General features: G+C 50.3%; 51 protein-coding genes, 3 tRNA genes and 1 other annotated feature (1 of these 55 running past the window's edge). Of the genes, 49 read left to right on the plus strand and 5 right to left on the minus strand.

What is annotated here, in order from left to right; translation table 11 throughout:
- Positions 1–250: 250 nt before the first annotated feature.
- Entirely contained in the window at positions 251–490 is a 240-nt protein-coding gene (locus IEX98_RS27860) for a hypothetical protein (protein ID WP_188892965.1), read from the minus strand.
- A 164-nt stretch (positions 491–654) separates the two neighbouring features.
- Here IEX98_RS27860 and IEX98_RS27865 point away from each other — a divergent pair, with 164 nt between their 5' ends.
- From IEX98_RS27865 to IEX98_RS27980, 24 genes are all read left to right on the plus strand, one after another.
- Positions 655–2,598: a stage V sporulation protein D gene (locus tag IEX98_RS27865; RefSeq protein ID WP_188892966.1), complete on the plus strand. Its 1,944-nt coding sequence runs from the start codon at positions 655–657 to the stop codon at positions 2,596–2,598.
- 42 nt (positions 2,599–2,640) lie between these two features.
- Entirely contained in the window at positions 2,641–4,128 is a 1,488-nt protein-coding gene (locus IEX98_RS27870; protein ID WP_188892967.1) for a UDP-N-acetylmuramoyl-L-alanyl-D-glutamate--2,6-diaminopimelate ligase, read from the plus strand.
- Positions 4,125–5,525, plus strand: coding sequence for a UDP-N-acetylmuramoyl-tripeptide--D-alanyl-D-alanine ligase (locus IEX98_RS27875; RefSeq protein ID WP_188892968.1), 1,401 nt, complete (start codon positions 4,125–4,127; stop codon positions 5,523–5,525). The genes IEX98_RS27870 and IEX98_RS27875 overlap by 4 nt, the downstream gene beginning before the upstream one ends.
- A gap of 4 nt (positions 5,526–5,529) precedes the next feature.
- The gene (gene mraY, locus IEX98_RS27880; RefSeq protein WP_188892969.1) at positions 5,530–6,492 is read left to right on the plus strand and encodes a phospho-N-acetylmuramoyl-pentapeptide-transferase; all 963 of its coding nucleotides are present in this window, start codon (positions 5,530–5,532) and stop codon (positions 6,490–6,492) included.
- Positions 6,493–6,644: 152 nt separating this feature from the next.
- A complete protein-coding gene (gene murD, locus IEX98_RS27885; protein WP_188892970.1) occupies positions 6,645–8,072 on the plus strand; it encodes a UDP-N-acetylmuramoyl-L-alanine--D-glutamate ligase in 1,428 nt (475 codons plus the stop codon).
- A gap of 46 nt (positions 8,073–8,118) precedes the next feature.
- Positions 8,119–9,216: a stage V sporulation protein E gene (gene spoVE, locus IEX98_RS27890; protein ID WP_188892971.1), complete on the plus strand. Its 1,098-nt coding sequence runs from the start codon at positions 8,119–8,121 to the stop codon at positions 9,214–9,216.
- Between the two features lie 457 nt (positions 9,217–9,673).
- On the plus strand, positions 9,674–10,579 hold the full coding sequence (gene murB, locus IEX98_RS27895; RefSeq protein ID WP_188892972.1) for a UDP-N-acetylmuramate dehydrogenase: 906 nt from the start codon (positions 9,674–9,676) through the stop codon (positions 10,577–10,579).
- A 15-nt stretch (positions 10,580–10,594) separates the two neighbouring features.
- Positions 10,595–11,872 (plus strand): UDP-N-acetylglucosamine 1-carboxyvinyltransferase, encoded by a 1,278-nt coding sequence (gene murA, locus IEX98_RS27900; RefSeq protein ID WP_188892973.1) that lies wholly within the window; start codon positions 10,595–10,597, stop codon positions 11,870–11,872.
- A 74-nt stretch (positions 11,873–11,946) separates the two neighbouring features.
- Complete coding sequence (locus IEX98_RS27905; RefSeq protein WP_188892974.1) at positions 11,947–12,702, plus strand: cell division protein FtsQ/DivIB; 756 nt, start codon at positions 11,947–11,949, stop codon at positions 12,700–12,702.
- Between the two features lie 241 nt (positions 12,703–12,943).
- Positions 12,944–14,185: a cell division protein FtsA gene (gene ftsA / locus IEX98_RS27910; protein ID WP_188892975.1), complete on the plus strand. Its 1,242-nt coding sequence runs from the start codon at positions 12,944–12,946 to the stop codon at positions 14,183–14,185.
- A gap of 15 nt (positions 14,186–14,200) precedes the next feature.
- Positions 14,201–15,328, plus strand: a complete 1,128-nt coding sequence (ftsZ, locus tag IEX98_RS27915; protein WP_188893020.1) for a cell division protein FtsZ — start codon at positions 14,201–14,203, stop codon at positions 15,326–15,328.
- Positions 15,329–16,206: 878 nt separating this feature from the next.
- On the plus strand, positions 16,207–17,130 hold the full coding sequence (gene spoIIGA, locus IEX98_RS27920; RefSeq protein ID WP_188892976.1) for a sigma-E processing peptidase SpoIIGA: 924 nt from the start codon (positions 16,207–16,209) through the stop codon (positions 17,128–17,130).
- Between the two features lie 49 nt (positions 17,131–17,179).
- Positions 17,180–17,902, plus strand: coding sequence for an RNA polymerase sporulation sigma factor SigE (sigE, locus tag IEX98_RS27925; protein WP_042159826.1), 723 nt, complete (start codon positions 17,180–17,182; stop codon positions 17,900–17,902).
- Between the two features lie 104 nt (positions 17,903–18,006).
- Positions 18,007–18,789 carry an RNA polymerase sporulation sigma factor SigG gene (gene sigG, locus IEX98_RS27930; RefSeq protein ID WP_042159827.1) on the plus strand — a complete coding sequence of 261 codons (783 nt, stop codon included), beginning with the start codon at positions 18,007–18,009 and terminating at the stop codon, positions 18,787–18,789.
- Between the two features lie 132 nt (positions 18,790–18,921).
- Positions 18,922–19,947: a copper amine oxidase N-terminal domain-containing protein gene (locus IEX98_RS27935; RefSeq protein WP_229692433.1), complete on the plus strand. Its 1,026-nt coding sequence runs from the start codon at positions 18,922–18,924 to the stop codon at positions 19,945–19,947.
- A gap of 145 nt (positions 19,948–20,092) precedes the next feature.
- Entirely contained in the window at positions 20,093–20,371 is a 279-nt protein-coding gene (locus IEX98_RS27940; RefSeq protein ID WP_188892978.1) for a PRC-barrel domain-containing protein, read from the plus strand.
- A gap of 32 nt (positions 20,372–20,403) precedes the next feature.
- Positions 20,404–21,264, plus strand: coding sequence for a peptidoglycan editing factor PgeF (gene pgeF / locus IEX98_RS27945; RefSeq protein WP_188892979.1), 861 nt, complete (start codon positions 20,404–20,406; stop codon positions 21,262–21,264).
- 8 nt (positions 21,265–21,272) lie between these two features.
- Positions 21,273–21,986: a YggS family pyridoxal phosphate-dependent enzyme gene (locus tag IEX98_RS27950; protein WP_188892980.1), complete on the plus strand. Its 714-nt coding sequence runs from the start codon at positions 21,273–21,275 to the stop codon at positions 21,984–21,986.
- Between the two features lie 4 nt (positions 21,987–21,990).
- Entirely contained in the window at positions 21,991–22,443 is a 453-nt protein-coding gene (locus IEX98_RS27955) for a cell division protein SepF (protein ID WP_188892981.1), read from the plus strand.
- 28 nt (positions 22,444–22,471) lie between these two features.
- On the plus strand, positions 22,472–22,723 hold the full coding sequence (locus IEX98_RS27960; RefSeq protein ID WP_188893021.1) for a YggT family protein: 252 nt from the start codon (positions 22,472–22,474) through the stop codon (positions 22,721–22,723).
- Positions 22,724–22,741: 18 nt separating this feature from the next.
- Positions 22,742–23,524, plus strand: a complete 783-nt coding sequence (locus IEX98_RS27965; RefSeq protein ID WP_188892982.1) for a YlmH family RNA-binding protein — start codon at positions 22,742–22,744, stop codon at positions 23,522–23,524.
- Between the two features lie 100 nt (positions 23,525–23,624).
- Positions 23,625–24,134, plus strand: a complete 510-nt coding sequence (locus tag IEX98_RS27970; RefSeq protein WP_042159841.1) for a DivIVA domain-containing protein — start codon at positions 23,625–23,627, stop codon at positions 24,132–24,134.
- Between the two features lie 87 nt (positions 24,135–24,221).
- Positions 24,222–24,538 (plus strand) — a binding site (T-box leader).
- 41 nt (positions 24,539–24,579) lie between these two features.
- Positions 24,580–27,672, plus strand: a complete 3,093-nt coding sequence (ileS, locus tag IEX98_RS27975; protein ID WP_188893022.1) for an isoleucine--tRNA ligase — start codon at positions 24,580–24,582, stop codon at positions 27,670–27,672.
- A gap of 105 nt (positions 27,673–27,777) precedes the next feature.
- Positions 27,778–28,143, plus strand: a complete 366-nt coding sequence (locus IEX98_RS27980) for a DUF5665 domain-containing protein (RefSeq protein ID WP_188892983.1) — start codon at positions 27,778–27,780, stop codon at positions 28,141–28,143.
- Positions 28,144–28,206: 63 nt separating this feature from the next.
- Here IEX98_RS27980 and IEX98_RS27985 read toward each other — a convergent pair whose 3' ends face one another.
- Positions 28,207–28,929, minus strand: a complete 723-nt coding sequence (locus IEX98_RS27985) for a TraR/DksA C4-type zinc finger protein (RefSeq protein WP_188892984.1) — start codon at positions 28,927–28,929, stop codon at positions 28,207–28,209.
- Between the two features lie 151 nt (positions 28,930–29,080).
- Between IEX98_RS27985 and lspA the strand changes: the two genes are divergently transcribed.
- The 16 genes from lspA (at position 29,081) to IEX98_RS28065 (ending at position 50,854) form a co-directional block, all read left to right on the plus strand.
- A complete protein-coding gene (gene lspA / locus IEX98_RS27990) occupies positions 29,081–29,605 on the plus strand; it encodes a signal peptidase II (protein ID WP_188892985.1) in 525 nt (174 codons plus the stop codon).
- Positions 29,586–30,575 carry an RluA family pseudouridine synthase gene (locus tag IEX98_RS27995; protein WP_188892986.1) on the plus strand — a complete coding sequence of 330 codons (990 nt, stop codon included), beginning with the start codon at positions 29,586–29,588 and terminating at the stop codon, positions 30,573–30,575. The genes lspA and IEX98_RS27995 overlap by 20 nt, the downstream gene beginning before the upstream one ends.
- Before the next feature lie 147 nt (positions 30,576–30,722).
- A complete protein-coding gene (locus tag IEX98_RS28000) occupies positions 30,723–31,958 on the plus strand; it encodes an LL-diaminopimelate aminotransferase (RefSeq protein WP_188892987.1) in 1,236 nt (411 codons plus the stop codon).
- 945 nt (positions 31,959–32,903) lie between these two features.
- Positions 32,904–33,476 carry a bifunctional pyr operon transcriptional regulator/uracil phosphoribosyltransferase PyrR gene (gene pyrR, locus IEX98_RS28005; RefSeq protein WP_188893023.1) on the plus strand — a complete coding sequence of 191 codons (573 nt, stop codon included), beginning with the start codon at positions 32,904–32,906 and terminating at the stop codon, positions 33,474–33,476.
- Complete coding sequence (locus IEX98_RS28010; RefSeq protein WP_188892988.1) at positions 33,473–34,372, plus strand: aspartate carbamoyltransferase catalytic subunit; 900 nt, start codon at positions 33,473–33,475, stop codon at positions 34,370–34,372. The genes pyrR and IEX98_RS28010 overlap by 4 nt, the downstream gene beginning before the upstream one ends.
- A gap of 67 nt (positions 34,373–34,439) precedes the next feature.
- Positions 34,440–35,732, plus strand: coding sequence for a dihydroorotase (locus IEX98_RS28015; protein WP_188892989.1), 1,293 nt, complete (start codon positions 34,440–34,442; stop codon positions 35,730–35,732).
- A gap of 40 nt (positions 35,733–35,772) precedes the next feature.
- The gene (locus tag IEX98_RS28020) at positions 35,773–36,918 is read left to right on the plus strand and encodes a carbamoyl phosphate synthase small subunit (protein WP_188892990.1); all 1,146 of its coding nucleotides are present in this window, start codon (positions 35,773–35,775) and stop codon (positions 36,916–36,918) included.
- Positions 36,905–40,126 carry a carbamoyl-phosphate synthase large subunit gene (carB, locus tag IEX98_RS28025; RefSeq protein WP_188892991.1) on the plus strand — a complete coding sequence of 1,074 codons (3,222 nt, stop codon included), beginning with the start codon at positions 36,905–36,907 and terminating at the stop codon, positions 40,124–40,126. Before IEX98_RS28020 ends, carB begins: the two co-directional genes overlap by 14 nt.
- 121 nt (positions 40,127–40,247) lie before the next feature.
- Entirely contained in the window at positions 40,248–40,973 is a 726-nt protein-coding gene (gene pyrF / locus IEX98_RS28030) for an orotidine-5'-phosphate decarboxylase (protein WP_188892992.1), read from the plus strand.
- Position 40,974: 1 nt separating this feature from the next.
- The gene (pyrE, locus tag IEX98_RS28035) at positions 40,975–41,622 is read left to right on the plus strand and encodes an orotate phosphoribosyltransferase (protein ID WP_229692432.1); all 648 of its coding nucleotides are present in this window, start codon (positions 40,975–40,977) and stop codon (positions 41,620–41,622) included.
- A gap of 182 nt (positions 41,623–41,804) precedes the next feature.
- Positions 41,805–43,532 (plus strand): methyl-accepting chemotaxis protein, encoded by a 1,728-nt coding sequence (locus IEX98_RS28040; RefSeq protein WP_188892993.1) that lies wholly within the window; start codon positions 41,805–41,807, stop codon positions 43,530–43,532.
- Between the two features lie 175 nt (positions 43,533–43,707).
- A complete protein-coding gene (locus IEX98_RS28045) occupies positions 43,708–44,475 on the plus strand; it encodes an ABC transporter ATP-binding protein (RefSeq protein WP_188892994.1) in 768 nt (255 codons plus the stop codon).
- A complete protein-coding gene (locus tag IEX98_RS28050) occupies positions 44,441–45,517 on the plus strand; it encodes an efflux RND transporter periplasmic adaptor subunit (protein ID WP_188892995.1) in 1,077 nt (358 codons plus the stop codon). The genes IEX98_RS28045 and IEX98_RS28050 overlap by 35 nt, the downstream gene beginning before the upstream one ends.
- A 3-nt stretch (positions 45,518–45,520) precedes the next feature.
- The gene (locus tag IEX98_RS28055; protein ID WP_188892996.1) at positions 45,521–48,409 is read left to right on the plus strand and encodes an FtsX-like permease family protein; all 2,889 of its coding nucleotides are present in this window, start codon (positions 45,521–45,523) and stop codon (positions 48,407–48,409) included.
- A gap of 6 nt (positions 48,410–48,415) precedes the next feature.
- A complete protein-coding gene (locus IEX98_RS28060) occupies positions 48,416–49,300 on the plus strand; it encodes an ABC transporter ATP-binding protein (RefSeq protein ID WP_188892997.1) in 885 nt (294 codons plus the stop codon).
- Between the two features lie 6 nt (positions 49,301–49,306).
- Positions 49,307–50,854 (plus strand): ABC transporter substrate-binding protein, encoded by a 1,548-nt coding sequence (locus IEX98_RS28065; protein WP_188892998.1) that lies wholly within the window; start codon positions 49,307–49,309, stop codon positions 50,852–50,854.
- Positions 50,855–50,951: 97 nt separating this feature from the next.
- Here IEX98_RS28065 and IEX98_RS28070 read toward each other — a convergent pair whose 3' ends face one another.
- Positions 50,952–51,464 carry a 2'-5' RNA ligase family protein gene (locus IEX98_RS28070; RefSeq protein ID WP_188892999.1) on the minus strand — a complete coding sequence of 171 codons (513 nt, stop codon included), beginning with the start codon at positions 51,462–51,464 and terminating at the stop codon, positions 50,952–50,954.
- An 85-nt stretch (positions 51,465–51,549) separates the two neighbouring features.
- Here IEX98_RS28070 and IEX98_RS28075 point away from each other — a divergent pair, with 85 nt between their 5' ends.
- The 6 genes from IEX98_RS28075 (at position 51,550) to IEX98_RS28100 (ending at position 53,052) form a co-directional block, all read left to right on the plus strand.
- Positions 51,550–51,714: a hypothetical protein gene (locus tag IEX98_RS28075; RefSeq protein ID WP_188893000.1), complete on the plus strand. Its 165-nt coding sequence runs from the start codon at positions 51,550–51,552 to the stop codon at positions 51,712–51,714.
- 123 nt (positions 51,715–51,837) lie between these two features.
- Positions 51,838–51,914: transfer RNA gene (locus tag IEX98_RS28080), tRNA-Met, on the plus strand.
- Positions 51,915–51,949: 35 nt separating this feature from the next.
- A tRNA-Ile gene (locus IEX98_RS28085) sits at positions 51,950–52,026 on the plus strand.
- Between the two features lie 17 nt (positions 52,027–52,043).
- Positions 52,044–52,129, plus strand: a tRNA-Leu gene (locus tag IEX98_RS28090).
- A gap of 414 nt (positions 52,130–52,543) precedes the next feature.
- Positions 52,544–52,747: a helix-turn-helix transcriptional regulator gene (locus IEX98_RS28095; protein ID WP_188893001.1), complete on the plus strand. Its 204-nt coding sequence runs from the start codon at positions 52,544–52,546 to the stop codon at positions 52,745–52,747.
- A gap of 2 nt (positions 52,748–52,749) precedes the next feature.
- Positions 52,750–53,052 carry a hypothetical protein gene (locus tag IEX98_RS28100; RefSeq protein ID WP_188893002.1) on the plus strand — a complete coding sequence of 101 codons (303 nt, stop codon included), beginning with the start codon at positions 52,750–52,752 and terminating at the stop codon, positions 53,050–53,052.
- A gap of 98 nt (positions 53,053–53,150) precedes the next feature.
- On the opposite strand, the gene IEX98_RS28105 is transcribed toward IEX98_RS28100, so the two are convergent.
- Complete coding sequence (locus IEX98_RS28105; protein WP_188893003.1) at positions 53,151–54,467, minus strand: GHKL domain-containing protein; 1,317 nt, start codon at positions 54,465–54,467, stop codon at positions 53,151–53,153.
- A 371-nt stretch (positions 54,468–54,838) separates the two neighbouring features.
- Between IEX98_RS28105 and IEX98_RS28110 the strand changes: the two genes are divergently transcribed.
- From IEX98_RS28110 to IEX98_RS28120, 3 genes are all read left to right on the plus strand, one after another.
- Positions 54,839–55,450 carry a histidine phosphatase family protein gene (locus IEX98_RS28110; protein WP_188893004.1) on the plus strand — a complete coding sequence of 204 codons (612 nt, stop codon included), beginning with the start codon at positions 54,839–54,841 and terminating at the stop codon, positions 55,448–55,450.
- Between the two features lie 143 nt (positions 55,451–55,593).
- On the plus strand, positions 55,594–56,286 hold the full coding sequence (rnhA, locus tag IEX98_RS28115; RefSeq protein ID WP_188893005.1) for a ribonuclease H: 693 nt from the start codon (positions 55,594–55,596) through the stop codon (positions 56,284–56,286).
- Positions 56,287–56,298: 12 nt separating this feature from the next.
- Positions 56,299–56,964, plus strand: coding sequence for a uracil-DNA glycosylase (locus tag IEX98_RS28120; RefSeq protein ID WP_188893006.1), 666 nt, complete (start codon positions 56,299–56,301; stop codon positions 56,962–56,964).
- 64 nt (positions 56,965–57,028) lie between these two features.
- Here IEX98_RS28120 and IEX98_RS28125 read toward each other — a convergent pair whose 3' ends face one another.
- Positions 57,029–57,671 carry the 3' portion of an S-layer homology domain-containing protein gene (locus IEX98_RS28125; protein ID WP_188893007.1) on the minus strand. 338 nt of this gene lie beyond the right edge of the window, so only the last 643 of its 981 coding nucleotides appear in the window; the start codon falls outside the window, past its right edge; it ends in the stop codon at positions 57,029–57,031.

Genomic DNA, 57,671 nt, shown 5'->3' on the forward strand with positions numbered 1-57,671 from the left:
AATCAATTTGAGTTGAAGTTTTACAAAAAAGTAAGTTGATACACTTAAGAATTGTCTACTTTCTTGACAGAGGTCCAAAGTACATGTTGATCGACCGAATTTGCTCAAAATCGGCTAATATGGCCGATTCGACATGCAGATTTGCATTTTGATCGACTTTTCAGCTGAAAAAGGAAGCTTCAAAATGTACTTTTACATTTGGTTTGCTGCGGTTACATAAGCAGAGACAGTATTTGCAGTTGGTTTCGCCCTAAGGTTTGTCATGCAGCATCAGCGGAGCGAATGCCGAGCCCGTTCTGACTTTTCGCAGGTTCGCTCCATCATCGCAGCAGCGATTGTATGGAATCAAGAACGGCAGAGTGGGCCGGCATTGCGCAGCGCCGTGCCGCGACGACTGTCCTTTGTTCTCGATCTCGCCCTTAACGCCCTTTAGCTTGTAGAGCATCAGCGGAGCGAATGCCGAGCCCGTTCTGACTTTTCGCAGGTTCACTCCATCAATCGCAGCAGCGATTGCATGGAACCAAGAACGGCAGAACGGGCCGGTATTTGCGCAGCGCAGATAAAGCTTGTTCTATTGCACCCTTGTCCCGAATAGTTTGGGAATGAGCGCCAGTGCGCGCTCTGCGACAATAAGTCCGAGGGGTGGATTGAGCGATGAAAGTTTCGAATGTCACATTGCGACGTCGTCTTTTTACAGTGATGATCGTTGGGATTATTGCTTTCGCGGCGCTTGTGCTGCGGTTGGCATATGTACAGCTATGGGAAGGGGAGCAGCTTGCTTCCAAAGCGGAAAATTCGTGGCGGCGGGACATTCCTTACATGGCCAAGCGTGGCGAGATTTGGGACCGCAACGGCACCAAGCTGGCGTACAACGTCAGTTCGCCTACCGTATGGGCGATTCCCGTGCAGGTGAAAGACAAGCCAGCGGCAGCAAAAACGCTTGCTCCATTGCTCGATATGACGGAGGACGATCTCTCCAAGCTGCTGAACAAGAAAAAAACGATGCTCGTCCAACTGAAGCCTGGCGGCCGGAAAATGACGCTGGAAAAAGCTCAGCAAGTACGCGAACTGGCCATACCAGGCATCGTCGTGGCAGAGGATAACAAACGCTTTTATCCGTTTGGCGACTTGGCTGCGCACGTTCTTGGCTTTACCGGTATTGACAATCAAGGGCTTACGGGCGTAGAACTGAAATATAACGATATGCTGACAGGCATTAAAGGGAATGTTTCCTTCTTGTCCGATGCGAAGGGCCGTCAAATGCCGAACTCTTCGGATACTTACGTAGAGCCCAAAGAAGGGCTGACGATGCAGCTAACGATAGATAAGCAAATTCAGTCGGTCATGGAGCGCGAGCTGGATCAAGCGATGGCGCAGCTGCAAGCCGACAATATCATTGCCATTGCAATGGACCCGAACAACGGCGAGGTACTCGGCATGGCGAGCCGGCCGACCTTCGAGCCGGATAAATACAATGAGGTGCCGGCGGAAGTGTACAACCGGAATTTGCCGATTTGGATGACCTACGAGCCCGGTTCGACTTTCAAAATTATTACATTGGCCGCAGCTATTGAAGAGAAAAAAGTCGATTTGAAAAACGAGCGATTTTTCGATCCAGGCGCGATTGAGGTGGGCGGCGCGAGATTGCGCTGCTGGAAAAAAGGCGGCCACGGCAGCCAGACTTTCCTTGAGGTTGTGGAAAATTCTTGCAATCCGGGCTTCGTAACGCTGGGGCAAAGACTTGGCAAAGACAAGCTTTTCAATTATATTAAAAACTTCGGATTCGGTACAAAAACCGGCATCGATATTAATGGTGAAGAGAACGGCATTATGTTTAAAATGAATCAAGTAGGTCCGGTGGAGCTCGCAACAACGGCTTTCGGGCAAGGCGTATCGGTTACGCCGATTCAGCAGATTACAGCGGTGTCAGCCGCAGTCAATGGCGGTACGCTCTATAAGCCGCATGTAACGAAGGGCTGGATCAACCCCGAAACGGGGGAGGTCGTCCAGCGAACCGAACCCGAGGCGGTGCGGACGGTCATCTCCGAAGAGACATCCAAGCTTGTTCGGGAGGCGCTGGAGAGCGTTGTAGCCAAAGGAACGGGGCGCAATGCGTTTATCGACGGCTACCGCGTCGGTGGTAAAACCGGCACGGCGCAAAAGGTCGTCAACGGCCGTTATTCTCCGAACGAGCACATCGTTTCGTTCATCGGCTTCGCGCCTGCGGATGATCCGCAAATCGTCGTCTATGTCGCTGTCGACAATCCGCAGGGCATTCAATTCGGCGGTGTCGTAGCTGCGCCGATCGTTCGCAACATTATGGAGGATGCACTCACGATTCTTCAAGTGCCGGCAAGGGATAAGCAAATCTCCCGCAACTATAAGCCGGGGGAGACGCCGATTGTAACCGTACCGAATCTGGTCGGCAAGACTGTGTCAGATATCTATGAAGATATGAATATGAACTTTAACCTGACGTCCGCTGGGTCCGGCAATACCGTCATCCGGCAGGCTCCTGCAGCTGGAGCGCGTGTAGATCGGGGATCGACGATACGGATTTATTTGGGCGATGAGGATGATATATCACATTCCCATTGACTATAATGGTAGTTGAAGCAATATGACTAGGAGGCATGCAGCATGATATTGAGTGAATTGGCTGAACTTCTCATAACGTCCCGGCTTATTGGCGCCGGAGATACCGAAATATCGGGATTGGAGACGAATTCCCGCAGCGTTCAGAAAGGCGACTTGTTTATTTGCCTGCCCGGCCATACGGTCGACGGGCATGACTATGCGCCGCAAGCTTTCGAAAGCGGAGCTGCTGCTTTCGTTGTCGAGCGTAAGCTTGACATCAATGCGCCCCAGTTGATCGTGAAGGACAGCCGGGTTGCGATGGCCGTCTTGGCCGATCATTACTACGGACATCCAAGCCGTTCCCTTAGTTTAATTGGTGTTACAGGTACGAATGGCAAAACGACGACAACCTATTTGATCGAACAAATATTGAATGACAATGGTAAAAGCGCGGGTGTTATCGGTACGGTGGAAATGCGTTATGACGGCAAGTCGATCCCGATGTCGGGCACGACGCCGGAAGCGCTGCAGCTGCAAGGCTATTTAGCGGATATGCGCGACGCGGGCACAACCCACTGTGCGATTGAGGTATCCTCTCACGCGCTGGATCAAGGCCGGGTAAAGGGCTGCCGTTTCCGTACGGCCGTCTTTACGAACCTGACACAGGACCATCTTGATTATCATGGAACGATGGAAAAGTATGCTGCGGCCAAAGGGCTATTCTTCTCGCGGCTGGGCAATGAATTTCCTGCACGGGAGCAGGATCGTTCCTTCGCGGTGCTCAACGTTGACGATGAGGCATCTGCTGAGTTTATAAGGCTGACAGCGGCTGAGGTCATCACCTATGGCATCGACAATGATGCGGATGTACGCGCCTCCGGCATTTCCATTACGGCGCAGGGCACCTCATTCCATGTGAACACCTTCCGCGGCGAAGCGGATATTACGCTGCAGATGGTTGGCAAGTTCAATGTCTACAATGCGCTGGCTGCCATTTCAGCCGCTTTAATAGAAGGCGTTCCGCTCGAACAGGTGAAGTCCAGTCTGGAAGCTGTCCCTGGTGTACCGGGGCGGGTGGAATCGGTGCAGGCAGGTCAAAGCTTCGCCGTTATCGTCGATTATGCGCATACGCCTGACGGCTTGGAAAACGTGCTGCGGGCGGTGAAGGAGCTTGCTCCGCCACGCATCATCTGCGTGTTCGGCTGTGGCGGAGACCGCGACAAGACAAAACGTCCGCTAATGGGCTCGATTGCAGCAAAGTATGCCGATTATGTCTTCGTTACTTCTGATAATCCGCGAACCGAGGATCCTGCACTTATACTTAAGGATATTGAAGCGGCCCTCATTGCCGACAAAGTGGCTCCTGCTCGCTATGAGCTGCAGGTCGATCGCCGTGCAGCAATTGAAAAAGCGGTTGAAATGGCAAGCCCCGGCGATGTAGTATTGATTGCGGGGAAAGGTCATGAAACGTATCAAATCATCGGAAGCGTTACACATGCTTTCGACGATCGTTTGGTGGCGAAAGAAGCGATAAGGGGATTATTACATTGATTAATCGAAATTTGGAGCAAATAGCCGGTATGTGCGGTGCCAAATGGAATAAGAAGGATGCCGACGTCCGTATTGCTGGCGTTGGGACCGACTCGCGGCGTGTTCAAGCTGGACAGCTGTTTATACCGCTCGTCGGCGATAACTTTGACGGCCATCAATTTGTAGAGCAGGCGTTGAAAGACGGCGCTGCAGCTGCAATGTGGCAATCGGGACGCGAGGTGCCGGAGGCTTTGGCCGACGCCCCGCTGCTTAAGGTGCGGGATACGCTCAAGGCGCTGCAGCAGCTTGCTTCCTCTTACCGGGAAGAGCTGTACGTCCGGGTAATCGGCATTACCGGCAGCAATGGCAAAACGACGACGAAAGATATGGTAGCTGCCGCACTTGGCACAGCGTATCGCGTTCATAAGACAGAGGGCAATCTGAACAATCATATCGGCTTGCCGCTGACTGTTCTTCAATTGGATGAAGAGACGGATTGCGCCGTTCTGGAGATGGGGATGAGCGGATTTGGCGAAATCGAGCTGCTGACGAACATTGCCCGTCCGGATATCGCGATCATTACGAATATTGGCGATGCCCATTTGCTTCAGCTCGGCTCCCGTGAAGGAATCGCGAAAGCGAAGCTGGAAATTGTGCAGGGGCTGCAATCGCGCGGGCTGCTGCTTTATAACGGCGACGAGCCGCTCCTTAAAGCAGAACTGGCAACGATGGAGCTTCCTGAAGGTCTCGAGCTGCAAACTTTCGGGCTGGAGGACACAAATGACTGGTCGGCTGCGAATATTGATATAGGTGCCGTATCGTCCTCCTTTACGGTCATTCGTCAAGGTGAGGCTTCTGATGCGCCATATGCAATACCCGTGCCAGGCCAGCATAATGTGAGCAATGCGCTTGCCGCGATTGCAATTGGGCGGCGTCTAGGCATTTCGAGCGAACAGCTTCGTACCGGCTTGGCCGGGCTAGAGCTGACTGGAATGCGCATTCAGCCGGTTCGCGCGTATAATGGGGCGATGATTCTCAATGACGCCTACAATGCGAATCCGACGGCCGTGCGGGCTGCCATCGATCTGGTAGAAAAGCTGGAAGGCTTCCGGAAGAAATGGATCGTGCTCGGTGATATGCTGGAGCTTGGCCCGGAAGAGGAGTCGCTTCATTACGAGGCCGGTGCTTATGTTACACCGGATAAGGCGGATGCTGTACTAACGCTCGGCAAGCTGTCGGAGCGGACGGCTGAGGGAGCCAAAGCAAATCTTGCAGCCGACGACGTTACTCATTTTGAGAATAAAGAGGAGCTTGCACAGTGGCTGAAGGCTCGGCTGGAGCCGGGCGATCTGGTGCTGGTTAAAGGCTCCAGAGGCATGAGAATGGAACAAATCGTTCAAACTTTGGAAGCGAGGTGAGGAAATGGATATGATGGTCATTTTATTTTCATTAGGCGCATCATTTCTGCTAGCGGTACTGCTCGGACCATTATTCATTCCTCTGCTCAGACGGATGAAGTTCGGACAGCAAATCAGAACAGATGGCCCGCAAAGCCATTTGAAAAAAAGCGGAACGCCTACGATGGGCGGCATTATTATTATGCTGGCGCTGCTCATTTCTTTTCTGAAATTTGCGGATAAGACACCTGCATTCTGGGTGCTTCTTACCGCCTCAATCGGTTTTGGACTTGTTGGTTTTCTAGACGATTATATTAAAATCGTATTTAAACGGTCGCTCGGTCTGACTGCGCGGCAAAAGCTGTTTGGCCAGCTTCTGTTCTCCATCATCGTATGCGCGCAATTGTACAATATGAATCACAGCACAGTCGTATCTGTTCCGTTAACAGGCTGGGGCTTTGATATGGGCTGGTTCTATTATCCTTTTGTTGTCATTATCATGTTCGCTGCCAGCAACGCGGTCAATTTTACCGACGGACTGGACGGCTTGCTGTCGGGGACGAGCGCTATCGCCTTTGGCGCTTTTACGCTCGTTGCGCTTCAGGCTTCGGCGCATGAATCGGCCATTTTCTCCGCTGCGATGATCGGTGCGGTACTCGGTTTTCTCATCTTTAACGCCCACCCCGCGAAGGTGTTCATGGGGGATGCGGGCTCGCTCGGTATCGGCGGGGGCATTGCGGCGGTTGCGATTCTTGCAAAAGCCGAACTGCTGCTTATCGTAATCGGCGGGGTGTTCGTATTGGAGATGCTGTCCGTCATCTTGCAAGTGGGTTCATTCAAGCTTCGCGGCAAGCGGATTTTCAAGATGAGTCCGATTCACCATCATTTCGAGCTGTCCGGCTGGTCCGAATGGCGGGTCGTATCCGTCTTTTGGTTCGTAGGACTTTTGTTCGCACTTGTGGGACTGGCGCTCGCACGCGTATTCTAGTTGCAGCATCGTAAATTATGCAGGACAACAAAATGCGAACATACATTTTGTTGTCCTTAATGCTTTTTATTAGGTATCATCTATATGTAAATAGGAAGAAGACAAAGCTTTGCATTTTAGCTTTTCTACATACAAAAAGGAGCTGCTGAATTATGAACCATCCGGAATCATACCGGGGCCGTAAGGTGGTCGTACTGGGGCTAGCCAGAAGCGGCGTCAGTGTGGCAAAGGTATTCCATGCCCTCGGAGCGAACGTTGTCGTCAACGATAAAAAAGAACGTGAATTATGCCCCGAAGCGGATGAACTGACTGCTTTGGGCATTTCTGTGCTATGCGGATATCACCCGGACGATCTCGTCACCGGGCAAACGGCACTGCTTGTCAAAAATCCGGGCATCCCTTACACCGCCGATCCGATTCGCCGGGCAGAGGAGCTTGGTGTGGAAGTTGTGACCGAGGTAGAGGTTGCCTACTGGCTGTCGCCGGCGCCGATTATCGGCATTACGGGCTCTAACGGCAAGACGACAACGACGACCTGGATTGGCGAGCTGCTTAAAGCTGCGGGCAAAAATCCGATCATCGCCGGCAATATTGGCACACCGCTTTGCGAAGCGGCTCTCGTTGCAAGCGCTGAGGACTGGATCGTTGCCGAGCTTAGCAGCTTTCAATTGAAAGGAACGGAAGCATTCCGTCCGAAAGTGGCGCTGCTGCTGAATATTGCGGAGACACATCTGGACTATCACGGCGGCATGGAAGACTATGTCGCGTCGAAAGAGAAGCTGTTTGCCAATCAGAGCAGCGACGACGTAGCCGTGCTGAATTGGGATGATCCCGTCTGCCGGGAAATATCAGCTCGCGTGAAGGGCCGCGTCTTGCCGTTCTCGTTATATGAGCGGCTGGAGCACGGCGTTTGCATGGAGCCGCCATTTGTGAAAGGGGCAGATGATGCGAAGGCCGTCGCTAGAGAAATCGTGTGGCGCCGGGAGGACGGTGCGGAAACAGCTGTATTGCTTGTGGATGAGCTTGGCTTACCGGGCCGTCACAATGCAGCTAATGCCCTGGCAGCGATTGCAGCGTGTCTAAGTGCAGGCGCAGACCCGGAAGCGCTTGCGGCTGCCCTGCGCGGCTTCAGAGGCGTAGAACATCGCCTGGAGTACGCAGTCGAAGTGAATGGTGTAAAATACTACAACGATTCTAAAGCGACCAATCCGATCGCGACTACGATGTCTGTTGGCTCGCTCAGCGCGCCAATTGTTCTCATTGCGGGAGGGCTCGACCGCGGCTCCGATTATATGGAGCTGCTGCCGCTGTTTCGCGACCGGCTGAAAGGTCTCGTCGTGCTTGGCGAGACGAGAGCGAAGCTTGCCGCTGTTGCGGAGCTTGCGGGTTTAGCGAATGTCCGATTGGTCGAACCTGTAGAGGACGCCGAGTCCACACTGCGGGAAGCCGTGCGGCAAGCAGCCCTGCTTGCCGAGCCAGGTGATATCGTACTGCTGTCGCCTGCATGCGCAAGCTGGGATATGTTTGAATCCTATGAGCAACGCGGGCGCATTTTTAAAGATTCGGCGCATACCTTGTAAGTAGGGGGCTCGTCCCTACTTACGCAAGCTAAGAGGTGTGTTGATTATGGCCAAAGGCAGGTCCGCCCCGGACGTCTGGATGATAATCTCAATTGCGCTCATTCTCTCCATTGGTTTGGTGATCGTATACAGCGCGAGCGCCGTCCTTGCTTTCCATGAATTCGGCGATAAGTTCTACTATGTGAAGCGTCAATTTATCTTTGCTCTATTAGGCATAGGTGCTTTGATCTTTACGATGAACGCCAATTATCAAATTTGGAAAAAGTGGGGTAAAGTCGCGCTGATCGTCTGCTTCGTGCTGCTTGTCATCGTCCTTATACCGGGCGTCGGTGTCGTACGCGGCGGTGCGCGAAGCTGGCTGGGCATCAGCTCCTTCGGCATTCAGCCTTCCGAATTTATGAAGCTGGCGATGGTGCTGTTCTTGGCCAAGTGGCTGGCGGAGAAGCAGCAGACGATCACGCTGTTCACGAGAGGGCTGCTTCCTCCGCTTGGTTTGATGGGACTGGCCTTCGGGTTAATTATGCTGCAGCCGGATCTCGGTTCGGGGGCGGTTATGGTCGGCGCTTCGCTGCTGCTTATTTTTACAGCGGGAGCGAGAATCAGCCATCTGGGTTCACTAGCGCTTGTTGGCGTCGTTGGCCTTGTTGGCCTCATTATCGCTGAGCCGTACCGGCTGGACCGGATTACCGGGTTTTTGGACCCGTGGTCGGACCCGCTTGGGAAAGGCTATCAAATTATTCAATCGTTATATGCAATCGGTCCGGGGGGATTGGTAGGACTGGGGCTGGGCATGAGCCGGCAAAAGTTCAGTTATCTCCCGGAGCCGCAAACCGACTTTATTTTCTCCATCCTATCGGAGGAACTAGGTTTTATCGGAGGGGCGGCTTTAATTACGCTGTTCGCCATCCTCGTATGGCGCGGCATCCGGACGGCCATCGCTGCACCGGATACGTTCGGAAGCTTGCTGGCGGTTGGTATTACCGGTATCGTCGGCGTACAGGTTCTAATCAATATCGGGGTTGTCATTGGCGCAATGCCTGTGACGGGCATTACGCTTCCTTTAGTGAGCTACGGCGGCTCCTCGCTGACGCTCCTGCTGACAGCGCTGGGCATTTTGCTCAATATTTCACGCTACTCCAGATGAAGCCAACATACATCCATGGTCGACATAAGCTTCAATGACAGATAAGATGGTAGAAGTCTTGTTCATGCTTGTTTATCCGATGCGGATCGCGCCGATACGCCGCCTTAGGGCGGCAGGGCATCCGGCCTGGGCGTTCATGACGCCCATTTTGTGTTGTAATCGCAGGCATCCATGTGCATAATCGCAGCTTCGCGCTGATGAAACTTATAGAGTCAATAATGTTTATCATGCTAGAATGAAATGAATTGAATTGGAAGACCGCTTCCCTGCAGGGAAGCGAAGGGATGGGCTGCTGTCACACTCGGGCTGCGCTGGGCATAGGATACTCTATAAATCGTGACCATCACCCGTTCGGGCCCGGTTACTGTAAACGCAGTCCGTATTCGGCGGCTTTTACGCCGCAGAAGCGGCAGCGAAATCCATCCTTCATCAAGGAAGCATAAGGAGGTACGACCCCATGAAAACATTTATAGCCGAGCTGGAAAAAGCCGGTTTGGGCCAACTGCTGTTCGATGAGCCGCTGGCCAAACATACAACGTGGAAAATCGGCGGTCCCGCCGATCTGATGCTGATCCCGGCAGGAAAAGACGAACTCGTGTCGGCCATCCGATTGCTTCATAAGCATGGCATCCCGTGGACCTCTCTGGGCCGCGGCTCCAATATGCTGGTGAGCGACAAAGGAATTCGCGGCGTTGTCATTAAACCCCGTGACGGACTCGATTATGTGCGCTTTGATGGAAATCTTGTTCATGCTGGAGCAGGCTATTCCTTTATCAAGCTTGCCGTTATGACCAGCAAGGAAGGGCTTAGCGGACTGGAATTCGCAGGGGGTATTCCCGGCACGGTAGGCGGAGCCGTCTACATGAACGCAGGCGCGCACGGATCCGATGTATCACGTATTTTTAGATCAGCTGAAGTTGTGACGGAAACAGGTGAAGTTATTCGTTACGAACGCGAGGAAATGCAGTTTGCCTATCGTCATTCCATTCTTCATGAGAAGAAAGGGCTGGTTCTTGAGGCGACCTTTGAACTTGCCCCAGGCGACCGGCAGGAGATTTCTGCAGCGCTGGCAGAGCACAAGGAAAGACGGCTGCGTACACAGCCGCTGCAATTGCCTTGCTGCGGCAGCGTTTTCCGCAATCCGACTGGCGATCACGCCGCAAGATTAATTGAAGCGGCTGGATTGAAAGGGGCTCGGTTTGGAGGCGCGGAAGTTTCGGAGCTTCATTCGAATTTCATCATCAATACCGGGCAAGCGACAGCTGAAGATGTTCTCACCCTCATGTCACATATCCAAGGCACGATTCAGGACCGGTACGGCGTTTCGTTAATACCGGAAGTATTGGTGGTGGGTGAGCGGTAATTCGGAGGTGATACATTGGACAAATTGGTGATTGAAGGCGGGAAACCACTCTCAGGATCCATTGTTATCCAAGGAGCGAAAAATGCCGCTTTGCCGATATTGGCAGCCAGTCTGTTAGCGGATGGCACAACGACGATTGATCATGTGCCTAAGCTGCTGGATATCGAGGTCATGCTTAACATTTTGCGCGAATTAGGATGCCGCGCCGAGCATATTGGGGATACGGTCGTATTAGATACGGAAGCCGCTCATACCTCTCATGTGCCGGAGTCGTTAATGGGACAGATGCGATCTTCTATTTTTTTAATGGGTCCATTGCTAGCAAGATTCGGAGAAGTTCAGGTATATCAACCCGGCGGCTGCGCAATTGGCGAACGGAAAATTGATCTTCATTTGCAAGGGCTTGAAGCGCTAGGCGCGGAGATCGAGGAATTGGGCAATCGAATCATTTGCAGAGCGGATAAACTGTACGGCGCTGACATTCATTTGAGCTTCCCGAGCGTAGGTGCGACGGAGAACATTATGATGGCTGCCGTGCTGGCTGAAGGAAGGACGACGATCAGCAACGCTGCGAGAGAGCCGGAAATTCAAGATTTGCAGCGTTTTCTGAACACGATGGGCGCGAAAATCATCGGTGCCGGCACAGATACGATTACGATCGAAGGGGTACAGTCGCTTAAGCCGTGCCGGTATAAGGTTATTCCCGATCGAATTGTCGCCGGTACAATCATGGTGGCCGCAGCAGCTACACGCGGTCAGGTAACGCTGCAAAACACGAATCCGGCGCATTTGACTTCCTTAATTCATGTGCTTCGACGCGCAGGTGTTCAAATCGTCGTTGACGGTGATATAATTAAAGTCGGCAGCGCCTCCAGACCGAAAGCGGTCGAACGGATCGTTACCTCTCCGTATCCGGCATTTCCGACCGATCTTCAGTCTCAGGTCATGGTGCTGTTGACTTTAGCCGACGGCGTCAGCATCCTGAAGGAGACGATCTTTGAAGGCCGGCTGAAGCATGTCGATGAATTGAGCCGAATGGGCGCTGACATCCGGGTGGATCTCAATGCCGCCATCATTCGCGGAGTTCCCCGGTTGTATGGAGCTACCGTCGAAGCGACGGACTTGAGAGCGGGAGCTGCACTTGTCATTGCAGGATTGGCTGCGAACGGCAAGACGGTCGTTGAGCAAGTTCATCACATCGACCGCGGCTATGACCGGATCGAGTCTATGCTTTCTCGTCTTGGAGCAAGAATTACCCGGAATTCCCCGGTACCTAACAATCTTACGAACTAGTTTTCGAAACGATCATATACCGGATCCCGCCAAGCTGGGGGACCGGATGTTTTTATGGAAAGAAGGGACAAGCTTTGAGTGTTCAGATGCCTGTGCTGAAACAACCGGAACGCCCGAAAAAAGGCAGCCGAAAGCTGCTGTCTGTTCTTCTTTTACTTTTTATAGTTATTTTAGCCGTCTTATTTTTTAATTCTTCGATTAGCAAAATCTCATCGATCGAAGTGACCGGGGCACAATATGCAACGGTAGCTGAAGTCGAGCAAGCTGCAGACATCGAAGTAGGCGAAGCGTTTTTCGGCGTTTCCAAGGAAAGAATTGAAAACCGCGTTCGCGCTTTGAAGCCGATTGACGAAGTAGTCGTGGAGAAGCGTTTTCCAGGGGCTGTGAAAATTTCGGTTAAAGAGCATCCGGTTGTCGCGTTCGAAATCGGCTCGGAAGGCAATATGACCGCGATTATGTCCAATGGCACGAACGTAACGGCAATCAGCAATGATGTGCTTCTGGACAAGCCTGTGCTTTCCGGCTGGGCGAAGGACGACCCACTCCGCATGGATTTGACGAAGCAGTTGGGCAAAATTTCGGCCAAGCAGCTCTCTGATTTATCGGAAATTATTCCTTACCCGTCCAAGGCGTATCCGGACCGGATCAAAATTTATACGAGAACCAAATTTGAGGTCGTCACATCGATTTCCGTGCTGGAAAACAAGATCGAGGCGTTAAACGCAGTCATCGAAACGCAGGAGCCGGGCAAGATCACGATGCTTTTGGCGGATACTTATGTCCCGTTTGATGGAAACTCTACTGAAAATATGGAAACAGATCAAAAATAGACTACTCAATAGCTTCAAAGAATGGTAGAATTTTAATTGTCAATCATTTTAATTGCAGACTTGACACCAACGGATCGAGGAGCGCTAAAAATGCGCTTTTCGGGCATTAAAATAAGAGTTATGAAAATTTTGTTGAAAAAAGAGGGAAAATATCAACTACGTTGAATATGTAGAAAGACGTTTAGGCTAGGCCATTCTATTTGAAGCTAAATTTTATTTGTTGAAACGGAGGTGCCGCGGGTTGAGCAGCAACGACATCATCGTCAGTTTGGACATCGGTACATCCAAAGTTCGTGCTATTATTGGCGAGATTAACAATGGAGCCATTAATATTATTGGAGTTGGATCTGCCGACTCGGAGGGTATTCGCAAAGGAGCAATTGTAGATATTGACCAAACCGTTCAATCGATACGCAATGCGGTAGAGCATGCGGAGCGAATGGTGGGCATTCAAATATCAGACGTTTATGTCGGCATACAGGGCAATCATATTGGCTTGCAGACAAATCGTGGCGTCGTTGCCGTATCCAATGAGGATCGTGAAATAGGCGAAGAAGATATCGAACGCGTCGTTCAGGCGGCTAAAGTGGTCGCGCTACCACCAGAGCGAGAGATTATTAATTTGGTTCCCAAGCAATTTTTGGTCGATGGACTCGAAGGCATTTCGGATCCGACCGGCATGATTGGTGTACGTCTTGAAGTTGAAGCAACCGTTGTAACCGGTGCGAAAACGGCCATACATAATTTAATGAGATGCGTGGAAAAGGCCGGTCTGCGGATTAAAAGCGTTATTCTTATGTCACTTGCGTCGGGCGTTATGTCGCTGACGAAGGACGAGAAGACGATCGGTACGGTATTGACCGATATCGGTGCAGGTTCAACGACGATTACGATCTACGAGCAGGGCGGGTTGGCAGCCACTGCTACGTTGCCGATCGGCGGCGAGTACGTGACGAACGATATTGCTTACGGTTTGCGTACGCAAAGCGATCAAGCGGAGAAGATCAAGCTGAAGTACGGCTGTGCTTTTGTGAGCGACGCGGCTGAGGACGTGAAGTTCAAAGTGACCCGTATGGGCAGCAACCTGGAGAAGGAATTTTCGCAGGTTGATTTGGCGAGCATTATTGAACCGCGCATGCAGGAGATTTTTCAGCTGGTCCAGCAGGAAGTTGTTCGTCTCGGCTATGGCGATAAAGTGAACGGCTATGTATTGACAGGCGGATCGGTATCGATGCCGGGTACGCTTGCACTCGCACAAGCCGAACTGGAATCTACCGTTCGCATCGCGTTGCCGGATTATATCGGCGTTCGCGACCCGGCTTTCAGCAGCGGGGTAGGTATGATTCAATACGTCTCGAAATATATGGGAGCACGTGGATCAAGTACAGTGAAGAAAACGACTAAAAGCAAGACGGGTTCCACCGCTTCATCCAAACCCGGTATGTTCGAACGGATAAAAAGCATGTTTAACGAATTTATTTGATCGGGGGAAATGATGATGTTGGAGTTCGATTTGGATTTGGAGCAGCTTGCCCAAATCAAAGTAATAGGTGTTGGCGGCGGCGGAAGCAATGCCGTAAATCGAATGATCGAGAACGGCGTCAAGGGCGTCGAATTTATAACGGTTAATACGGATGCTCAAGCGCTGAATCTGGCAAAATCGGAGCATAAGCTGCAAATCGGCGATAAGCTGACTCGCGGCCTAGGCGCTGGCGCAAATCCGGAGGTTGGCAAGAAAGCCGCTGAAGAATCCCGTGAGCTTGTCATCAGTCAGCTGAAGGGCTCGGATATGGTATTCGTAACGGCAGGTATGGGCGGCGGCACGGGTACAGGCGCAGCGCCTGTTATCGCTGAAATCGCCCGCGAATGCGGTGCTTTGACCGTTGGCGTTGTTACTCGTCCGTTCACCTTCGAAGGCCGTAAACGTTCTGCTCAAGCAGAGCTCGGCATTGAAGCGTTGAAGGAAAAAGTCGACACGCTGATCGTTATTCCGAATGATCGCTTACTTGAAATCGTCGATAAGAAAACCCCGATGCTGGAAGCATTCCGCGAAGCGGACAACGTGCTTCGCCAAGCCGTACAGGGTATTTCTGACTTGATTCAAGTTCCTGGCTTGATCAACCTCGACTTTGCCGACGTGAAGACAATCATGACGGAGCGCGGCTCGGCCCTGATGGGTATCGGCATCGCAACCGGTGAGAACCGCGCGGCGGAAGCAGCGAAAAAAGCAATCATGAGCCCGTTGCTAGAAACATCCATCGATGGCGCACGCGGCGTTATTATGAATATTACAGGCGGCAGCAACCTGTCTCTGTACGAAGTCAACGAAGCGGCTGAAATCGTTATTTCGGCTTCCGATCCGGAAGTAAATATGATCTTTGGTGCGATTATCGACGAAGAGCTGAAGGATGAGATCAAAGTAACGGTTATCGCAACTGGCTTTGAACACAAACCATCCGCAGCAGTACGTCGTGCGGCTTCTCCGCAAGCCGAGCCTGAAGCGCGTCAAGCAGGCGCTCAGCCTTCGACTTCTACGAACAACGTAAAACCATTTGGCTCGAACACCTCGAGCGATCAGCTTGAAATTCCAGCCTTCTTGCGCAATCGCCCACGCAGCGACCGCTAGGTGAAATGGGGACCGTCTCGGCTTGAGACGGTTCCCATTGATGTTTAAGACGCCTCACCATCCATTGTTAAATGGGTTGGGGGGGCGTCTTTTTTGCATGGATAGCTCAGTTCGTATTGATTAGCACACTTGATGTTTAGTTATCATCCATAGTTCACATAGTCTCGCAGTATCGGTTTGATTCTTGACGGAAAAAAATTCGCTAATAACTGCCGATTTTTCCTTATTTATTCCCCAGACGCCTCAACGCAGCTCGATTCCGCCGAATAAGTACACCTTTTTCTCTATTAAGAAATTGAATTCCCCCCGTGTGTACTTTCTTACCTTATATCCGAAAATCTAGTTTTTGAACAATAAAATAAAGAAAATACTTCACTACTAGCGAAATTTCATACGTCTAGGCATTTACCACCCAACGGTACTCGAACCTCCCTCAGGCGGGTCGCTGTGGACGTCACCAGTCATCACGCGACGATTACTTCAGTGTCATTCTCATTTTACAATTCGCTTGAATCGACATAACATGCACCACGTCCCCGGCATAGCACGAACCTCTTCTTGAATTTGAAGACCACCCTGCACGAATCTGCGGAAGGGCTCTAGGCGGGCAATTATCTATTATTGTGGCTGCATTTCACTATCTCACGGAAGCAATTTCATCTCTTATCCGTTATGAAACTGTCGGATCAGAGTTGATGCGGTGACGCTGATGATGTTAATTAATGCCGTTTTTTATATGGATGATCGACAAAAAAAGTTCTATCATCTCGTCATGATTAGACAGACTTTGAAATAGGATTTGAATATACTGATGTCAATCGTTCTCTCCGGGTGCCGGCCATCCGCTAGTGACCGGAACCGCAGCAGGAAGGTGAGCCATGGCTGTTTATGTCGATGTGATGTTTTTGCGAGAGCTGCTAGTAGACGGCAGCTTGCTGCTTACGACGGCTTGGGTACGCCATATGAGAGCGAGTCCATGGCGGGTGCTGTCGGCATCGGCTATAGGCGCCTGTTACGTTGTAATGATGCTGTATCCGCAGCTGTCGGTCCTTTTTACACTTCTTGTGAAGGTGTCCGTCTCACTGCTCATGATATGGGTCGCTTTTGGATTCGTATCGCTGCAGCATTTTTTACGAAACATCGCAGCCTTCTACACGGTTAATTTCGTAGCAGCCGGTGCGATTATCGGTATTCATTATTTGTTGATGCAAGGATCGGGCGAAGTATGGCGGACCGTCAATTTTATTAAAGGCGGTATGCAGGTTGAATTGAAAATGGGTTTGATCTACTTGTTGGCAGCGTTCTGTATCGGTCTGTATATATACCGCACCGTGTTGACGCAGCGCCGGGAAAGGGAGCTGGTGCAAACTCATCTAGCTGAAGTGATCATCTCTATTGATGAGCTGGAGCAGCGATGCATCGGTCTGGTCGATACCGGCAATCAGCTGTATGATCCGCTGACTCGAACGCCGGTCATGGTCGTAGAGGCTTCGCTCTGGTCGGAGCAGCTGCCAGCATCATGGCTGCAATGTATCCGGGAGGAACAAGTGGATCGGCTGGTAGCAGGATTAGGCGAGGATCATTTTGACTGGCAGGAAAGATTGAGGCTCGTTCCCTATCGGGGGGTAAACCGCGGGTCGCAATTTATGCTCGCTCTGAAGCCGGATTTTGTTCGGATCGAGCGGGAAGGACAGGTGTTCGTCAACAAGAAAGTGCTCGTTGGTTTAGATGGCGGCAAGCTTACGGCAGACAGCGCTTATCAAGCAATTATCCATCCGACTCTCGTTCAGAACAACCAATGATCGATTGTTGCATGAGAAACCTACAACTTATTGGGGAGGGATGGGCCGGATGCTCGTCAAATGGAAATTAGTCCTGCAGTTATACTATTATAGAGTTTTGATTTTATTCGGATTAAAAGGTGAACAGATCTACTATATCGGCGGCAGCGAGGCGCTCCCGCCGCCCTTGACCCGCGAGGAAGAAGAGTATTTGCTGGATAAGCTGCCGTCCGGTGACTCGGCGATTCGTGCGATGCTGATCGAACGCAACCTGCGTCTGGTCGTATACATTGCGCGTAAGTTTGAGAATACCGGCATTCATATCGAGGACCTCGTCTCCATTGGAGCGATCGGCCTTATTAAAGCGGTTAATACGTTTGACCCGGAGAAAAAAATTAAGCTTGCAACTTATGCATCGCGCTGTATCGAGAACGAAATCTTGATGTATTTGCGCCGTAACAGCAAGACACGTACGGAGGTTTCTTTTGACGAGCCGCTAAACATCGATTGGGATGGAAATGAGCTTCTGCTCTCCGATGTGCTGGGTACGGAGAACGATACCATTTATCGCAATATCGAGGAGCAGGTTGACCGCAAGCTGCTTCACAAGGCGCTGGATAAGCTGTCCGAAAGAGAGCGCATTATTATGGAATTGCGCTTCGGACTGGCAGACGGCGAGGAAAAAACGCAAAAGGATGTAGCCGATTTACTGGGTATTTCTCAGTCCTATATTTCCCGCCTCGAAAAAAGAATTATTAAGCGTCTGCGCAAGGAATTTAATAAAATGGTATAAAAATCAAGCAGGGCGCAGGGTAGGACGGCATTGTCAGCGGAGGAATAAAAAAGGGGTCCAAGGAGATAATGTACATTAATGTTTCTCCTTGGGAGGTAATCACGTTGACCCGAAATAAAGTCGAGATCTGTGGAGTGGATACTTCGAAACTGCCTGTCCTGACCAATGCCGAAATGCGGGAGTTGTTCACCGCACTGCAAACCCGAAACGAGTGGGCAGCAAGAGAGAAATTAGTTAACGGCAACTTGAGGCTTGTGCTTAGTGTTATTCAACGGTTTAACAATAGGGGAGAATTTGTGGACGATTTATTTCAAGTCGGCTGCATCGGACTTATGAAGGCGATCGATAATTTCGACCTTAGCCAAAACGTAAAATTCTCCACCTATGCCGTCCCGATGATCATCGGGGAAATCCGCCGTTACTTGCGTGACAATAACCCGATTCGCGTCTCGCGAAGCCTGCGGGACATTGCTTATAAAGCATTGCAGGTGCGTGACAGCTTAACGAATCAGAATTCCCGCGAACCGACGATATTCGAAATTTCGGAGGCGCTGAATGTGCCGAAGGAAGATGTCGTCTTCGCTCTAGACGCTATTCAAGACCCGGTATCGTTATTTGAACCGATTTACCATGATGGCGGAGATCCGATTTATGTGATGGATCAGATTAGCGATGACAAGAACAAGGATGTATCCTGGATTGAAGAAATCGCGTTAAGAGAAGCGATGCACAAGCTCAATGACCGCGAGAAGATGATTTTGTCGATGCGGTTTTTTGAAGGCAAGACGCAGATGGAAGTAGCCGATGAAATTGGCATTTCGCAAGCTCAGGTATCGAGGCTGGAAAAATCAGCGATACAGCAAATGCAAAAGCATGTGAAGACGTAAGGGTGTTACAAGTAAAACCGTAAGCATGAGACGAGCCTCGAAGCAACAGAGGCTCGTCTTTTTTATTGAAATTAATTGTTGGACTATATAAAATATGGAAGTGAAAGGGAGGCGATGATCGATTTGAATAAGATGAAATTGAATCGTATTTATCTGAACTTCATGCTGGTACTAGGTTTGACCCTTGCTATTCCGTTTGGCAGCGCGGCTGCAGCAGCAAGTACCGTAGAAAGCAGCCTGCACAAGCCTCTTCGCTCGGACGCCGTGCTAAAGATTGGGAGCACCTCTGCGGTTGTCAATGGCATGACCATGACGGTACAGCCCGTATACGAGAAGAACGGCGTGACGATGGCGCCTGTCAACGTCCTGATTCGAATGTTCCGATTAGATTATAACTATGATCAGAAAAATCGAAGCTTCTGGTTCAAAACCCGGCTGTTCGAGCAGCAGCAGCTCTCCTTCAAGCTGGGTGAGCGCAAAGGAGAGTCCAACAATGGATTGAAAATCCGGACGTTCACGCTGTCTGCGGCTCCTTTCGAAAAGAAAGGCTCGCTGATGGTACCGCTCCGGGATATCGTGGAGCAACTGGGCGGCAAAATCTCGTATGATGCAAAAACAAAGGAAATCCGCATTAAAGGCGTGGATAAGCCGGTCACCGATAGCAAATATCGGATAGGGGACAGCAGTAATAGCTGGTCTATCGCCGCCCCTAAAGGATTTAAGCCTGAAAGCTTAGCGAAAAAAGAGGACTGCGACGGTTGTTTTGCGATTAGCGGATCTGCTGGAGACCGTCCATATTCACTAATTTTCAGCGTAAGTGAAAGCAGCAGCTCTTTAACGCCCAAGCAACTGCAAGAGGAAACGATAGCGCAGCTGAAACCGTCCCAAGTCGTGATGGAAAGCCGTTTCGCCAAGCAGCCGGCAGGGGAATTCAGCGTCGTATCAACTTCCTGGAATAACGCTTTTTCTATTCAGTATAATGAGTACTGGACGATCCAAGCGGGCAAACGCATTTATAGCATCGTTATTAGTCAAGACAACTATGGAAACGGACGGATTGTCGGCGAGCGGGATCGGATTGCTCTCGCATTTATGGAGACATTCAAGACGTCATTCCATTCCGGTGACCCCAATCTGTTTGATATTTATGAAAACTAATAATGTGCCAAGATCCCTCGCAGCAGGCGGGGGATTTGTTTTTTTAATCAAAGCGGACATTTTGAGCAAAACCCACATATAAATAGAGTAGAGGGCGGCAAACGCCCATTCAACCCGATTCCGCTGGAAAAGTGGTGAAGCGAAAATGAAAATATCCGATTTTCAAACGAAGGATGTTATTAATATTGTCGACGGTAAAAAACTGGGGCAGGTGAGCGATCTGGAACTCGACCTGCGTCAAGGCCGCATCGACTCCATCGTCATCCCGCAGTATACAAGATTTATGGGGCTGTTCGGGAACGGCGGTACGGAAGTCGTCATTCCATGGCGCAATATCGTCAAGATCGGTACGGACGTTGTGCTCGTCCGTATGGATGATACGAAGCCGCGTATTGAAGAAGAAGATTTGCACGCCCGCTCATAACACGGTAAACTGCTATCAGAGGTGAGTGCCGGATGGAAACATTTAGAGCAGTACAATCGGCGAAGGGACCTTCGCTTTTTTTGTTGTCTCCATGGCTGGAGCAAAACGAACAGCTGACCGCGGGATTTACAGGCCGTGACGGAGGTGTAAGCGAGGCACCGTGGACTTCGCTAAACTTAGCGCTCCATGTAGGCGACCGCGACGAGGATGTCGTCCGCAATCGGAGCCTGCTGACGGAGGCGCTGGACTGGCCGTTTGAAGCATGGACTTGCGGCGAGCAGGTACACGGCTGCGAGGTGCAGCATATTGGACCGAAAGACCGGGGCAAGGGCCGTCTTTCGCGCGATTCGGCGATTCCTGATACAGATGCGATTATGACGGATGTACCGGGCGTGCTTCTGGCTTCTTTTTATGCCGATTGCGTTCCGCTGTACTTCTATGATCCGGAGCATGAAGCGGTAGCGCTCGCTCATGCGGGCTGGAAAGGGACGGTGCTTGAGATCGCCGCGAAGACGATCCAAGCAATGGCAGATCGTTACGGAACGAAGCCAGAGCAGGTCAGAGCTGCTATCGGTCCGTCAATCGACGCATGCTGCTATGAGGTGGATGGCATCGTAATCGACCGGTTGGAGGAGCTTGCCAGCCGTTTTGCAGCGTCTGAAACGGCTGCAGCAGCCGATGAATCCTTGATGAAAAGGATGCCAAATGGCAAAGCTATGGTAAACTTGAAACAATTTAACCGACAGATTATGATAAAAGCAGGAATTTTGCCGATTCATATCGAATTGTCAAAGTGGTGCACGGGATGCAATCGGGAAAAGTTTTTTTCCCATCGTATGGAAGGCGGCTCCACCGGCCGGATGGCCAGCTGGATCGGTATCCGGGAGAGGTGATGGTTGATATGACACAATTGACAGACAGAATGCAAGAAGTGGAGAGACGCATCGCAGAAGCCTGCGAACGAAGCGGGCGGAAGCGGGACGATGTTCATGTGATTGCAGTAACGAAGTACGTCTCGCTTCAGACGGCCGAGGAAGCTTACCGGCTTGGCTTGCACCATCTTGGCGAGAATCGTTGGCAGGATGCCCAGCGGAAGTGGGAAGCGATCAGCGGACCTGAAGCCGAAGGGCAGAATGGACAAGCGGTATGGCATTTCATCGGCTCGCTGCAAACGAATAAAGCAAAGGACGTCATCGGCAAATTTACATATATTCATTCGCTGGACCGGCTGTCGCTCGCGCAAGCGATCAACAAGCAAGCGTCCCAGCTCGCCATCAAGGTGCCGTGCTTTATTCAAGTCAATATTTCAGGCGAGGATTCTAAGCACGGATTGCCCCCAGAGCAGGTGCGGGATTTCCTGGCCGAGCTTCGCAATTATCCGCATTTGCAGCCGGTAGGTCTAATGACGATGGCGCCTTATGAGACGGAAGCGCAAGCGACGCGGCCGATATTCCGGGCGCTTCGCCAGCTGCGGGACGAGCTGAATGAGCAAGTGGCGCTGGAGCAGCCTTTGACAGAACTTTCGATGGGCATGTCCAATGATTTTGAAGTGGCGATTGAGGAAGGGGCAACATGGATCAGACTTGGTACAATACTAGTGGGAAAAGAGGGATGATCTGATGAGCGTTATTAATCGGTTTATGAACTATCTCGGCCTCCAGGATGAAGAAGAAGTCGTCGAACGGGAACGGGTTACGCAGGTTGAAGAGCAGGAGGTTGAAACCTCGCCCTTCGAATCACGTAAAAATACGAAGAACACGAACAATATCGTCAGCATTCATTCTCAGAAAAATGTCCGAGTCGTTCTGAATGAGCCCCGTTCCTACGATGAAGCGCAAGAAATTGCCGATCACTTGCGTTCACGCAGGGCGGTCATCGTTAATTTACAACGCGTGCGGACGGATCTGGCTGTTCGGATCGTCGATTTTTTAAGCGGAACAGTCTACGCGCTTAACGGGAATATTTCGAAGCTAGGCCCGAACATTTTTCTGTGCACACCGGATTCGGTAGAAATACAAGGGACCATCACGGAAATGCTGGCGGAGGATAACGATTACAATAAAATGAGGTGACCTTGAATTGACCGTTTCTGATGTAGTAATGAATCTTCAACAGATCTACTGGTTTTTGATTATCGCTTATGTATTGCTTTCCTGGTTGCCAAACGCAAGGGAAAGTTTTATCGGCCAAATGCTCGGCAAAGTGGTAGAGCCGTACTTGGGCATTTTCCGCAAATTCATTCCTCCTATTGGCGGGATGCTGGACATCTCCCCAATCGTGGCGATTTTCGCTTTGCGGTTTATCGCAATGGGCGTCGTTGCCGTAATCGAGTTTTTAATCGGCTTATTCTAGACAAAGGATGACTTTGGCATGAAACCAACGATATATGAACATTTCCACCCGGACGAGAAAACTTTTGTCGACCGGGCTTGGGAATGGATTGAACGGTCCGCCCAGCAGCATGAGCTGAAGCGGACCGATTTTTTGGACCCCAGACAATCTCAGATTATCGAGGCGCTAGCCAATCGCAATCCGGATGTACAGATCCGGTTTGAGGGAGGCTATCCGGAGGCGGAACGCCGCCGGGCTATCATTGCTCCTGAATATATGTATCTGGAAGATGAGCCTGCCGGACTATCTGTGCTTGCGGTGAACGGCGGATCCGGCTCGCTGGATGGTCTGGACCACGGCGATTATTTGGGTGCGCTGCTTGGACTTGGCATTAAACGTGATCGGATTGGCGACATTCATGTGCATGAATCGTTTTGCCATATCATTATTCTCGATGAAATTGCCGATTACTTAAATATACACCTTAGACAGGTGCACCGTGTCAATGTGATGACCGATGTTGTTCCGATCGATCAACTGCAAGCCGTCGTGCCAGAGCTTCAGGAAATGGCCTTTACGGTCGCTTCCATGCGGCTGGACGGCATCGCAAGCGATGTACACCGGATCAGCCGGACAAAAATCGTCGATCCGATCCGAGCTGGCAGATGCAGAGTGAATTGGAAGACGGTTGAGAATCCTTCCGAGCAGCTTGGGCTAGGGGACGTCGTATCGATTAAAGGGCTCGGACGCTTCAAGGTTCTGGAAACGGATGGCGTGACGAAAAAGGGTAGAATTCGCGTACGCATTGGCAAATTTATTTAACCGCCTTGAAGGATTTTGGTAACATCTGTCGAATCCTTTGCAAATCGAGTATATCCGAATTTAGGCCGATTTTAGGCTAATACGTTAAGGAGGTGCGCCAATGCCGTTGACGCCATTGGACATACATAACAAGGAATTTGGACGAAGATTGCGCGGCTACGACGAAGACGAGGTAAATGAATTCCTCGATCAGGTCATCAAGGATTACGAGTCCATCATCCGTGAGAATAAAGAGCTTCAAAACCAAATGCTCAACCTGCAGGAGAAGCTCAATCATTTCTCCAACATCGAAGAGACATTGAGCAAGACGATCATTGTTGCGCAGGAAGCAGCGGATGAAGTCCGCAACAACGCGAAGAAGGAAGCGCAGCTGATTATTAAAGAATCGGAGAAAAACGCCGATCGCATTATTAACGAATCGCTGGCTAAATCGCGTAAAGTATCGCTGGAAGTCGAGGAGCTGAAGAAGCAGGCTTCGATTTACCGGGCACGGTTCCGCACGTTGGTCGAGGCGCAGCTTGAGCTGCTCAGCCAAGACGGCTGGGATACGCTGGAGAGCCAGCAGCCGGCATCGCAGATTTCATTTACCGAGCAGCTTCAACGCGGGTAATAGGCTTGGCGCCCGAATGATGCAAAGTCATTTGACATCCGTTCGGCGATAAGCTATAAATATTAATATTAACAATTGCAATAGAACGAAACTTCATTGACGAGAACGAGTACGCTTAATCTGTTCGTCCCCCAGAGAGCTGGCGATTGCTGAAAGCCAGCGTTCGAACGAAAGCGGAAAATCATCTCCGAGAAGCAGTGCTGAAACTTGTTGTTGCCGATTGGATAGGCGGGTTTAATCCGTTTGCCATGACGGCGCAGGGAATAAGGACTGACGGCCTGTCCTCCGTTACAAGGACCGCGAATAGGCTATATTCGCGCCAGAGGTGCCGCAAGCGGCTGGGTTATGTCCAGGATCGCAGGCGGAACGAGGGTGGTATCGCGAGCACAAGTCTCGTCCCTTTTATAGGGACGGGACTTTATTTATTTTTCAGGGGGTATGGATGATGCAACGCGTAGATGTGAAGGAAAAAGCAAGAGCACGCGAGCTTCGCGTGTTGAAGCAATGGCAAGAGAATGATACGTTCAAGCAATCGATCGAGAACCGGAAAGGCAAGCCGAACTATGTATTCTATGAGGGACCGCCAACAGCTAACGGCGCACCGCATATCGGTCACGTACTTGGCCGTGTTATCAAAGACTTTATCGGGCGTTACAAAACGATGTCCGGCTACCGCGTCGTTCGTAAAGCGGGATGGGATACGCATGGTTTGCCGGTTGAGCTAGGCGTCGAGAAACAGCTTGGCATCTCGGGCAAACAGGAGATCGAGAATTATGGCGTTGAAGCGTTTATTAATAAATGCAAAGACAGCGTATTCGTCTACGAGAAGCAATGGCGCGAGCTGACAGAAGCGATCGCGTACTGGACTGACCTCGACAATCCTTACATTACGCTGAAAAACGAATATATCGAGAGCGTATGGCATGTTTTATCAACAATTCACGGTAAAGGGCTGCTCTATCGCGGACATCGCGTCAGTCCTTATTGCCCGAGCTGTCAGACGACGCTCAGCTCGCATGAAGTCGCTCAAGGCTACGAAGATGTGAAGGATTTGAGCGCAACGGCAAAGTTCAAGCTGCAGGATTCCGGCGAGTTCATTCTTGCGTGGACGACGACGCCTTGGACGCTGCCGGCTAACGTTGCGCTTGCGGTTAATCCGGAGCTGGAGTACATTCGCGCTTCCAAAGACGGCGAAGTCTATATCGTGGCGAAAAACTTGGCCGATGACGTGCTGAAGGAAGGCTACGAGACGCTTTCGACCGTTAAAGGCTCCGAGTTGGTTGGTCTGAGCTACGAGCCGCCATTCCGGTACGTGCCGATCGAGAAAGGCCATGTTGTCATTCCTGGCGATTTCGTCAGTGACACTAGCGGTACTGGTATCGTCCACATTGCTCCAGCGCACGGCGAGGACGATTACAAGGTTGCCCGTCAGAATGGCATCAGCATGCTTAGCGTCGTCAATAATGCCGGCCGCTATATCGATGAAGTGACGGATCTTGCAGGCCGTTTCGTGAAGGATTGCGATGTTGATATTGTGAAAATGCTTAGCGAGCGCGGCCTGCTCTTCTCCAAAGAGCGTTATGAGCATAGCTATCCGTTCTGCTGGCGCTGCAAATCGCCGCTCCTCTACTATGCGACGGAGAGCTGGTTCATTGAAACGACGAAGGTTAAAGATCAGCTGATTGCCAACAACAACAGTGTAGACTGGTATCCAGGCCATATTCGCGAAGGACGCTTCGGCAAATTTCTTGAGGATTTGATCGACTGGAACATCAGCCGGAACCGTTATTGGGGAACGCCGCTGAACGTATGGGTCTGTGAAGCGACAGGCAAGGAATATGCGCCGAGCAGCATTGCGGATTTGCGTGAGCGGGCGGTAGGCGAAGTGCCGGCCGATATCGAGCTGCACAAGCCATATGTGGACGAGATCAAATTGAAATCGCCATTTGCTGAAGGTGCCGTAATGACTCGGACACCGGAAGTCATCGACGTATGGTTCGACAGCGGCTCCATGCCGTTTGCACAGCAGCATTATCCGTTCGAGAATGCAGAGCAGTTCGCGGATCAATATCCGGCCGATATGATCTGTGAGGGCATTGACCAGACACGCGGCTGGTTCTACAGCTTGCTTGCTGTATCGACGCTTTACAACGGCAAAGCTCCATATAAAGCCGTTATCTCGACCGGACATATCCTGGATGAGAACGGGCAAAAGATGTCCAAATCAAAAGGCAACGTTATCGATCCTTGGGAAATCATCAACGAATACGGAACGGATGCATTCCGCTGGGCGCTCCTCTCGGATAGCGCGCCGTGGAACAGCAAGCGCTTCTCGCGCGGCATCGTTGGCGAAGCCAAATCGAAAGTCATCGATACGATCGTTAACACGCATGCGTTCTACGCGCTTTATGCATCTATCGACGGTTTCAATCATGAAGAGCATGCTGAGGGGCAATCCGGCAATAAGCTGGACCGTTGGATCGTATCCAGATTGAACAGCTTGATCCAAACCGTCGTGAAAGGTCTTGAGGTTAACGACTTCCTGAATCCGGCGAGAGCAATCGAGACGTTCGTTGACGAGCTGAGCAACTGGTACATCCGTCGTTCCCGCGACCGTTTCTGGGGAAGCGGCCTGACTGTTGATAAAATCGCCGCATACCAAACGCTGCGCCAAGTGCTGCTGACGCTCTCCCGCGTCATTGCGCCTTACGCGCCGTTGCTCGCGGAAGAAGTGTACGGCAATCTGGGCGGAGGCGGTAGCGTCCACCTGGCGGACTATCCTGCAGCAGACGTCTCGGCAATTGACGAGACGCTGGAGCGGGATATGGCGAGCGCGATGCAAATCGTCGAGCTGGCGCGCAGCGTCCGCAACGAGACGGGTATTAAAACCCGTCAGCCATTGTCGGAGCTGATCGTATCGCTGGATCGCGAATTTGAGCTAGCTGAATATGAAGACATCATTAAAGATGAGATCAACGTCAAGTCGATCGTCGTGCAAAACAGCGACAGCGGCTTCGTCGATTTCACACTGAAGCTGAATTTGAAAGTAGCGGGTAAAAAATACGGCAAAAACGTTGGTCCAATCCAAGCGTATCTGAAGTCGCTGGCTCCAGACCAAACTCGCGAAGCGGTAAACGGAGGCAGCTTGACGTTCAATTCCGCCGACGGTGAGGCTATCACGATCACGGTTGACGAGCTGCTGGTTGAGAAGCAAGCGAAGTCAGGCTTCGCATCTGCTTCCGGCAACGGAGTGACTGCAGCGCTGAACACCGATATTACGCCAGAGCTGGAGCAAGAGGGCTGGGTGCGCGAAGTAATCCGTGCCGTTCAGGACACGCGCAAAAAGCTCGATCTGCCGATCGAGAAACGCGTAGATCTGGTGCTTGATGTCGACAGCGAGCTGAAAGCTTCGCTTGATGCATTCAGTGAAGTGCTTCAAGACAATGTATTGTTGAACAGTGTAGCCTTTGAAACCGTCCCTGAGATGGAGCGCGTACAGCTGGGTGAGAAAGAAATCGGAATTCTCATCCGCGGTTAAGCATACAGGGAATGTGGTTAAGGATATAGTATAAGGAAAACAACAAACGAGTGCCTTCCTGTAAGGCCTCGTTTTTCCTTTCTATATGCCAAGGGGGAATGCCGCATGAGTATGAAAAAGAACGATAACGGAAGCGACAAGGGAAATGAGAATCCAGTATCCGAGCATGAACGAATCGAGCATTCGCTAAACCGGGTTCAGGAAATGCTCAATAAAATCGCGATCGATATGGAAAAATCACAAATCGCCGATTATGTGGATTTGGTGCATCATCCGTTTAAGCTGATTTGGCGCAACGTGCTTGCAGGAACGGCGAGGGGCGTCGGTATCGCAATCGGATTTACTTTTTTTGCAGCGACGATATTGTATGTGCTTCAAATATTGGGGGCGCTTAATTTACCGATCATCGGGGATTACATCGCGGATATTGTGCGGATCGTGCAAATCCAGCTGGAAGGGAAAACCTATTAAGGCGGCCTAGTCATAATGAAGCTGCTGAGCTATGCCGCCTTTTTCATAAGTTATTTAAAGTTATTATTCTTCAATATCGCCTTCTAAAAGGGGGTCGCCTTCGCCATTCTCGATATAATTGCGGTATTGGCGATTTCGGACAACCGAAACTTCCCTGCCGGTAATATCGGTAGCCAGGAAGCTTTCGATCGATTCGACAAAGCCGTCATTTTCCTCCGCTTCCGTTCCGATATGATTATAATCATCGGCATCGGGATTTTCAGACATGGCTGGAGAATCGGCGTTGCCCCATTGTTCAACTATTTGCCAAGCATCCTCGCCGTCAAATCCGTTATAGGAATCATGCTCATCCAGATTAGTTCTTCCAAATGGCGGAGCGAGCACGGATTCTTCTACAGGGCGGTCGGTTGAAATTTGCTGGCGCGGTGAATGCTGCAGACAGTATAGGCTATCCGGTAAAGCTTCCAAACGTTCAGTTGGAATGGGCTCGCCGCAAGTACGGCAAATGCCGTAAGAGCCGTCTTCAATTGCTTGCAAAGCGGCGTCTATGCGGGAGAGATGAAGCTCCTCCTGCTCAACAAGCGCGATATCCTTGCCTCGTTCGAATAGCTCCGTTCCGATATCGGCCGGATGATTGTCAATGGGCGAAAGCTCGCCAGTCTGGTCGCGGAGCGATGAGCCCAGACCGTTGTGATCGGTATCCTCAAGCCTGCGTTCGATATCGTGTTTGTCTGTTTCCAGCCGGGAGCGAAATTGCGCAAGCTGTTGTTGCGATAAGGTCGTCATTTACGCTGCACCTTCCTTTCCTCAGGTGGCATTAGCTTTTGCCATAGCGGTTGTTTTCATGAACGCATCGCATTGGGAAACGAGTGGAAGAGGCTGGCTGTGCCCTATGCCGTTATGCTACAATAGCTTGGGACAAACTAGGAGGGATAAGATGCGGTTTTATTATTATTGGATCGCTGTAATCGTATTTGCCATCGACTACATAACGAAAAAAATTGTGGCGACCCAGATGAATCTATACGATCAAATCAGCGTCATCGGCAATTTCTTTCTTATTACTTCGCATCGGAACCGCGGAGCCGCTTTTAGCATTTTGCAAGATCAGCGATTTTTCTTCATTGTCATTACGATCTTAATTGTTGCGGGTATTATATGGTATGCCCATGCGAACCGGAATTCCGGTAAAGGCTGGCTGCTGACGGGGCTTGGACTCGTACTGGGCGGAGCTCTCGGCAATTTCCTCGATCGTGCTTTATATGGAGAAGTCGTCGATTTTCTGATGTTCAACTTCGGCAGCTATACGTTTCCGATTTTCAACGTAGCGGACTCGGGCATTTGTGTCGGCGTCGCGCTTATTCTAATCGATACGCTAATTTCGGCTAAAAATGAAAAATCAGATAAAGCAAGCCAAGGAGAGGACAAGGAATCTAACGAGCATGAGCAGCAACCTGTATAACGAAAACGAGAATGTAGCAGAAGTGGATCTGGAATTGGAACATGATGAGCTGGAGGAGCAGTTGGCATTTACTGCTGCTGCTGAGCAAGCTGGCGAACGAATCGATAAATTCATTACGGAAAGTGTCAATGACCCTGCGATTTCCCGTACGCAAGTGCAGGAGTGGATCAAGTCGGGAGCTGTTACGGTCAACGGAGCAGTCGTAAAGGCCAATTATAAATTGTCCTCTGGCGATGAGGTTGCCATACGCGTACCGGAGCCTACGGATGCAGAAATCGTGGCCGAACCGATTCCGCTGAATGTCGTCTATGAAGACGGAGATGTTATTGTCATTAACAAGCCGCGGGGGATGGTCGTCCATCCTGCACCGGGCCATTCGACCGGCACAGTCGTCAATGCTCTGATGCATCATTGCAAAGACTTGTCCGGCATTAATGGAATGCTGCGTCCCGGAATTGTGCATCGCATCGATAAAGATACGTCGGGGCTGCTGATGGTTGCGAAAAACGATCTTGCCCACCTTTCGCTGGCTGCACAATTGAAAGAGCATTCCGTCACCCGCAAATATATCGCACTCGTGCATGATAATTTGCAGCATGACCAGGGGACAATTGATGCTCCTTTGGGCCGCGACACGAAGGACCGGAAGATGTTTGTCGTGACAGACCGGAACAGCAAACATGCGGTGACTCATTTTATCGTGCTAGAGCGGTTGAATGACTATACGCTTGTGGAACTCCAATTGGAGACGGGCCGCACGCATCAAATTCGCGTTCATATGAAATATATCGGGCATCCGCTTGCCGGCGATCCGGTATATGGAAGAAATAAGACAGTTGCCTTGAAAGGGCAAGCGCTCCATGCTGCGGTGATTGGGTTCGTTCATCCGCGCACCGGAGCGTATATGCAGTTTGAAGCCCCTATACCGGGTGATATGGAGCATGTACTCAATTCGCTTCGCTTGCGTTAATATTCGCCTGATCTGCAAACGAAAACTTGCGCAATAATGCAAACATTTCGTTAGATTCTTCATTATTTAGAGCCGGAAAGTATATTATTCTTATTCTAAAGCTTAGATGGATGATGATTAATGAAGAATAAGGATAGGTGAACGTTCATGACGAATATTAACCATAACTATTTGGAGCTGCAGGGCAGCTACCTGTTTTCCGAAATTGCCAAACGCCGCAATAAATTTATTCAAGAAAATCCGAATGCTGAAATTATCAGCTTAGGCATCGGCGATGTAACGCGCGGATTGCCGGATGCAGTTACGAAAGCGATGCACGCAGCTGTGGACGAACTGGCATCCCCGGGTTCCTTCCGCGGTTACGGTCCGGAGCAAGGTTATGATTTCTTGATTAATGCGATTATCGAGAATGACTATAAAGCTCGCGGCATCGATATCCAGACGAATGAAGTGTTCGTCAGCGACGGTTCGAAATGCGACGTCGGCAACATTCAGGAAATTTTCAGCGAAAACAGCATCGTGGCCGTACAGGATCCGGTATACCCCGTATACGTCGACACGAACGTTATGGCTGGCCGTTCCGGCAAGTTCAACAAAGAGACGAACCGGTATGAGAACATCGCTTATCTGGAATGCACGGCGGAAAACAACTTCACGCCAAGCTTGCCGGACCGCGAAGTTGATCTAATCTACCTTTGCTACCCGAACAACCCGACTGGCATGACGCTGTCGAAGGACGAGCTGAAGAAATGGGTGGACTACGCTAAGGCGAACAACTGCATCATCCTTTATGATTCGGCTTATGAAGCGTTCATTCAGGAAGATGACGTGCCGCATTCGATCTATGAGATTGAGGGCGCGCGTGAAGTTGCGATCGAATTCCGCAGCTTTTCCAAAACAGCTGGTTTCACTGGCGTTCGCTGCGCGTACACAGTCGTTCCTCGTGATTTGAAAGGCTTGGACGCTAACGGCGGCGAAGTGCTTATCAATGATCTTTGGAACCGCCGCCACACGACGAAGTTCAATGGCGTATCCTACGTAACACAACGCGGTGCAGCAGCTATTTACTCGCCTGAGGGCAAAGAGCAGATCGCCTCGCTCGTCGACTTTTACATGACGAACGCCCGCATCATCCGCGAAGGTCTGGCTTCGATCGGTCTGGAAGTATTCGGCGGCGTGAACGCGCCTTACATTTGGCTGAAAACGCCAAACGGCCTTGATTCTTGGGCGTTCTTCGATAAGCTTCTGTCGGAAGCGAATATCGTAGGCACACCGGGCGTCGGCTTCGGCCAAAGCGGCCAAGGCTACTTCCGTCTGACGGCGTTCGGCAGCCGTGAGAATACGGAAAAAGCGGTTGAGCGTATCCGCAATCTTTCGCTTTAAGGCGAATGAAATAAGAGAGTTTCGGCAGGGGTTTGACCCTTGCCGGAACTTTTTTTATTTTTGTGGTGAGACGGGGATATGGAACCTGGCGCATCTCCCAGCGCGAAGAGCAAGGTAGATGGGAGGCAGCGAGTTAGCAGAGAATCGGATTTGTTATTCTGAAATGGGTAGAGGTAGTAGAGGGTGACTGGCCAATAAGCGCGTAAGCGGCGGTTGATACTATCAGTATATTGATTAGCGAAGCGGGTTCGCTAAATAGTGAAGTTGGATTCGCTGTGGGTCTCCAGAGTAGTTATCGCTCATGCTAGAGCGAACTTCTTTTCGCTATTCATGAACCTAGGTTCTCCAGTAGCGAAATTGTCTTCGCTCTAGTGTGAAGACAGCGCGTATCCGACAGCTACAGCGAAAATTGGTTCGCAAATTAACGAAGCAGCTTCGTTAATTTGAAATGGTCGGAGTTAGGGAAGGCTACTGGCAATGGGAATGCGGAGGCAGTGATCCAATGGTCAGTATAACGGGATGCGGGAGTGGCTGATATGCGGTAAGCTTGAGCGGTCTGCAGATGGATCAGCAACCAGCTTCTTTTTTCACCAATTGGAGCAAATGACCTTGACATCTTTTGTCGAACGTGGGATAATTCTTTTGATATATAGCAGTACCTTTAACTCAGCCCTGTGAGGCTGGCAAGGTAGCGTGAATAACAGATCGGGCAAGCACATGTACGGGCTTTGTCGAACCGCGTCCAGAAGGGACGGCTGTCGGCAAATTCAGCCTATTGTGTTCTGACGATCTCAGGCTCCTTGCGTCAATCGCGAGGAGTTTTTTTTATGCCCTGCCTCCTTAGCGACAACGCAATGCAATACAAGCAAGCATGACACAGCAACAGGCAACAGCACGGAAGATCAGCAGCAAAAGATGGAACGGACGGGAGGCGGCTTTTCGAATATGGAAGACGAGCATCTAGTCATTATGGATGAAACGGCGATCCGGCGGGCGCTAACGCGTATTGCCCACGAGATCGTGGAGAAGAACAAAGGAATAGACAACTGTGTTCTGATCGGCATTCGGACAAGGGGCATTTACTTTGCCAGAAGAATCGCTGAACGTATCCGAGACATCGAAGGCAAGCCGGTGCAGGTGAGCGATCTGGACATTACCTCTTACCGGGACGACCGCAAGACGGCCGCGGCCGGATTAAAGGCCGATATCGAGATCGCAGCGGCAATCGGTGATTTGAACTTCAGCGTGCAGGACAAGAAGATTATTTTGTTCGATGATGTTCTTTTTACAGGAAGAACGATCCGCGCAGCGATGGACGCACTGATGGATTGCGGAAGACCGCAAAGCATTCAGCTTGCGGTGCTGGTGGACAGAGGACATCGGGAGCTGCCGATTCGGCCGGATTTTGTAGGCAAGAACGTTCCTACATCAAAGCAAGAGCAAATCGCAGTATCCCTCAAGGAATTTGACGGCAAAGACCAAGTAACGATCATACATCAGAGGGGGCAAGCCGGATGACGCTGACGCAACTGAAACAACGGAGTTTGCTCGGTTTGAAAGATCTAGGGAAAGATGAAATCGAATCGATTCTGGACCGCGCCGCTTATTGGGAGCAGCATCCGAACAAGGTGCACACGGTCATGCAGGGGAAATTCGCAGCCAATATGTTTTTTGAAAATAGTACGAGAACGAGGTTCTCGTTTGAAGTAGCGGAAAAGCGGCTTGGAGCGGAAGTGTTGAACTTCTCGGCTGCCGTATCGAGCGTACAGAAGGGCGAATCGATCTACGATACGGTTCGCACGCTGGAATCGATGGGCATCGACGCAGGCATCATTCGGTTGAAGCCAATCGGCGTGCTTGCGGAGCTGGCGACCAAAATTAAAGTGCCGCTTATCAACGCGGGCGACGGCAATAACGAGCACCCTACGCAGGCACTGCTTGATCTGTACACGATGCGCAAGCATTTCGGCAGCTTGAACGGGTTGAACGTCTCCATCATCGGCGATGTACTGCACAGCCGGGTGGCGCGCTCCAATCTGTATGCGCTGCGGAAGTTCGGGGCAAACGTAAGCTTCTGCTCGCCGGGCAATATGAAGGCGGAAGAGCTTGACGTTCCTTATGTCTCCATGGAAGAGGCACTGAAAGCAGATGTTATCATGATGCTTCGCGTACAGCTGGAACGCCACGAAAGCGGCATGCTGAACTCGGCGGAAAGCTACCGGGAGCACTTCGGACTGACAGTAGAGCGGGCAGCCAAAATTGCGGAGCATGCCATTATCATGCACCCGGCTCCAATTAATCGCGGTGTAGAGATTGACGACGAGCTGGTCGAGCACCCGCAATCACGCATTTTTCCGCAAATGGAAAACGGCGTGCCAATCCGGATGGCGGTTGTCGAACGGGCACTAAGCTAACGAAACGGCCGTTAACAAAGCGGACGGATAGAATGTGAACCGAATAAAACCGGAGGGGGAACAAACAATGACATTATGGATTCTGAACGGCAACGTATGGGACGAAACTTCAGGCAGCTTACTGAACAAGCATGTGCGCCTGGAAGCTGGGCAAATTGCCGAAATTATAGATGGAGCTAACACGCCGGATACAGGCTCTGCTGAAGTGATCGATGCGGCAGGAAAGCTGCTTTCCGCCGGTCTGATTGATATGCACGTGCACTTGCGCGACCCGGGCTTTGAATATAAAGAGGATATCGCAACGGGAACCCGTTCGGCGGCCAAAGGCGGCTTCACAACGATCGCCTGCATGCCGAACACGAGACCTTCAACCGATACGCCGGAGACGGTGAAATACATTTTGGACAAAAACGCTAGCGAAGGCGTCGTACGCGTTCTGCCTTACGCAGCGATTACGAAAAACCAGCTCGGCCGTGAGCTGACTGACTTCGCAGCGCTGAAAGAAGCGGGCGCAATCGGCTTTACGGATGATGGCGTGGGCGTACAAAGCGCGCAAATGATGAAAGATGCGATGGCGCTTGCAAAATCGATGGATATGCCGGTCATCGCGCACTGCGAAGACAATACGCTCGTTGAAGGACTTTTCTTCAGCGAAGGCGAGTTTGCCCGCAAAAACGGTCTGAAAGGCATTCCGAATGAATCGGAAGCGATTCATGTCGGCCGCGATGCACTGCTTGCGGAAGCGACAGGCGTTCATTATCATGTCTGCCACGTTAGTACGGAGCAATCGGTTCGCCTGATTCGTCTGGCCAAGTCGATCGGTGTACGGATTACCGCTGAGGTTTGCCCGCATCACCTGGTACTGTCGGACGAGGATATTCCGGGCTTGGATTCTAACTGGAAAATGAACCCGCCGCTTCGCACGCCGCGTGATGTGCAGGCTGTCATCGAAGCGCTGGAGGACGGCACGATTGATATGATCGTAACCGACCATGCTCCGCATAGCGCAGAAGAGAAAGCGCGTGACATCCAACTGGCGCCATTCGGCATCGTTGGCTTCGAGACGGCTTTCCCGCTGCTCTATACGAAGTTTGTGCTGACAGGCAAATGGACGCTTGGCTTCCTGCTGCAACGCATGACCAGCGACCCGGCTCGCGTATTCCGCCTGCCAACTGGACGTCTGGAGCAAGGCGCGCCTGCCGACCTGACCTTAATCGATCTGGACAGCGAGCGGGCAGTCGATCCATCGACCTTCGCTTCGAAAAGCAACAACACGCCATTCGACGGCTGGAAGCTGCAAGGCTGGCCGGTAACGACAATTGTGAACGGTGCTGTCGTGTACAGCGAATCCGCTAACTAATACATTACTGAGAATTAAGATGACCTGAGGAGTGATACGGATGCAAGCAAGATTATTGTTGGAAGACGGAACGTTGTTCACGGGACTCTCATTCGGCGCAGAAACGCAAACGTTGGGAGAAGTCGTGTTTAATACAGGGATTACAGGTTACCAAGAGGTGCTCTCCGACCCGTCCTACTGCGGACAGATCGTTACGATGACGTACCCGCTTATCGGCAACTACGGCATTTCGCGCGATGACTTCGAGTCGATCAGCCCGAGCATTCACGGCTTTGTCGTACGCCGCCACGAGCCGGTGCCAAGCAACTGGCGCGCTCAATATTCCCTCGGCCAATTGCTGAAGGAATATAACATCCCGGGCATTAGCGACATCGATACTCGCATGCTGACTCGTATTCTTCGTCAGCATGGTACGATGAAAGGCATTCTGACGACCGGCACAGAGCGTGTAGAAGAGCTGCAAGAGCGTCTTGGCCTTACACAGCTCATGACTGATCAAGTTGCCCGTACATCTACGAAGCATGTATTCTCGAGCCCTGGCAACGGCGAACGTATCGTCCTTGTTGACTTCGGTGCGAAAAGCGGTATCCTGCGCGAGCTGACGAAACGCGGCTGCGACGTTGTAGTCGTTCCTCATGACACGACTGCTGACGAAATCCGCAAGCTTGCTCCGGACGGCATTCAGCTGTCCAACGGCCCTGGGGATCCGAAAGACGTACCGCATGCGGTTAAAATGATTTCCGAGCTGCTTGGCGAATATCCGATTTTCGGCATCTGCCTTGGTCACCAGCTGTTCGCGCTCGCTTGCGGCGCTGACACAACTCGTCTGAAATTCGGTCACCGCGGCGGCAACCACCCGGTTAAAGAATTGGCAACGAACAAATGCTACGTTACTTCCCAAAACCATGGCTACACGGTTCTGGAAGATTCGATCAAACAAACGGACCTGTCCGTTACGCATATCAACAACAATGATAAAACGATTGAAGGCTTGAAACATAACAAATATCCGGCTTTCACGGTACAATACCATCCGGAAGCTGCACCGGGTCCATTCGACTCGAGCTATTTGTTTGATGAATTCCTTGAAATGATCCGCACACATAAGCAAAATAACCCGCAGAAGCCTCGTCAAGCTATACTTGCGGCAACGTTGAAAGGAGAGCTTCAGTATGCCCAAAAATAATGAACTCAAAAAAATTCTCGTCATCGGCTCCGGCCCGATTGTCATTGGACAAGCGGCGGAGTTCGATTACGCCGGCACACAAGCTTGCCAAGCGTTGAAGGAAGAAGGCTATGAGGTTGTTCTGATCAACAGCAACCCGGCTACAATCATGACCGATACGAACATGGCTGACAAAGTGTACATCGAGCCGATTACACTGGACTTCGTATCACAAATTATTCGCCAAGAGCGTCCTGACGGCTTGCTGCCGACGCTGGGCGGCCAAACAGGCCTGAACATGGCTGTTGAATTGGCACGCGCAGGGGTTCTGGAAGCTGAAAATGTGAAGCTGCTCGGTACGCAACTGACTGCTATCGAAAAAGCAGAGGACCGCGACTTGTTCCGCGATCTGATGCGCGAGCTTGAACAACCAGTACCAGAGAGCGTTATCGTCACGACGGTTGATGAAGCTGTTACTTTTGCCAACGAAATCGGCTATCCGATTATCGTTCGTCCTGCATACACCCTGGGCGGTACAGGCGGCGGTATTTGCGCGAACGAGGAAGAGCTGCTTGAAACGGTTGCTTCCGGCATTCGCTATAGCCCGATCAACCAATGTCTGATCGAGAAATCGATCGCTGGCATGAAAGAAGTTGAATATGAAGTTATGCGTGATGCGAACGACAACTGTATCGTTGTCTGCAACATGGAAAACTTCGACCCGGTTGGCGTTCACACTGGCGACAGTATCGTCGTAGCGCCTTCCCAAACGCTGTCGGACCGCGAGTACCAAATGCTCCGTTCCGCATCGCTCAAAATTATCCGTGCCTTGAACATCGAAGGCGGCTGCAACGTTCAGTTCGCACTGGACCCGTTCAGCTTCCAATACTATGTAATCGAAGTTAACCCGCGCGTAAGCCGCTCGTCGGCGCTCGCTTCCAAAGCAACTGGCTATCCAATTGCAAAAATGGCAGCGAAAATCGCGATTGGCTATACGCTGGATGAAATCATCAACCCGGTTACGGGACAAACTTATGCCATGTTTGAACCAACACTTGATTATATCGTATCGAAAATTCCGCGTTGGCCGTTCGACAAGTTCGTTAATGCCAACCGTAAGCTCGGCACGCAAATGAAAGCGACTGGCGAAGTAATGGCCATCGGCCGTACGTTCGAAGAGTCGATTCACAAAGCGGTTCGCTCGCTTGAAATCGGAACGCACCGTCTGCATTTGAAAGAAGCTTCTTCCCTGGATGACGCTGTATTGCGCGCCCGCCTTGAGAAGCCGGACGACGAGCGGATGTTCCTCGTAGCGGAAGCTTTCCGCCGCGGCTACAAACTGCAAGATATTCAAGACATTACGAAAATCGACTGGTGGTTCCTGGACCGCATCGAATCGATCATCCAATTCGAGGATCGTATTCGCCGCGAAGCTACCCTCACTCGCGATACGCTGTATGAAGCGAAACGCAGAGGCTTCTCGGACCGTTCCATCGCCGAAATCCGCAACGAAGGCTTCCCGAACGGCAGCCATACGAATGAGCATGATATCCGCGCATTCCGTAAAGAGCTGAACCTTCTGCCTGTATACAAAATGGTAGATACTTGCGCAGCCGAGTTTGAAGCGACTACGCCTTACTACTATTCGACCTATGAAGTTGAGAATGAAGTAACGCAATCCGATAAAGAAAAAGTTCTGGTGCTCGGCTCCGGTCCGATCCGTATCGGCCAAGGCATCGAATTCGACTACTCGACCGTTCACGCGGTATGGGCGATTCAGAGCGCAGGCTACGAAGCGGTTATCATCAACAACAACCCGGAAACGGTATCGACCGACTTCAGCACATCCGACCGACTCTACTTCGAGCCGTTGTTCTTCGAGGATGTTATGAACGTAATCGAGCAAGAGAAACCGATTGGCGTTATCGTTCAATTCGGCGGCCAAACAGCGATCAACCTTGCTGCTCCGCTGACAAAAGCGGGCGTTCGCATTCTGGGCTCCAGCCTGGAGAGCATCGATGCAGCCGAAGACCGCAAAAAATTCGAAGCTTTGCTTCGCAAGCTGAACATTGCACAGCCGGAAGGCAGCACGGTTACTTCGGTTGACCAAGCGGTTGAAACGGCGCAAAAGCTCGGTTATCCGGTACTCGTTCGTCCATCGTACGTCCTTGGCGGACGCGCTATGGAAATCGTCTACTCCGATGAAGAGCTTCTCAGCTACATGGAAATTGCGGTGAAAATCAATCCGGAGCATCCGGTACTGATCGACCGCTACATGCTGGGCAAAGAGGCGGAAGTCGACGCTATCTGTGACGGCGAAACCGTACTTATCCCAGGCATCATGGAGCATATCGAGCGTGCAGGGGTTCACTCCGGTGACTCCATCGCAGTCTATCCGCCGCAATCGCTGTCGGATGACATTAAAGATCAAATCATCGACATTACGACCAAAATCGCGAAAGAGTTCGATGTTATTGGTTTGGTCAACATCCAATTCGTTATTCATAACGATAAAGTATACGTGATCGAGGTTAACCCGCGTTCGTCCCGTACCGTACCGTTCTTGAGCAAAGTAACGAATGTGCCGATGGCGAACCTGGCAACGAAAGCAATCCTGGGTACTAAGCTTGCCGATCTTGGTTATGTGGACGGCCTGTGGCCGGAAGACAGCTATGTATCGGTAAAAGTACCGGTATTCTCCTTCGCGAAGCTGCGCCGCGTCGATCCGACGCTGACGCCGGAAATGAAGTCGACTGGCGAAGTTATGGGCCGCGACGAGCAATACGCCAAAGCGCTGTACAAAGGCCTCATTGGCGCAGGTATGAAAATTCCGATGACTGGCGCGATTATCGCTACAGTAGCGGACAAAGATAAAGAAGAAGCGACAGAACTGCTGCGCGGCTTCTACGATCTGGGCTACAAAATTATTGCAACTGGCGGAACGGCTGATACGCTTGAAGAGGCAGGTTTGCGCGTAAGACGCGTGAACAAGCTGAGCGAAGGCACGCCAAACATTCTCGACCTTATCCGCGAAGGCGAAGCACACTTTGTTGTCAACACGTTGACCAAAGGCAAAACGCCGGAGCGCGACGGCTTCCGGATTCGCCGTGAAGCGGTAGAGAATGGGGTTGTCTGCATGACCTCGCTCGATACGGTTCGTGCCCTGCTTCGCATGCTGGAGACGATCAACTTCTCGTCCCGCGCAATGCCGGTCGTACAACCGAAATAATAGCAAGTGAAAGCACGGCCAGCGCTGTTGCTTCGCAAGTCCGGGCCTTTGCGGCACCGGTCTTGCGAAGCCGGTGGATGGCCGTTTATTACGGGTAAAAACCGAAAGGGGCATATAAACGATGGGATTAACGCGTGAGCAAGCAGCCGGTAAAATTATGGTTGCTCTCGATTATGCCGATGCTGCGGCTGCTGAGCGGCTGCTGCAAGAGCTGCAAGGCATTCCGTGCTATATGAAGGTAGGCATGCAGCTGTTCTACGCAGCCGGGCCGTCCTTTGTCGAGGAGTTAAAGAACAAGGGGTATCTGGTTTTCCTTGATGTGAAGATGCATGATATTCCGAATACGGTCAAAGGCGGCGCGGGCAGCGTAACGAAGCTGGGCGTCGACATGTTCAACGTCCATGCAGCCGGTGGAGCTGCAATGATGGAAGCAGCTCTGGAAGGCGCAGAAGCAGCACTTCTTTCTGGACAAGCCCGTCCAGCTGTTATTGCGGTGACGCAGCTTACCAGTACAAGCCAGGCTACGCTGAATAATGAGATTGGAATTGCTGGAACCGTGGAAGATGCAGTCATTCGCTATGCCCAGCTTGCGAAGCAGGCAGGGCTGAATGGAGTCGTAGCTTCTCCGATGGAAGTCGAAGCGATTAAAGCTGCTTGCGGCGCTTCGTTCCAGACGGTTACCCCCGGTATTCGTCCAAGCGGAGCAGCACTGAATGATCAATCCCGTATTATGACGCCGCGAGAAGCATTGAATCAAGGCACAGACTATATGGTTATCGGCCGTCCAATCACGGCTGCCAGCGAGCCTCGTGCTGCATTAGAATCCATTATTGAGGAGCTGATCTAAGATGAGTGAAGTGACATTAACGAACCTGCCGGCCCAAATTGCGGCCAAATTGCTGGAGATTGAGGCGGTGGCGCTTCGTCCGAATGAGCCGTTCACTTGGACGTCGGGCATTAAATCGCCGATTTATTGCGACAATCGGCTGACGATGTCTTATCCGGCTATTCGCGATCTGATTGCAGAAGGCTTCGCAGCCGTTATTCGCGAGAACTATCCAGATGCGGAAGTCATTGCCGGAACTTCGACGGCGGGCATTCCTCACGCCGCTTGGGTATCGCAGAAGCTGAATTTGCCAATGGTCTACATTCGCGACAAAGCGAAAGGACATGGCAAACAGAATCAAATCGAAGGCAAGATCCAGCCTGGACAAAAGGTAGTCGTCATTGAGGATCTGATCTCCACGGGCGGAAGCTCCCTCAAAGCGGGTCTGGCTGTCCGCGAAGCTGGAGCAGAAGTGCTCGCGGTGCTTGCAATCTTTACGTATCAATTCGAATCGGCTTCCGCCGCTTTCGCAGCAGAAAATATGCCGCTTGAGACGCTTTCGAACTATACGGCACTTATTCAAACTGCACTTGAAGCTGGCAAAGTCGAGAGCGGAGACGTTGAATTGCTTCAATCCTGGCGTCAAGCCCCCCATTCTTTCGGCAAGTAAGATAAGAGCCGATCGATAGTGCTTGTTAGCCCAAAAGACCTTTCATTGCGAAAGGTCTTTTTTGCCTTTTTCGACAGTTTTTTGTGCAAAGTTTGCTGCTATTCCATGTTGTTTCCAAATACATCTGCCGATATATTAGGATATAACTTTCATTCAGACATGGTAAAAGGGGCGGAATGCGGATGAGATTTAACTTGAGATGGAGACTGGCTTTAATTGGGGTGCTCCCGCTTTTTTTCTATGTGTTCTCAGGGTTGTATTTGCTAGGTGAACTGGAAAAGACGAATAACAGAATGTCACATGATGTCTACGGGGTCTCTAACCGGACGACTACGCTCGTCTTGAATGCAGACAGGGACTTGTATCAAGCCTTGTCGGCTTATCAGTATTTGACTGAGGATGAGACCAGCAGCGCGGACAAGGAAAAGTGGAAAAAAGACCTGGAGCTAAATATGAAGGAAGCCTCAGACAGGCTGACAGAAGCCGGGGAAATTATGAAGTCAAACGGTTTGATGGAACTGAAGGATGAGGAGTCTGGCATATCCATCGCCCAGCTATCCGAGAAGTTCATCACCGACTTCATGGCTTGGTCGGAATCGATTACGAAAGCAGCCGCATCGGATTATGACGGGGCTGTCGATTTGAAGATCCGTGAGCAGTTTGAAGCGACCCGTTCCGGTCTGGATTCAATCGGGAATGTGCTGAATCAATATGCGGAAGATCAAATCAACAGCAGCGAGAAGCAATTTAAAGGGACACAAATCGGAAATTTAGCTGGTATGGTATTCGTTTCTATTGTATTGGTTTTACTGATATTCTTCTCGATTCGGACGGTTATGCGCACGGTTAATACTGTCATGAGAAAGACGCAGATGGTAACAGACGGCGATCTGACTGCCGAGACGAGCTTGAAGTACAACAAGGATGAGCTTGGCGATATTTCGCGGTCCGTGGACCGTATGATTGAAGTGATGAAGCAGCTCATTACCGGGATTGCCTCCAACGCGCAGGATGTTGGTGCTTCGTCCCGGCAGCTAAACGAAGTCTCCAAGGAATCGGCCGCTGCCTCGCATCATGTGGCAACCAATATTCAGGAGGTTGCGAACGGCACAGAGGTGCAGGCGCGCAGCGCGGAGGAGACCGCGAAAGCAATTGAGGAGATGACGATCGGCATTCAGCGGATTGCGGAAAATACGACAACTGCTGCAGAGCAGTCGATGTCTACTTCGGCGGAGGCTGGTCAAGGTCAAGAAGCGCTGGAGCGGCTTGTTGAGCAGATGGGTATGGTCAAAAAAGTGATCGGGCAATTGTCGGATGTTATCGGTCATCTGCAGGTTCGTTCCCAGCAAATCGGCTCGATTGCCGATAATATTACAGTGTTTGCGAATCAGACGAATATTTTGTCGCTTAATGCTTCCATCGAAGCGGCTCGTGCGGGTGAGCAAGGCCGCGGATTTGCCGTCGTTGCCGGTGAAATACGCAAGCTGGCGGCGAATTCATTGGAATCTGCGGATGGCATTCATCAGCTAGTTGCAGAGACAAGAAGCGATATTTCAGGAGCTTCGGATTATATGTCGCAGACGTTGACGGAAGTCGATCGCGGGAACGAACGGGTTGCGGAGCTTCAACAAAGTCTGACAGTAATCGTGGAAGCGATTGACAGTATGACAGAGCAGCTGCAGGAGAATTCGGCAATTACCCAGCAAATGTCCGCAAGCTCTGAGGAAGTGAACGCTTCGATGGAGCAGTCCGCATCGTCAGCTGTCTCCAATCTGGAGCGTACGGAGAGCGTTGCAGCAGCGACGGAAGAGCAGCTGGCGCTGATGGACAGCATCGCTTCGGCTGCGGTTCATCTCGATGATATCGTTGGCGAATTGAACCGCGCGATCCATCATTTTAAAGTAAAATAGAGGTTTGAAAAGGATGCTGAATTCGCATATTCCGTTATGAAAACGGGCGAATTCAGTTTTTTTATTTTTAAGGTAGAAGATATTGCATATTGATGTAACTTTTTCACCTCGTCCTGCGTCTAATCGTGTAAGATGAGAATTATGAAGAGGGTAAGGGGAGGTATGGCAGCAATTCATGTTATTCAAGAAGCGGGTTAACGCAGAAGTGGAGCAGACGGAGCAGACAGAGCCAATAGAGCAAAGCGTACAGCCGCCCGACAAAAAGTTACATAACGGCAAGCTGTTGGAGGTTATAAATGTAGAACGCGTATTCCAAGCGGGCGGCGCTCCTCTGAAAGTACTGAAGGGTCTGAACATGGAGCTCAGGCCTAGTCAGCTTGTAATGCTCCGAGGCAGATCCGGCTCAGGTAAAACGACGCTGCTCAATTGTCTGGGAGGACTCGATACACCGACGACCGGGGAAATCTGGTTTGGCGGCAGACCCTTCCATAAGATGAGTGACGATGATCGGACGCTGGTCCGTCGCAAGGAAATGGGATTTATATTTCAGGCGTTCGCGCTTATGCCGCTGCTGTCGGCATGGGAGAACGTCGTTCTGTCGCTTCGAATGGCGGGTACGCCGCGAGCGCTCTGGAAGGACCGTGCCGCTCATTGCCTTGAGCTGGTAGGCCTGGAGAAGCGGATGCATCACCGGCCGTTTGAGCTTTCGGGGGGCGAGCAGCAGCGGGTTGCGATCGCAAAGGCAATCGCGCATCAGCCTATATTGCTGCTGGCGGATGAACCGACGGCGGAGCTGGATTCGAATATGTCTGCGCAGATTATGGCAGTCTTTCAAAATATCATTCGCACCGAACAAGTTACGATATGTATGACTACACACGATCCTACGATTTTGGAGGTTGCCGATCATGTCTATGAAATGGTGGACGGGAAGTTTATTTAAACGAAGTGCAATTATTATGTTATCAGCATCCATTATGCTAACGAGCGGCTGCTCGCTATTGCCGAAGGAAAGCGAGGAGGAAGTGCTGCCTTCTATCGCTCCGCCGCAAATTGCGAAGAAGCCTGAATACGAAGTGACAACGACTACGCTCGAATCGACAGTGCAAGTGGTCGGGAAATTGATTTCCATGCAAGAAGAGACGCTGTTCTTTACACTGGGCGAGAAACATCTGAAAGAGCTCAATGTGAAGGTTGGCGATAAAGTTGAGGCTGGCAAAGTCATTGGCGTGCTAGACGTCGATCTCATGCAAAGAGACTTGAGAAATGAGCGTCTGTCCTTTAAACGCGAAGAGAACTTAATGAAAGATACGCTTCGTCAGAAGGATGAGATGGACCCGATTGAGTTTGAGGAGAAAATGATCGCGTTCGAAGAGAAGAAACAGAAGATTTCCGATCTGGCGGAAGAAATCAATAAAGCGACGCTCGTTGCGCCTTTCAGCGGCACCATCGTTACGCTGAAAGTGAAAAAGGGCGATATGATCAAAGCGTATGATCCTATCGTCGTTATCGCGGATACGAGCAAGCTGACGGCTGCAGCGAAGCTGTCGAAGGATGACATCGCCAAAATTGCTGTCGGCATGCCGATCTCCGTAGAGATCAATAACGCAGGGAAGTTCAAGGGTTCGGTGAAAACGATGCCGATCGTAAGTGACGATCAAAATAACGGGGGCAACGGCGGAGGCAATCCGAATGGACAGCCGGAGCAAGAGCGTCCGGAGGATTTCATGCTCGTCGAGATTAAGGATATGCCTAAAAATCTAAACCGCGGCACCCCGTTATCCATTACCGTCATTACAAAAAGGAAGGAAAACGTTATCGTTATTCCGCCGTCAACACTTCGTACGCTTGGTCCGCGCACCTATGTACAGGTTGTGGATGCAGAAGGCAAACGCGAGGTGGATGTGGAGATTGGCCAGCAAACGCCAACACAGATTGAAATTGTATCAGGGCTGAAGCCGGGGCAGAAAGTCGTAGGTCGATAGCTAATGGGAATACCCTTATTCCGGTTTCTATTTCGTAAAATGTGGAATACCCGCTGGCTTACAATCAGCACGCTAGCGGGTTTGACGATGGCTGTTGCGTTTGCAACGAGTATTCCGATGTACGCGGACGGCGCCTTGAAACGGGTAGTCGCCCAGTCGCTCCAACAGAAGAGCACAGGTCTTCCAGCAGGCTCGCTGCTGATGCGGTATCAGTCTCAGGGCGGGAAGACGGATCTGGCTGCCTTAACGGATGTCAGCTCTTTCATAACTGAAGAAGTACCAGGGAAAATTGGGTTTCCTTATGATACCGCCGTTCGCACGTATTCCATTCGAAGCGCGGATGTCATTCCCGAGGACCCTAATAAGGTAGATGCAAGCCGAAGCAGACAGCTGACGATGATGTCGATGTCGGGCCTCAAGGATAAAGTCGAATTGGCTCAAGGACGCTGGTTTGTCGATGCTCCCTCTGATGGACTGATTGAGACGGTCATGTTCGAGGAAGCGATGTTCCGCAACGACGTCCATGTCGGCGATGTGTTTGAATATCCGGTATACGGCGGGCTGAACTTGACGCTTCGCGTCAAAATCGTCGGGGCGATTAAGCCTTTGAACGAGTCCGATCCGTTCTGGTATCAAGGTCTTGAAGGTCTGATGAGTACGTTCCAAATTAGCGAGCAAGCGATGACTAAATCCTTGTTTGAGAAAGCGGGCGTTCCGCTTCACAATGCTAGCTGGTATTACGCTTTCGACCTGTCCAATGTGAAGACGAGTCAACTCTCGCCGCTTGGACGTACGCTGGAGAGGCTGAATATTGAGCTCTATCAAAAGCTTAAGGAAACGAGAGTCGAGATTTCTTTCGCCGATACGCTCAATGAATTCAAAAAGCAAAGCCTGCAACTGCAAACGCTGCTGTTCACGCTGGCAGCGCCAATGATAGCGATGGTATTCTACTTCATCGCGATGAATGCGCGCCAATCGCTCGACAAGCAGCGGAGCGATATCGCCGTGCTGCGAAGCCGGGGCGCGGGGACGAGGCAGATTATATGGATCTATCTGCTGGAGGGCCTTCTTTTAGGCGGCGTAGCCATGGTGATAGGTCCAATGCTGGGCTGGTACATGGCCAAAAGCATCGGTTCGGCGAATGGCTTCCTGTCATTCGTCAACCGGAAATCGATACCGGTCGGTTTCTCGACAGAGGCGATCATTGCAGGCGGCGCAGCTGTACTGCTGGCAATCCTGTCCACAGTTATTCCGGCTGTCTTTTATGCAAGATCGTCGATCGTCAGCTATAAGCGGGACTTGGCCCGTTCGGACCGCAGCCCGTTCTGGCAGCGCTGGTTCCTGGATGTCTTGCTGATGGGTGCAGCTGGTTACGGCTGGTATCTATTCAATCAGCGTCAAATGCTGACGTTCCAGACCGGGATGACAACCGACCAACTGAATGTGCAGCCGTTTCTCTTTTTCGTGCCGGCGCTTGCCATATTCGCATTCGGATTGTTTTGCTTAAGGCTGTTTCCGTGGCTGCTTAAGCTCTTTAATTGGCTGGGACGAAAGTTTTTGCCGGTGCCGCTTTATCTGACACTGACGCAGCTGTCCCGTTCATCCAAAGGTTACTATCCGTTGATGATTTTGCTGATCTTGACGTTAGGTCTTGGCGTGTACAATGCGTCGGCTGCGCGTACGATCGATCTGAACTCTACGGAACGCACGCTTTACAAATACGGCTCAGATGTCATTATCCAAACGTCTTGGTACGGTACACCTGAATTTAAGCAACCTAGCGGCAACAATGGCGGAGGCGGTGGCAATGGTGGAGGCCAAGGCGGCGGAGGCAATGGCGGAGGCGGTCCAGGTGGCGGCGGTGGCGGTGGCGGTCAAACCCCGCCAAGCAAAATGTTGTACACAGAGCCGCCGTTTGAATTATTCCGCAAGCTGGAAGGCGTTGAGGCAGCAGCCCGCGTTCTCCAGACGAAAGGCAATGTTGTCGTATCCGGCCGTTCGATCGGCCAAGGAACAGTTATGGGCATCGACAATGTCGATTTTGCTAAAGTGGCCTGGTTCCGCAATGATCTGTTTCCGACACATCCTTATAACTATTTGAATTTTTTAGGCAAGTATGAGCAAGCAGCACTTATTCCTTCCAAGGTGGCCGAGAAATATCAGCTGAAGCCGGGCGATCCGATTTCTGTAGGCTTTGCGGAAGGCAAGCTTGATTTTGTCATCGTAGGCATTTTGCCGTACTGGCCGAGTCAGTACCCGGATCAGTCGCCGTTTGTCATCACGAATTTGGACTATATTTATGATCAGCTTCCGATTATGCCTTATGAGGTTTGGCTGAAGATGAAGCCGGATGCGAAGGTTGCTCCGATCATCACAGCGCTGCAGAAGGCAGGCTTGGAACTGGCGTCCGTGAAGGACGTTCGAACCGAGCTGACGGTTCAATCGAAACATCCAACCCGCGGGGGCGTATTCGGCATCCTGTCGCTTGGATTCCTCGTTTCGGTCATCGTCACGCTGATGGGTTATGTGCTTTACTGGTTCTTTAATCTATCCGGCCGCGTCGTTCAATTCGGCGTACTGCGGGCGATGGGGCTGTCCCGCAAGCAATTGACCGGCATGCTGCTATTGGAGCAGCTGTTCACGGCGGGGCTGTCTATCGGACTTGGCGTTGTAATCGGCAAAGTAACAAGTTTACTGTTCCTGCCGTTTCTGCAGACTGCGGAGAATGTAGCGGATACCGTTCCTCCGTTCCGGGTTATTTTCGACTCGAAGGATACGAACCAGCTTTACGCCGTCGTCGGATTTATGATGCTGACGGGCGCCATGCTGCTTTTCCTGCACATCCGCAGGCTGCGTGTGCATCAAGCGGTCAAAATGGGAGAGGAGCGGTAATCAACTATGATCGATTGCGAAGGTCTCGTCAAAATTTACAAGTCGGACGATCTTGAGGTCGTCGCTCTGCAAGGCTTGAACTTGAAGGTGGAAGACGGAGAGCTGATGGCCATTATCGGCAACAGCGGAAGCGGCAAATCAACTCTCCTGAACATATTGGGTGGTCTTGACCACCCTTCCGCTGGTTCCGTACGTGTAGGACCGTGGGATTTGCTGAAAATTACGGATGAAGAGCTTGTGAAGTACAAGAGGGAAACCGTCGGCTTCATTTGGCAGAACAATGCCCGTAATCTATTGCCGTACTTGACGGCTTTGGAAAATGTGGAGATGCCGATGATGCTCTCAGGCAAAGTAGACCGTCCTTACGCAAAGCAGCTGCTGGAATGGGTTGGTCTGAAGGAACGGATGCACAACAAGCTGCATCAGCTCTCCGGCGGTGAGCAGCAGCGGGTTGCCATTGCGATATCCTTGTCCAATCGTCCGAAAATGCTGCTTGCCGATGAGCCGACCGGCTCCGTCGACACGGCTACCTCTGATTTGATCATGGGCATTTTCCGCAGGCTGAACCGCGAGATGGGCATTACGATTGTCATCGTAACCCATGATCTGTCGCTAGCCGGTAAAGTGGACCGGGTCGTGGCGATTCGCGACGGGCTTACAAGTACCGAATTCATTAAGCGGAATCCGAATATGACTTCGGGTGGAGGTGAGGAAGAGCATACGGGTACAGGACTGCAAGCCGTACACGAGGCTTATGTCGTCGTCGACCGCGTAGGCCGATTGCAGGTACCGAAAGAATATTTGACAGCACTTGAGATCAAAGACAAAGCAACAATGGAATTTGACGGTGAGCGTATCATTATTACGCCGCCTAAATCACTGGGGGGATAGGACAATATGAACAAGGGGAAAGCGGTTAGAAAATGGGGATCTATCATCATGGCGCTAACGATGGTAATCGCTCTTCTGTCAGCATGCAGCGGAAGCGGAGGGAATAGCGAAGCGGATAAACGCGTACTTCGAATTGGTGTACTGTACGGAAGCGGAGACAATGATCAATATTTCCGTCAGCAATATACCGATATGTATGAAATGACGCATAAAAACATCGAATTCGAAATCGTTAATGCGATTGACTGGAACGATCAACGTTACGAAACACCTAATCCGGATGGAACGAACAACCAGCCGGATCCTTATGAGAAGATGAAAGAAATGCTTACCGGCAAAAACCCGGTAGACGTTGTTGTCATTGACTACAGCATGCTGCGCAGATTGACGCAGGATAACCTGCTTAAGCAGCTTGATCCGCTCATTCAGAAAGCTAAATTCGATTTGAGCGACTACGTTCCGACTGTTATCGACGGCATTAAAGCAGCGGGCGACGATAATCTGTATGCGTTGACGCCAACCTTCTCATCTTCTGCACTTTATTATAATAAGAAAATCTTTGCGGACGCTGGCGTTGAGCCTCCAACAGACAACATGACATGGGATGATGTCATTGCGAAAGCCCGTCTGGTAGCTAACGGCAATGGTGTGGACCGCAAATACGGTTTGTCGATCAGCCGCTGGGGTGGCGACGGCTTCTATGATGCCCAAAACTTCGGCGCTGCGCTGCAGCTGAAAATGTGGGATGACAAAGGCGAGAAAATGCTTGTAAACTCCAGTGACTGGGAAATGGTATGGACGACGATTGCAGGTCTGTACAAAGAGAAGCTTTCACCGACGCAAGAGGATATGCAAAAAATCAACGAAAAACTAATGTCGGGTGATGATAGAGGAGGGTATAATCCTGTCTCCGGCGATATGTTCCTGGGCGGCAAAGTGGCAATGACCGTAGGGGATTACGGTTATATTAACGAAATCAACAATACGATGAACAACGCATCGAAAATCAAAGGCTTTGAAACGTTTGAATGGGATGTCGTTACACCACCTACACATGCGACAAAACCGGGCATCGGCGGCAACATCTACTACAGCCAACTGATGGGGATTAACCAAAACGCGCAAAATCCGGATGACGCTTGGAAATTTATCGAATTCACGAACAGCAAAGAATGGGCTGAGTTGAAAGCCCGCAGCACATCCGAGCTGGTATCGCGTAAAGAGTTCATTAAGCCGAAAAACGGCGCAAGCTATAACATTAACGCCTTCACGACGTTGAAGCCGGTTCCTCCGACTTCCACCGATGCCGAAGCGTTGTGGCGTACAAAACCAAACCTGTGGGAAGCGCAACAACCTGGCTATGATTTGTTCCAGCAAGTCATCAAAGGCGATAAGACGGTCAAAGAAGCCTTGCAGGAATGGGAAACGAAGGGTAATGCTATCCTGGAGAAAATGAAGAACAATCCGAATGGCGGCGTCACTGACGGAGGCGGCACGATCGATGTGAAGCCTCTTAATGAAGAAGAAGCCTTAAAAGCAGCATCCGGGGGCTGATCTCATTTTCAGCTCAATAGATTGAATTAATACGAGCAACGCGTACGGGACGTCTAAACGTCCTGTGCGCGTTGCTCGTTTTGTTAGGTCTGAAGGTTCAGCCGCGGAACTGGAACGACTGATAAGCGGTCCAGAAGCCGTTCTCCGTCGCATGAAGCAGATGTACCCGGTCTATGACAGATTCCAGACTCACGTCAGACATACGAAGGTTGCCATATAGGTCATGCAGCTCGTCTGGATCCATCTGCTGCCCAATCGTAACATGCGGCGTGTATACGAAGTTAGGAGCGGGTATGGCTAGCGGTCCGCTGCATATCGCCTGCTGAAGCTGTTGAACGGGTAATGGGTCCTCCAGTGCCAAATAAAGCACATTGCTGACGGGAAAAAAGGTGGACACCCGATTAAACCGAATGGTGAAGGGCGATAAAGTGGAAGCGACCGCGTCCAAATGTGCTACGGCTTCCTTCAATCGCTCGTTAGACAGGTCTCCCTTGTCCCGGATGGTCAGATGAGGCGGTATAGCGTTGTATTTTGGATCATGGCGAATACGCCAGTCATTGGCGAAATCCTGAACCTCTTTCGACGGAAATACAGCAATGCCGAATTGCATGATCATCAGCTCCTTTTCGCTCCGTGGGAGCATCTTTATATTCTGCTAAATTAGGGTACTCTATAAGTCAAGGAGGGATACGACAGTGAGATGGATATATTGGGTTAGGCTGTACGAGACGAAATTTCAGGCGGGCGTCCTCGTTCGAAGGATGGAAAATGACTGGTGGGTATACGGCTACGATTGTCCGAGGGAGATCGAAGTGTTCCGTTCACGCAAGGGAAGATACGGTGTCCGGTTTCTTCCGTAAAGCTTCAAAAATGGCGTTGTTCATTTATTTTCCTCAGCAGAGAAAAAAATGCTTGACTATGGAGTAGCGTATATTGTATATTAATTGATGTCGCCATTACGATGTTTTACCAAATGGAACTGTCGCGGGGTGGAGCAGCTCGGTAGCTCGTCGGGCTCATAACCCGAAGGTCGTAGGTTCAAATCCTACCCCCGCAACCAACCTTTCGAATAAATGTCGCACGGACATTTTACGAGGGCCCTTAGCTCAGTTGGTTAGAGCGGTCGGCTCATAACCGATTGGTCGGGGGTTCGAGTCCCTCAGGGCCCACCATTTGAAACATCAACCATGCCGGGGTGGCGGAACTGGCAGACGCACAGGACTTAAAATCCTGCGGTGGGTGACCACCGTACGGGTTCGATTCCCGTCCTCGGCATACTATAAAAAACCTTGCACTTATTGGTTTTTTACGATGTACATACTTGTAGTAAAAACATAGTCTTGTTTGTTTAATTAAATAGACAGGATTGATAAAACCTCCTTTGACGTATCTGACTAGATCAGGTAGCCCGAAGGAGGTTTTTTCGTTTGTTATGCAGAATAAAAATATGCTTCTAACAAGTTATTGAGAAGGCTCAGCGCTTATTAGTGAAAAATCCCGCTTCATCATTATTCGTACAATTGTACGTATATGATGAAGCGGGATTTTTTATATTCACTATACCGTGTTAACTTTGTGATTTCAAAAAGATATTACTCCGGGCGAAAAAAGTAAAGGCCACTTGACATTATATACGAGTGTAAAGTATCCTTTACGTAAAGGTTGCTTTACATGAAGGGCAGGGATAGCATGAAGCATCGATTGAAGGAGCTAAGGGCTGCAAATGGATGGACGCAGGAAAATTTGTCCGAGCAGGTTGGCGTTTCTCGGCAAACGATCATCTCCATCGAAAGCGGGCGTTACAATCCATCATTGGAACTAGCCTATAAGATCGCTAAAGCATTTCGTTGCACAATTGAAGATGTGTTTATATTTGAGGAAGGAAGTGAGTAGTCATGAGTACGGATCAGCTTGTCGGCTTGGCAGGAATACTTGTCGGTGTTTTTTTTGGGGCCCTTGGTGTATGGCGGGGGATTAAAAAAGCAGCTAAAAACAGAGGAATCGATGAACGCTTAAAAGCTATTGTGGCAAAATCGCATAGCAGTTCCTGGATGATTACATTAGCATCAATCTATTCTATATTTATTTTATATGCATTAGGCGTGAAGTTTTCTGTTCCGGCCGCGCTAGGTACTCTTCTATTTATTCAAATAGGGGGCTGGAGCCTTTCGTTCTTTTTCTATAATAAGAGGTATTAGAGAAAGTGAAATAAAGTGACAGTCGTGCAAGATTCGAGTGCGATTAAAAAACCTCCTTCGACATATCTGACTAGATCAGTTGTCGCAGGAGGTTTTTGTTAAATCGTAATCTGGATTAAAATGATTTCTTCCTCATAATGGAGAGTGATATCACCTTGATATTTTTCAACCGTTCTTTTTATAATCGATAATCCGTTGCCCCGTAATCCGTCACCATTTTCCTTAGTTGTGTATCCAACTTGGAATAAATTCTTTTGCTCCTTTACAGAAAGCAGTGCAGGATTTTCAATCGCAAATGTATACTTCGAACCAATTGCTTTGCAGATTACTCGAATTATTTTAGACTGTGAACCCTCGTATATATCAGAAGCCTCAATCGCATTATCTAAAAGGTTGGAGATGATCTTCACCAAATCCATGGACTCAATTCGATTAAAATCACTTTGGTCTATATCAAATTGAATCCGTATATTTTTGGATTGAGCCAGCTCCCATTTGCTTTGGAGCAGAACCATTAGAATGGGATTCTTTACTCGTAAGGATAAATCCATTGCTTTTGAATCCATTGTAATTTGTTTTAAATAGTCACTTGTTTTATCATACAGCTTCAATTGCATTAAACCGTTCAGAACCTGCAAATGATTCATTAAGTCGTGCCTGCTTGATTTTAAGGTAGCTACAATGTTTCCAAGCTCTAAAATAAATATTTTCTCTGAATCTTTTAAGTCCTGCTTTAAACGAAGTCTATACCATTTATTTAAAAAGAAAACGACCGTGATAAGAGCAATTGCAAATAAGATATCAATGGCAAAAGTGATTTCGTTGCTTTTTATGACTTGAAGGCTGACTTGCTCTAAGTCTTTTGCATCAATATCAATTCCGATAACACCTAATATCTCACCATGTTCATCGTAAAACGGGACGCCAACTGAGAAATAGGAGTCATTGTGATCTCCTTTAATAATACTTGTAAAGTAATTCTGACCCTTCTTTGCTTGAGAAACTTGAGCAGCAGGAACCGTACAGGGTGCGCCAATAGGTATTTCATGTACGATACTTGGCACTGCTGCTACCATTGTTTTGGTGACTTCACTTTCATCCAAAAATAAAACGTAAACGTATAACGCGTTAATACGGCTTCGATATTCTTCTAGATATCGTTTTGTTTTTCTATAATTTTCGTCATCTTCAGTTGGGGTTAATAAAAATTGCTGATAAGTTTCTTTGTCTATACCATTAGCAATATTTTCAGCAATGGCGATATATTGCTTCGCAAGAGCAATTCGTGCTGATTGTTCAGTTGAGTAATAGGATACTAATATCTTTGAACTGGTTAAAATGCTGAGTATGATAAAGGAAATAAGTATAAAAATAAGGATACGTTTATTGGGATAAAATCCTTTGAGTTTCAACATAAAATTCCTTTCTTTAAAACATTCTGTAAAAATCACTTTGATGATATATCTGGTCGTCTTCCGGCTATGTATTTATCGTGATAAAACGCTGTATTTATTCTATCTATTTGTTGATTTAGATGCTAATTGCAGTTCTTGAAAAGGTTCTCGTTCTTTCCTATTAGCTCTAAGCATACTACTTCCTCTTGTGGACCTTTGTCAAGAAAGTGAACGGTAAATCTCTCCTCCTCATGCTATAATAACATCAAAATTTATACAGAAGGCTGCTGGATATAGAAGGAATTCAAGGCGTAGAGGATGGCGGTTATTCCAGGTTCCTTTTTTAAGGTATAATGAATGTGTCAAATATTGCGCAGATGGAGGCTTCTTACATGGACACTAAATTATACTTGGCTCGTCACGGAGAGACGGAATGGAATGTCGTTCACCGCATGCAAGGTTTCAAAGATTCTCCATTAACCGAGCTTGGCAAGCAGCAAGCCGAATGGTTGAGAAGTGCAATGGATGCTGTTCCTATAGATGTCATATATGCAAGCTCGAGTCCGAGAGCACTGCAAACGGCCCAGCTTGTACGAGGTGATAGAGATATCCCTCTCGAAACCACGGAAGCTTTCATAGAGATGGGGTTTGGGATTTGGGAAGGACGTCTGCAATCGGAAGTTCAGACGGAATATCCGGAGCAATGGGATCATTTCTGGAACAACCCTGACAAGTTCGGAATTGAGAATAGTGAGACGTATGCACAGATGCAAGCTAGAGTCATTCATAAACTGCAAGATATTCTAGAGAATCATGCGGGGCAATCCATACTTATTGTTACGCATACCGTTATTATTAAGATGCTAATGGTTTATTTCGAAGGCAAGGAAATGACACAGCTTTGGAGCCCGCCGGAGATTCATCCCACTAGCCTTTCCCGGATTGATATTACAGACAATGTGCCTAAGGTTGTATTGCACGGGGACATCAGTCATTATCAATAAAGAAAGCTTTTCATAGCTGGAACTGCCCTCTCCCGTCTGCTATAATAGGGACAGATCAAGGGTACATAACGAAGAATGATATCCTCCTTCAGGGCGAGCATTGAAGGAGGATTTTTATTGCCGCAAATAAGGGGTGTGAAATAATGGCAGCAAGCAAATATTATGTCGTTTGGGTAGGGAAAAGCACTGGCGTATATGCAACATGGAAGGAATGCCAAGAACAGATCAACGGTTTTCCTGACGCAAAATATAAGTCGTTCGAGTCCAAGGCGCTCGCCGATCAGGCGTTCAAAGAGGGCTGGAAGGGCTATTGGGGAAAAGGCGGCTCAGCAAGCAAGTCGGGCAGCAGCGGTGCGTCATCAGCCAAAGGGAAGCCGTATGCGACTGCAGCAAGTAAAAGCACCACACCGCTCCCTCGTGCCGCTCTGGAGATCGATTATGACAGTATCTCGGTAGACGTAGGCACACGGGGCAATCCGGGTCCAGTGGAATATAAAGGCGTCGATACACAGACGGGCGATATTTTGTTCTATGTGGGTCCTATTCCGAATGGAACGAACAACCTCGGCGAATTCATCGCCGTCGTTCATGCGCTGGACTATTTGAAGAAGCAAGGCAGCAGCAAAACGATCTACAGCGACTCCAGAACAGCATTGGCATGGCTGCGCAACAAGAAGATCGCTTCGTCGCTTACGCGCGATGACTCGACCAAACGGATCTGGGAGCTTGCCGACTGGGCGCTGGATTGGCTCCGTTCGAATACGTATAGCAATCAGGTTGTGAAGTGGAACACGGAAGAGTGGGGAGAAATCAGAGCCGATTTCGGGAGGAAATAGGAGGCAGGCAGCATGGAATTGAACAATGATTGGGCAGAACTGCTGAAGAACGAACAGGAACAGCCTTATTATAAGAAGCTAGAGGCATTTTTGAATGAGCGTTATGCATTAGCTAATGTTTATCCAGAACGCTCCGAGCTGTTTACGGCATTGCAATATACATCGCTTGCTGAGACGAAGGTCGTCATTCTCGGCCAAGATCCTTATCACGGTGAAGGACAAGCACAGGGACTAAGCTTTTCCGTTAAGCCGGGAGTGGCAATCCCTCCGTCTCTACGCAACATCTATAAGGAGCTGCATGATGATATCGGTTGTCCGATTCCATCGCATGGCTCGCTGCTCTCCTGGGCCAAGCAGGGCGTTCTGCTGCTCAATACCGTCCTATCGGTTGAAGAGGGGCTGCCAAACTCTCATAAGAGAGCGGGCTGGGAGCATTTTACGGATCGGATCATCGCTTTGCTGAATGAGCGGGAACGGCCGGTCGTCTTCCTATTATGGGGGAAGCATGCGCAGGACAAGGCATCATTCATTAATACGGACAAACATCCCGTGATCGCTACCGTTCATCCGAGTCCTTTAGCCGCTAGAAAAGGGTTTTTCGGCAGCAAGCCGTTCTCTAGAGCTAATGAATACCTACGCGCTATCGGCAGCGATGAAGTCGACTGGACGATTGACTAATTATATGAAAATAAAAAGCGCCGCTCTTCCTATAATAGGAGGAGCGGCGCTTTGTTGCTGTTTATTAGGAGATAGGGAAGCCGGTCGAACCGCTTGCAGCGCCCTCATCGATAGGGAACCCTGTGGAACCATCAACCGGTTGATCCGGTGTGAACAGAACGGGCTTCAGCTTCGCATCAATGTAAGTCGACACTTTCGCTTCCGTTACGACTTGCGGATACATTTTATCCGGATCAGGATCAGTTACTTCGACATGAATAACCGCTTGATCTCCGTCAAAGGAGATGGAGACGATCTTCAGTCCATAGCCAGGGTGAGGAAGCTGTGCGCTGATCGTCACTTTTGCGATGTCGGCATTGACTTTCTCAGTCGTCAGCTTGTAATCCACGTGTGGCTTCGGATCTGTTACTGGAGGTGTGTTTTGCACGAATTGTATGCCATCATAAAGCCATGCAGCCGCTTCTCCGCGTGTAATTGCTGTTTTTGGGTGGAAGTTTTGTTTTGCATCCAGGCTGGCGATTTTAAGATTGAGCAGCTTTTGAATGCTGTCCATGTAATCGGCATTGACGCTTTTCTCATCATTCAACACTTGGTACAGTTCGATAAAGGCGAAATCGCCTTTCGTCATAATCGCTTTAAACAGGTGATGCGCGAATTGCTCGCGAGTCATTTCGTCGTCAGCCTTCACATCGACAGGAATATCGAGT

This window comes from Paenibacillus radicis (ex Gao et al. 2016), from assembly GCF_014641555.1.
GTDB classification, from domain to species: Bacteria; Bacillota; Bacilli; order Paenibacillales; family Paenibacillaceae; genus Pristimantibacillus; species Pristimantibacillus radicis.

Bases quoted from the DNA above. Each gene is read 5' to 3' on its own strand.
- IEX98_RS27865 (WP_188892966.1), top strand. From the start codon at position 655: ATGAAAGTTTCGAATGTCACATTGCGACGTCGTCTTTTTACAGTGATG.
- IEX98_RS27870 (WP_188892967.1), top strand. From the start codon at position 2,641: ATGATATTGAGTGAATTGGCTGAACTTCTCATAACGTCCCGGCTTATT.
- mraY (WP_188892969.1), top strand. From the start codon at position 5,530: ATGGATATGATGGTCATTTTATTTTCATTAGGCGCATCATTTCTGCTA.
- murD (WP_188892970.1), top strand. From the start codon at position 6,645: ATGAACCATCCGGAATCATACCGGGGCCGTAAGGTGGTCGTACTGGGG.
- spoVE (WP_188892971.1), top strand. From the start codon at position 8,119: ATGGCCAAAGGCAGGTCCGCCCCGGACGTCTGGATGATAATCTCAATT.
- murB (WP_188892972.1), top strand. From the start codon at position 9,674: ATGAAAACATTTATAGCCGAGCTGGAAAAAGCCGGTTTGGGCCAACTG.
- ftsZ (WP_188893020.1), top strand. From the start codon at position 14,201: ATGTTGGAGTTCGATTTGGATTTGGAGCAGCTTGCCCAAATCAAAGTA.
- spoIIGA (WP_188892976.1), top strand. From the start codon at position 16,207: ATGGCTGTTTATGTCGATGTGATGTTTTTGCGAGAGCTGCTAGTAGAC.
- sigE (WP_042159826.1), top strand. From the start codon at position 17,180: ATGCTCGTCAAATGGAAATTAGTCCTGCAGTTATACTATTATAGAGTT.
- IEX98_RS27935 (WP_229692433.1), top strand. From the start codon at position 18,922: ATGAAATTGAATCGTATTTATCTGAACTTCATGCTGGTACTAGGTTTG.
- IEX98_RS27940 (WP_188892978.1), top strand. From the start codon at position 20,093: ATGAAAATATCCGATTTTCAAACGAAGGATGTTATTAATATTGTCGAC.
- pgeF (WP_188892979.1), top strand. From the start codon at position 20,404: ATGGAAACATTTAGAGCAGTACAATCGGCGAAGGGACCTTCGCTTTTT.
- IEX98_RS27950 (WP_188892980.1), top strand. From the start codon at position 21,273: ATGACACAATTGACAGACAGAATGCAAGAAGTGGAGAGACGCATCGCA.
- IEX98_RS27955 (WP_188892981.1), top strand. From the start codon at position 21,991: ATGAGCGTTATTAATCGGTTTATGAACTATCTCGGCCTCCAGGATGAA.
- IEX98_RS27960 (WP_188893021.1), top strand. From the start codon at position 22,472: ATGAATCTTCAACAGATCTACTGGTTTTTGATTATCGCTTATGTATTG.
- IEX98_RS27965 (WP_188892982.1), top strand. From the start codon at position 22,742: ATGAAACCAACGATATATGAACATTTCCACCCGGACGAGAAAACTTTT.
- IEX98_RS27970 (WP_042159841.1), top strand. From the start codon at position 23,625: ATGCCGTTGACGCCATTGGACATACATAACAAGGAATTTGGACGAAGA.
- ileS (WP_188893022.1), top strand. From the start codon at position 24,580: ATGCAACGCGTAGATGTGAAGGAAAAAGCAAGAGCACGCGAGCTTCGC.
- IEX98_RS27980 (WP_188892983.1), top strand. From the start codon at position 27,778: ATGAGTATGAAAAAGAACGATAACGGAAGCGACAAGGGAAATGAGAAT.
- IEX98_RS27985 (WP_188892984.1), bottom strand. From the start codon at position 28,929: ATGACGACCTTATCGCAACAACAGCTTGCGCAATTTCGCTCCCGGCTG.
- lspA (WP_188892985.1), top strand. From the start codon at position 29,081: ATGCGGTTTTATTATTATTGGATCGCTGTAATCGTATTTGCCATCGAC.
- IEX98_RS27995 (WP_188892986.1), top strand. From the start codon at position 29,586: ATGAGCAGCAACCTGTATAACGAAAACGAGAATGTAGCAGAAGTGGAT.
- IEX98_RS28000 (WP_188892987.1), top strand. From the start codon at position 30,723: ATGACGAATATTAACCATAACTATTTGGAGCTGCAGGGCAGCTACCTG.
- pyrR (WP_188893023.1), top strand. From the start codon at position 32,904: ATGGAAGACGAGCATCTAGTCATTATGGATGAAACGGCGATCCGGCGG.
- IEX98_RS28010 (WP_188892988.1), top strand. From the start codon at position 33,473: ATGACGCTGACGCAACTGAAACAACGGAGTTTGCTCGGTTTGAAAGAT.
- IEX98_RS28015 (WP_188892989.1), top strand. From the start codon at position 34,440: ATGACATTATGGATTCTGAACGGCAACGTATGGGACGAAACTTCAGGC.
- IEX98_RS28020 (WP_188892990.1), top strand. From the start codon at position 35,773: ATGCAAGCAAGATTATTGTTGGAAGACGGAACGTTGTTCACGGGACTC.
- carB (WP_188892991.1), top strand. From the start codon at position 36,905: ATGCCCAAAAATAATGAACTCAAAAAAATTCTCGTCATCGGCTCCGGC.
- pyrF (WP_188892992.1), top strand. From the start codon at position 40,248: ATGGGATTAACGCGTGAGCAAGCAGCCGGTAAAATTATGGTTGCTCTC.
- pyrE (WP_229692432.1), top strand. From the start codon at position 40,975: ATGAGTGAAGTGACATTAACGAACCTGCCGGCCCAAATTGCGGCCAAA.
- IEX98_RS28040 (WP_188892993.1), top strand. From the start codon at position 41,805: ATGAGATTTAACTTGAGATGGAGACTGGCTTTAATTGGGGTGCTCCCG.
- IEX98_RS28045 (WP_188892994.1), top strand. From the start codon at position 43,708: ATGTTATTCAAGAAGCGGGTTAACGCAGAAGTGGAGCAGACGGAGCAG.
- IEX98_RS28050 (WP_188892995.1), top strand. From the start codon at position 44,441: ATGTCTATGAAATGGTGGACGGGAAGTTTATTTAAACGAAGTGCAATT.
- IEX98_RS28055 (WP_188892996.1), top strand. From the start codon at position 45,521: ATGGGAATACCCTTATTCCGGTTTCTATTTCGTAAAATGTGGAATACC.
- IEX98_RS28060 (WP_188892997.1), top strand. From the start codon at position 48,416: ATGATCGATTGCGAAGGTCTCGTCAAAATTTACAAGTCGGACGATCTT.
- IEX98_RS28065 (WP_188892998.1), top strand. From the start codon at position 49,307: ATGAACAAGGGGAAAGCGGTTAGAAAATGGGGATCTATCATCATGGCG.
- IEX98_RS28070 (WP_188892999.1), bottom strand. From the start codon at position 51,464: ATGCAATTCGGCATTGCTGTATTTCCGTCGAAAGAGGTTCAGGATTTC.
- IEX98_RS28095 (WP_188893001.1), top strand. From the start codon at position 52,544: ATGAAGCATCGATTGAAGGAGCTAAGGGCTGCAAATGGATGGACGCAG.
- IEX98_RS28100 (WP_188893002.1), top strand. From the start codon at position 52,750: ATGAGTACGGATCAGCTTGTCGGCTTGGCAGGAATACTTGTCGGTGTT.
- IEX98_RS28105 (WP_188893003.1), bottom strand. From the start codon at position 54,467: ATGTTGAAACTCAAAGGATTTTATCCCAATAAACGTATCCTTATTTTT.
- IEX98_RS28110 (WP_188893004.1), top strand. From the start codon at position 54,839: ATGGACACTAAATTATACTTGGCTCGTCACGGAGAGACGGAATGGAAT.
- rnhA (WP_188893005.1), top strand. From the start codon at position 55,594: ATGGCAGCAAGCAAATATTATGTCGTTTGGGTAGGGAAAAGCACTGGC.
- IEX98_RS28120 (WP_188893006.1), top strand. From the start codon at position 56,299: ATGGAATTGAACAATGATTGGGCAGAACTGCTGAAGAACGAACAGGAA.